Genomic DNA, 56,615 nt, shown 5'->3' with positions numbered 1-56,615 from the left:
AGGACGGTGATAAGGGAACTAACGGGAACCATGGAGAGCGAGTTCCGTGAGGAGCTTGAGCCGGTGCAAGCGGGAGGTATCGGGGCCGATAACCTTAGCACCGGTGATAAGCCCCACCGGACGATTTGCCCTGATGGAGCGGTTCACGATCCAGGCTCCGCACGAAAGCCTCTCGTCCAGACTCTGGCCCGGCAGTTGTGCAACATCGATCATGAGAGGGACGTCGGCCAGGGAGGTCAGCTGCTTCACCTTGAGATTCTCGTGGCGGGCCGAAAGGCGCCAATGGACCAGTTTCAGCGGTTCGACACCCGTGTAGTCGGCGATGGTCTCCATTTCCCCCTCGTAGCCCCGTCCCCTGCTCCGGGCGGCTCCCCTACTCCGCGCATCTGCCGGACCTTCCGGCGGCCCGCAGGGGCGGGGCCGGGGAAAGACGATGCAGCGGGCATCGAGAGGGAGCGTCGTGCTCCTGATGAAGAAATTTATCGGGAACGGTGAACTGACCACGGCCTGAATGAGTTCTTTCCGCCCCCTCCCCTTAAACGTCATCGCCAGGGTGCCGGATTCGGTGGCACTCCGCTCCACCAGGTGAAAATCGGCGTGGGCCTCTTCCACTCCAATCCGCAACAGAAACGAGGGGAGCAACCGCTTGCGGTTTTCCACCATCAGCGTCACGTAGGTCTCCTGGCCGTCGTAGATCTCATCGGGAAGACGGATCGCAACGTCCAGATACCGGATATTGAGCCAACCGAGGATCCCGGAGACGGTCATGAAGCCGAGCAAGGCCGACACCACGAGGAAAAGGAGGTTGTTCCCCGTATTGACCGCAGCGAAACCGAGCAGGAGCGTGATGGCGATATAGGCGGCACCGGCCCGCGTGAGCTTCAGGTCAGCGGAACCGGGATGGTGTTTAGGACGGCGTTTAATAGCTCCCCCTTGTCCAGGTTCTCGTTCTCCATGGTGAGGATGAGGCGGTGGGCACCCACTGGTGCGGCAATGACCTTCACATCCTCGGGAATGACGTAGTCTCGCCCCTCCAGGTAGGCATGGGCCTTGGCGGTTTCGGCCATGCCGATGGCCCCCCTGGTGGAGATCCCTGAGGAGATGGCGGGATGGTTTCGGGTGGCGGCAACGATGGCATAGAGGTAATCAACGACCAGGTCGGAGAGATAGACCCCCTCCTTCACGGCACGCTGGGCCTCGGCGATGTCATTAGCCGAAACGAGCGGTTCAAGACTCTGGATCCCATCCCGGATACTCCCTCCCTTGATAATCGCCTTCTCGATGATGTCGGGGGGATAGCCAATGCCGCTTCTGACCATGAACCGGTCGAGCTGGGACTCGGGAAGCGGATAGGTTCCCACCTGCTCCACGGGGTTCTGGGTGGCTATAACAAGAAACGGTCCCGGCAGATGATGGGTCGTCCCTTCCACGGTCACTTTCCGCTCTTCCATGGCCTCCAGAAGTGCGCTCTGGGTTTTGGGCATGGTCCGGTTGATCTCGTCCACAAGCACCACGTTGTTGAAAATCGGCCCCGAGACAAAGGTGAACCGACTCTCTTCGCGATTGAAGATGGAAAGCCCCGTGATGTCGGTGGGAAGGAGGTCGCTCGTGCACTGGACCCGGCCGAAAGAGAGCCCCAACGCTTTGGCCAGGGCCAGCGCCAGGGTGGTCTTGCCGAGGCCGGGAATGTCCTCAAGAAGGATGTGCCCGCCGGAAAGAAGGGCGATGACCGATAGCCGAACCGCCCGCACCTTTCCCTTCAGGTAATGGGTGGCCAGGGTATCGATGACATGGAGCATCTCGGCCCGTTTTGCAAGATTCATGGTGGGCGCCTTTCGGGCAAAAAGTGCTTTCAGCCAGACAATAGTACCACACTCCCGAGAGCAGAGGAAAGGCCCACGGCCGGAGCGGTCCGTCCCCTTCCCTTTTCGCGGGATTACTGGTAAGATGCTTCGTCTTATACACAAAAAACAGCGGAGATTTGATCACTATGAACTATATCAGTACCCGGGGTGCCATCACCCCCATCGGATTCAAGGACGCGGTCATGATGGGACTCGCCACCGACGGCGGGCTTCTGCTGCCGGAGACCATCCCGGCCCTTGGCCGCAACACGCTCGAATCGTGGCAAAGCCTCTCCTACCAGGATCTGGCGTTCAACGTGATATCCCTCTTCGCCGATGACATTCCCGCACAGGACCTCAAGGATCTCATCGACCGCTCCTACGCCACCTTCTCCCATCCGGAGATTACACCGGTGGTGAAAAAGGACGGTGTGCACATCCTGGAACTCTTCCACGGGCCGACCCTTGCCTTCAAGGACGTGGCGCTGCAGCTCCTCGGCAACCTCTTCGAGTACCTGCTCAAGGAGCGCGGGGAAAAGATGAACATCGTCGGCGCCACCTCGGGCGACACCGGCAGTGCCGCCATCTACGGCGTCCGGGGAAAGGACAAGATCAACATCTTCATCCTCCATCCCCACGGCAAGACCTCGCCGGTGCAGGCCCTGCAGATGACCACGGTGCTCGATCCGAACGTGCACAACATCGCCGCGCGGGGGACCTTTGACGACTGCCAGAACATCGTGAAGAGCCTCTTCAGCGATCTCCCCTTCAAGGAAAAGTACTCCTTGGGCGCCGTCAACTCCATCAACTGGGCCCGGGTTCTGGCCCAGGTGGTCTACTACTTCTACGCCTACTTCCGGGTTGCCGCGCCCTTCGGCCAGGAGGTGGTCTTCTCGGTTCCGACCGGCAATTTCGGTGATATTTTCGCCGGCTACGTGGCAAAGCGGATGGGTCTGCCGATCAGGCGGCTGATCCTGGCCACCAACGAGAACAATATCCTCTCCCGGTTCATCAACGGGGGGGACTATTCCCTCGGAAACGTGGTGGCGACCGTGTCCCCGTCCATGGATATCCAGCTGGCCTCCAACTTCGAACGGTATGTTTACTACCTCTTCGGCGAAGACTCTGCCCGGGTCCGCGAGGCGTTCGCCGCCCTCCCCACCAAGGGGCGGATCAACTTCACCGAGGCCGAAATGGAGAAAGTGCGGGATGAGTTCCTCTCCCGCTCGGTGAACGAGGATGAGACCATCGCCACCATCGCCGCTTTCCACCGGGAGACCGGCTATATCCTCGACCCCCACACGGCTGTCGGCGTCAAGGCGGCCCTGGAACTGGTGCAGGACGGTACTCCCGCCGTCTGCCTCGCCACGGCCCATCCGGCCAAGTTCGCCGATGCGGTGGTCCGTGCCGTGGGTTTCGAGCCTTCCCGACCGACATCCCTGGAAGGAATTGAAGCCCTTCCAAGCCGATGCGACGTGCTCGATGCGGACCGCGACGCCATAAAGGCATTCATCGAGGAAAAGGCCCTGTAGGGCCTTTTCCTTTTAAACCAATCCCCATGACTATTGACTGGAATCAGATCGATACGGTGCTCCTCGACATGGACGGCACCCTTCTGGACCGCCATTTCGACGATCATTTCTGGCTTGAGCACGTGCCGAAACGCTACGCGGCCAAGAACGGCATCCCCCTCGATATTGCCAAGAAGTCCCTCTACGCCCTGTTCCGCTCGCAGGAGCGGACCCTGAACTGGACCGATCTCGACTACTGGTCCGACCGGCTCAGGCTCGACATCCCGCTCCTGAAGCTCGAAGTGGAGCACCTCATCGCCGTCCATCCCGGCGTGGTGGAATTTCTTCTGTTCCTCCGGCAGCACACCAAGGAGATCTGGCTGGTGACCAACGCCCACGGCAAAACCCTCGACATCAAGATGCGCAAAACCCGCCTTGGACCCTACTTCACCGGCATCGTCTCGGCCCACGACGTCGGTCTCCCCAAGGAAGACGTGGCCTTCTGGGGAAAGCTCCGGAAGACCGTCCCCTACGACCCGGCCCGTACCATGCTCGGCGAGGACAGCGAGACGAACCTCGGCACGGCGGAAGCCTATGGTATCAGCCACCTCATCTACGTGAGCCGCTACAGCTCGACGGTGCATCCTCTCCCCTCGGAACGGTTTGCGTCAATCCACTATTTCAACCAGCTCATCCCCTCGCCCGGCACCTCATCGGTAAGCCTCAACCCATGAAAAAAGGCGGCCTGTTCGGGCCGCCTTTCACGTTTCACTGCTGTAGCTCTCCGTCTATTCCAGATTGTCCTCAATCCGGATGACCTGGCTCTTCTGGGTAATGATATCAAAGGTGTCGATCTCGTCGAGGGCCGTCCGTACATCGCTTTCCCTGGCCTCATGGGTCATGATGACGATGGGGACCTCCTCGCCGGCCATGCGGCCGCTCTGGACCATGGACTCGATGCTGATGTCGTACTTTCCGAGAATCCCGGAGATTCTCGCCAGAACACCGGGCCTGTCCACGGCGCTGAAGCGAATGTAGTACTTGCTCTCAATTTCCCCCATGGGCTTGAGCGGAAGAGTGGCGACCGCCTCGTCACAGTAGCCGAGAGGAGCACAACGACGGCCGATGCCCGCCACGATGTTGCGGGAGACCTCGATGATATCACCCACCACTGCGCTGGCGGTAGGGTCCATGCCGGCACCGCGGCCATAGAACATGACCGGACCGATGAAGTCGCCGGTGAAGCGAATGGCGTTAAAGGCGCCATCTACATCGGCCAGCGGATTGTTGACCGGGATCATGGTGGGGTGAACCCGGGCCTCCACCCGGTCGCCGTCCCGCTTGCCGATGGCCAGGAGCTTGATCTTGTACCCAAAGTCCCGGGCAAACTTGATGTCAACGGAGGAGAGGGAACTGATCCCCTCCGTGTGAATGTCGCTGAAGGTGACCCGGGTCCCGAAGCAGAGGGAAACAAGGAGCGCCAGCTTGTGGGCCGTGTCCACCCCCTCGATGTCGAAGGTGGGGTCAGCCTCGGCATAACCGAGTTCCTGGGCCTTCTTGAGAACGTCGGCGAAGTCCACCCCCTCCTTGGTCATTCGGGTAAGTATGTAATTGCATGTTCCGTTCAGTATGCCAAAAACAGTGGAAAAATTATTGGCTGCCATGTTCCCGCGTATGGCGGAAATGACCGGGATGCCTCCCCCGACCGCTGCCTCAAACAGAACCTCTACCCCCTTGCGGGCCGCGGCAGCGTAGATCTCTTCACCGTGGAGAGCCAGAAGCGCCTTGTTGGCGGTAACCACATGCTTGCCGTTTTCGATGGCCTTGAGCACGAAGCGCTTGGCCGGCTCATAGCCGCCGATCAACTCGATCACCACGCTGATCTCCGGATCGGTGAGCACCTCGTCGGCGTTGGTGGTGAGAATGTCCGCCGGAAGCGCAATCCCCCGGTCGGTGGTTATATCCAGATCGGCGATCTTTTTAAGGGTAATCCGGGCGCCCACCTTGGCGGCGATCAGATCGGCATTGGTCATGAGCAGCTTGGCGACCCCCGTACCAATGGTCCCCAGGCCGAGAAGGCCCACCTTTATCTCGTTCATACGTCCTCGCTCAGTATGGAATGACGCGATGCAATGGCTGGAGCTACCCCTTGTCGGGGAGAGTCGAGGCGACCTCGTCGAGGATGCCGTTGATGAAGGCAGGCGAATCCTCGGTACCGAATTTTTTCGCCACTTCGATGGCCTCGTTGATGGTGACGTTCTTGGGGATGTCGCCACGGTAGAGGAGCTCGTAAATCGCAAGCCGGAGGATGTTGAGATCCACCTTCGCCATGCGGGAGATGGCCCAGTTTTTCGACTTCTCGGTTATCGTTGCGTCGATAGTTTCGCGGTGCTCAAGAACACCGCGAACCAGTTCGTCGGAAAAAGCCCGCCCTGCAGCGGTCCCCGGCTCGGCTTCGTCAAAGACCATCTCAAGAAGCGAGGAGGCCTCACCCACGGTATAATCGCGGGAGTAGAGAAGCTGAAGGGCGATCTCCCTTCCGAGGCGTCGGGCACCCACTAGCGGAACTCCCGGAAGACGCGGACGGTTTCAATGGCGGTCATGGCGGCGTCAAAGCCCTTGTTGCCGGCCTTGGTGCCTGCCCGCTCCACGGCCTGCTCGATGGTATCGGTGGTGAGTACGCCGAAGGAAACCGGAACGCCGGTTTCCAGCGACACGTGGGCAACCCCCTTGGAGACCTCGGCGGCCACGTAGTCGAAATGGGGGGTCGAGCCCCTGATCACCGCGCCGAGACAGATGATGGCGTCATAGCTCCCTGTCTGGGCCATTTTCTTGGCGGTCAGGGGGATCTCGAAGGCGCCGGGCACCCGGGCCACATCGATGGTCGCTTCGTCTGCTCCGTTACGGACCAGGGCATCGAGGGCCCCCTCCAGAAGGCGCTCACCAATGAAGCTGTTGAAACGGCCCACGATGATGCCGAACTTGAGCCCCGTGGCATCCAGTTTTCCTTCAATAAATCGCGGCATGATGAATCCCTCCTCGCCGTATCTCAGATATTTTCCAGCAGGTGTCCCAGCTTCTCGCGTTTTGTCTTCAGGTAGCCGGCATTGCTCCCCGTGGCGGGAATCTCGATGGGTACCCGTTCCACAATGTTGATTCCGTATCCCTGGAGGCCAATCAGCTTCCGGGGGTTGTTGGTCATGAGGCGGATGTTCTTGATTCCGAGGTTCACGAGGATCTGGGCGCCGATGCCGTAGTCGCGCATGTCGGGCTTGAAGCCGAGCTCAAGGTTGGCCTCAACGGTATCCTTCCCCTGGTCCTGAAGGGCATAGGCCTTGAGCTTGTTGAACAAGCCGATTCCCCGTCCTTCCTGGCGCATATAGAGGATAGCCCCTTTCCCCTCGGCCTCAATCATCTCCATGGCCCGGTGAAGCTGGCCGCCGCAATCGCACCGGAGACTCCCGAAAACATCTCCGGTCATGCACTCGGAATGAACCCGGACGAGTATTGGCTCATCCCCACTGATCTCTCCCTTCACGAGTGCCAGGTGCTCCAGCCTGTCCACATCGTTTTCGAAGGCGATGGCCCGGAACTCACCAGCTTCGGTGGGGAGTTCCACATCGGCAGCCCGGCGGACCAAGGACTCGTGCTTGAGCCGGTAGGCGACCAGGTCAGCAATAGTGCAGATCTTGATCCCGTGCTCCTTGGCGAATTTCTTCAGTTGCGGCATCCGGGCCATGGTGCCGTCATCGTTCATGATCTCACAGATGACGCCAGCCGGCTTGAGGCCTGCAAGACGGGCCAGATCCACTGACCCTTCGGTCTGCCCCGCCCGGACGAGGACACCACCGTTACGGGCCCGCAGCGGGAATATGTGGCCGGGCCGGGCAAGGTCCTCCGGTTTCGTGGCATCGGCCACGGCTGTGAGAACTGTATGGGCACGGTCAGCGGCGGAGATGCCGGTGGTCACTCCCCGTTTTGCCTCAATAGAGACGGTAAAGGCGGTACCGAAGGACGAGGTATTGTCGGACACCATGAGCGGCAGCCTGAGGTAATCGCACCGCTCCGAGGTCATGGTGAGACAGATGAGGCCACGGCCATACTTTGCCATGTAGTTGATCGCTTCAGGGGTGATCATCTCGGCGGCCATGGTAAGATCACCCTCGTTCTCGCGGTCCTCATCATCCACGAGAATGATCATTTTCCCCTGTTTGATGTCCTCTATGGCTTCTTCTATTCTAGCAACCGTCATTGTCGACTCCGTTCATGAGAAGTAATAACAACGTTATATCTCACAGAAAGCCGCTCTTTGCAAGCAGTTCAAGACTGAGACCACCCTCCTTCTGCCCCGTGCTTCCAAAGGCCAGGAGGCGCTCGACATATTTCCCCAGAATGTCCGTTTCAATATTAACCCGTCCACCCGGTTTCATGCCGTTCAGGGTGGTCATTGCAGCGGTATGGGGGATGATATTGACCGAAAAACCGCTATCAGTGACGGTGTTAACCGTAAGACTGATTCCGTCGATGGTGACCGAACCCTTGGCCACCAGATAACGGGCAAATTGCCTTGGGATGCGGAAACCGAAGACAATGTTGCCGGCAACCTCGCGCCGTTCGGAGACATCGGCGATAAAGTCCACATGGCCGGTGACGATGTGGCCACCCAGGCGGTCGCCAAGACGCAGTGCCCTTTCCAGGTTCACGGGGGCTCCAGTGCCGAGGGTGCCGAGAGTGGTCCGCTCCAGGGTTTCCGGGGAGGCGTCAAAGGTGAGTTCGCCTCCACCCTTTGCCACAACCGTGAGGCAGGCACCATTCACCGCCACCGAGTCGCCGAGGGCAATGGAATCGAGCGGAAGTTTTGTGGCGGTGGTGAGCCGTGCCGCAGCCCCTGCCCGTTCAAGCCTTCTCACCGATCCAACGTCTTCTATGAGCCCGGTAAACATAAATCCTCCGGATAAGCCTCGATCATCACGTCATCGCCGAAACGCCGCACCCTCACATCCTTCAGCCGGTAGCATCCATCCATTCTTTCGGCCGACGGCCCGCCAAAGAGCCCCAGGCCGGCGGCTCCCCCCAAAAACTTGGGGGCGTAGAAGAGGACACATTTGTCGATGAGCCCGGCACGGAGTGCTTCGCCGGCCAGTTCGCTCCCCCCTTCAAGGAGGATTGATTGCACCCCCCGGGCACCGAGGCGGGCAAGGAGATCACGCAGATCAACGCGCCCCATGACGGCATGGCAACGGAGCACTTCGGCACCTGCAGATTCCAGCCCCACGATCCGGTTTCGGTCTCCCGAGACGGTGGCAATAACGGTTGCTACCGGGGACTCTTGGTGGAGCATCCGGGCACCAGAGGGGATTCTGAGGGAACTGTCCACCACAACCCGGACGGGATCCTTCCCCCGCGGGATTCGCGCCGTAAGCTGGGGGTCATCAGCCAAGACAGTGCCGACACCGACCATTATCGCATCGACCATTGAACGAAGTTTATGAACGTAGCGCCTTGATTTTTCATTGGTTATCCAGCGCGAATCGCCCGAAGCGGTAGCGGTCTTGCCGTCCATGGTCATGGCCGACTTGAGGATCACAAAGGGAAGCCCGGTGGTCACGTGTTTCACGAATGGCTCGTTAAGCCTGCGGCACTCCGCCTCCCGTATCCCGGTAACCACATCGATGCCAGCAACCCGAAGCCGCTCGATGCCGCGCCCGGAAACCTTCGGATTCGGGTCCACCATGCCGACGAACACGCGCCCCACCCCTGCCTCGACCAGCGCTTCGGCACACGGGGGAGTTTTGCCGAAGTGGGAGCAGGGTTCCAGAGTCACGTAGACATCGGCCCCCCGGGCCAGCTCGCCGGCCTGCCGCAGGGCATGGACCTCGGCATGGGGGGTGCCGGCCTTCCGGTGCCACCCTTCGCCGACGATTGCACCGTCCCGCACGATGACGCACCCCACCGCCGGATTCGGGGATGTCTTACCCATGCCGCGCCGCGCCAGGGTCAAGGCCCGACCCATTATTTTTTCAGAAGACATAGCCATGGATTATTTCTTCAGGAGGTCCTGCAGTTCGGCCATGAACTCGTTAACGTCCTTGAAGGAACGGTAGACGGAGGCAAAACGGACGTAGGCCACCTCGTCGATGTCATGGAGTTCGGTCATGACCCACTCGCCGATGGTGGTACTGGGGACTTCCTTCTCGCTCCACTCCTGGAGCCGTCCTTCGAGCCGGTCCACGAGGCGGTCGACGGTCTCCCGCGACACCTGGCGCTTCTCGCACGCCTTCAGGATGCCCCCAACGATCTTCATCCGGTCAAAGGGCTCACGGCGGCCATCTTTTTTCAGGACCAGGGGTAGGGTTTCCTCGATCCGTTCATGGGTGGTAAAGCGCTTGGCACATGATTCGCACTCGCGCCGTCGCCGAATGGCAGCCCCCCCCTTATCGGGGCGGGAGTCAACAACCTTGCTGTCAGGATGGGCGCAGAAGGGGCATTTCACGGGGTTTCCCCCTTTATATCACCAAATTTGTCCACCACGACCCCCGATTCGCCAACCATCTCCCGCGCCAGTTCGTCCGAGTAGCCCTCTTCGTAGACAACGCGGCGGATGCCGGCGTTTATGAGCATCTTCGAGCAGATGATGCACGGCATGGTGGTGCAGTAAAGAGTGCTGCCATCGATGTTGGTGCCGTGCTTGGCCGCCTGGATGATGGCATTCTGCTCGGCATGCAACCCGCGGCAGAGTTCGTGTCGCTCACCCGACGGAATGCCGAGTTTGGCCCGAAGACATCCTACCTCGAGACAGTGGGCAACGCCCGATGGCGCACCATTGTAGCCCGTGGCCAGAATGTTCTTGTCCTTCACGATAACAGCACCCACCTGCCGGCGCAGACAGGTGGAACGCTTGGCAACCAGATGGGTGATTTCCATGAAATATTCGTCCCAGGTGGGTCGGGTCATGGGGGCTCCGTGGGGTGAAGTGGTGGGCAAGAATAACCGAGAAACGCCGCAAGGTCAAGGAATTAGCCTGATCAATCCTCCGGCTGGATGCGCAGGCGCTTGGTCTGGGAGCGGCGCTTCTTTTCTTCGATTCGCTTTTCTTTCTGGCCGCGGGGAACCGTGGTAGCAACCCGCTTTTTTACACGCCGTTCACGGCGCTCCAGTATCTGGCGCAGCCGCTCCAGGGCAATCTCGCGGTTGCGGGCCTGGGAGCGACTTTCGCAGGCCTGGACCACGACACCAGTAGGAACATGCCTGATGCGGACGCCACTTTCGGTCACATTGCGGTGCTGGCCCCCCGGTCCCGAACCGCGGTAGAACTCAAATTTAAGATCTGCCTCATTGATCTCGATCATGGCGCCCCCCCGGCTCAACTGAATCGGAATCGGATTCGTAAATGTCCAAGGTTGACAGACAACAGGACGAACATCAATAATTAATCCATTACCAAGCGGAGGCAACCGGATGAATGTTGAACATATACTTACCCGACACTTCGGCAAAGAAACACAGGCTTGCGCCATTGTTCTTGAACACAGCAGAATGGTGGCACACAAGGCACTGCGCATTGCTCGCGCCCTTAATGATCCCGACCTCGACCTTCGGTTCATCGAAGAGGCCGCGCTGCTGCATGATATTGGCGTTTGTGGAACCGATTCTCCCGGCATTGGCTGCTCCGGCGATTCACCCTACATCCTCCATGGCATCATCGGTCGCGAAATACTGGAGGCCGAGGGATTGCCCCGGCATGCCATGGTCTGCGAACGTCACATCGGCGTCGGTCTGACCGTCGACGATATCGTGAGACAGGGACTCCCCCTTCCCCTGAGGGAAATGGTGCCGATCACCCGGGAGGAAAGAATTATCTGTTATGCCGACCTCTTTTTCTCCAAAAAGGGGAATTCCCTGAACCACGAGAAAAGCCCCCCCGAAATCCGCAAGGGGCTCATCAGGCATGGGGAACATCGCGTTGCGATTTTCGAGCAGTGGCTGCTGGAGTTCGGCGGCTAACATATACCCATATACTTACCCGCGCACCCCGCCATCTCTCCTTCCGACAGAAGACATTTCCTGTGTTATAGTGTACCAAGTCTGCGAAAGGAGGTCAGGTCATGCCCGTACCGTCGGCCCTCAAGAGGATAACCGACACCACCTGGGAGCTTCCCGTTTCCTATAAAGCCGGCATGCTGGTGCCGGCCCGGATATTCGCCACGGAGAAACTGATCACCGCCATGGACGCGGGGGTCTTCGACCAGGTGTCCAACGTGGCCTGCCTCCCCGGCATCCAGAAGTATGCCTTCTGCATGCCTGACGGCCACTGGGGGTACGGGTTCCCCATCGGTGGGCTGGCGGCCATGGACCCGGAAACCGGGGTCATCTCGCCCGGCGGTATTGGCTTCGACATCAACTGCGGCATGCGGCTCGTCCTCACTAATCTAACCGAGGAGGAGGTCAAGCCACGTCTCAGGGAGCTGGTGGACGCCCTCTTCTACCGGGTGCCGGCGGGTGTGGGGAGCCACGGTTTCGTCAGCCTTTCCCACGATGAATTCTGTACCGTTGCCGAGCAGGGGTCCCGCTGGTGCCTGAAGAGGGGGTTCGCCTGGCCCGAGGACCTGGAGATGACTGAGGAAGGTGGCTGTTTTCCGGGCGCCGACGCTTCAAAGATCAGCCACAAGGCCATAGACCGTGGTTACAACCAGATCGGCACCCTCGGCTCGGGCAATCACTATCTGGAGATTCAGGTGGCTCGGCCGGAGAACATATACAACGAGGAGCTTGCCAGGGCCTTCGGCATCACCCTCCCGAACCAGGTGGTGATCATGTTCCACTGTGGCAGCCGGGGCTTCGGGCATCAGGTGGCCACCGACTACCTGCAGCTCTTTCTGTCGGTCATGGAGCGAAAATACGGCATCACCGTCAACGACCGGGAACTGGCCTGCGCTCCGTTCCGTTCCCGTGAGGGGCAGGACTACTTCGCCGCCATGAAGTGCGCCGTGAACATGGCTTTTGCCAACCGGCAGGTGATCCTCCATCGCATCCGCGAGGTATTTTCCGGCATCTTCGGCCGCGACCCCGCCGATCTGGGGATGGAGATGGTCTACGACGTGGCCCACAACACCGCAAAGCTGGAGACCCACATGGTTGACGGACGAAGACGAGAACTCCTCATTCACCGCAAGGGGGCGACCCGCGCATTCGGCCCCGGCATGGAGGGGTTGCCCGAACGATACCGGGAAACCGGCCAGCCGGTCATCATCGGCGGGAGCATGGAGACGGGTTCCTACCTTCTGGCGGGAGAGCCCGGGGGAAGCGAAACCTTCTTCACCACGGCCCACGGCAGCGGACGGACCATGAGCAGGCACCAGGCCAAGAAGATGGTGAGGGGACAGAAGCTGCAGCGGGACATGGAGGAGCGGGGAATTTACGTGCGGACCGCTTCGTGGGGCGGGCTTGCCGAGGAGTCGGGACGGGCGTACAAGGACATCGACGACGTTGCCGAGGCGACGGAGCGGGCCCACCTGAGCCGGCGGGTCGTGCGACTTCTCCCCATCGGCAATGTCAAGGGGTAGGTGCCAGGCGAACGATCAGGTAAGAAAGTCGATAATCAGCCCCTTGAGTTCCATAATTTTGTTGGTGATCTTCAGGCGGTCCTTGTTTTCCGTCATGATGAGGTTCAAAAGGTTATCCGCCTCCCGGTCGATTACCGTAATGATCTCGAAGCACCGGGGATTGAGGGATGTTCCCCCTACCCGCTCAAGGCGATAGGCGTTGGATGTCACCGTTTTGGCAAGGGTAGCGATGAGATCGCGAAAGGTCCGGAAATTGGCTACGGTCGGCTCCCGCTCCAGGTCGGTACCGGCCCGATCAATCTCTTCCTTCAGGTCCTGGAGTTGCTGTTCATAGGTGTCAAGCTCCGTCCGGTGCAGCGTCAGCGCCCGCACAAAGGGGGAATTGGCTTCCCCACCACCCGTTCGCACGAGTGCACCTTTTCCTGCCTTCTTCCCGACATCCCGTGACGAAATTTTGTCATTTATCCGCATGAATCATTCCGTTCCTTGCCGGCTTTGCGAAATACGCTGCCAAGGGGAGTCAGGCAAGGCGAGACAGTTGCCGTCCCAGGCAAACGAGGTGATGACCTCCCGCTCATCGACACCGAAAATCCGTTCGCACTTGAGATTGACCGGCCCATTATAGGTGTACACGCCGCCCCGGTCCTCAAGCCAATGATAATACTTGTTCCCGGCCATGTCGGCGGAAACGGACGAGGGAGGGCCGGCCTGCCCCATCAGCTCGTCGAGCCTGGCACCCTGCCAATCACTCAACTGCCCACGAACAGGCGAACAGCCAACCACAGCTAGAACTGCAGGAAGTAGCAAGAGTAGAGATTTCACAGGGCACCTTCCGGTCGAAATATCATGAAACGTTTTGCACAAAACAGGCCAACAACATTGAATAAGGTATTGATTCGGCCGTTGCTATTCCATCAACCCTGATTGCCCAGCAATACAGAGAGTTTTTTTCTCTCGCCACCCGAATCTATAGTGTATACTCATCTTCACTTCGACAACGCTCGTTGTCGGGCAATAGGCACGCCTTGAATATCTGATGGAATTCAATCACCGCGGGGGAAACGGATGGCGAAGAGAGTCTTCATCGGCGCGACGGGACAGAACTGCGGCAAGACCACCATGAGCGTATCGCTCATGCACCTGGCACGCCAGAAATACGACAGAGTGGGCTTCATCAAACCCATCGGCCCCAAAATCGAGGGATACAACGGCCTCACCGTCGACATGGATGCCATTCTCATGGCCAGAACCTTCGGGCTGGAGGAGGACCTTCCCCTCATGAACCCGGTCTCGCTCCACAAGAACTTCACCCGCGATTTCCTGAGCGGCAAGCTCGATTGCAATGTCCTCAAGACAAAGATTCTCGAAGCCTTTGAAATTCTCGACAAGAAATATGATTTTCTCATCATCGAAGGGGCCGGGCACGGCGGCGTCGGATCGGTCATCGGCCTCAGCAACGCCTGCGTTGCCCATACCCTCAACGCTCCGGTCATCATCGTGACCGACAGCGGCATCGGAAGCTCCATCGACGCGGTGCACCTGAATCTGGCGCTCTACGAGAAAGAGGATGCCGATGTCCGGATGCTACTCGTCAACAAGCTCCGGGCCGACAAGCGGGAATCGATCCTCAGCTTCCTCGGCAAAGGTTTCCCGGGACGCCCCCTCAAGATCAGCGGCGGCTTCAACTACTCCCCCATCCTGGCAAACCCTACCCTCTCCCACATCGGCAAACTGCTCAATCTTCCGGTCCACGGCGACCCCGACGGGCAAAGCCGCATCATCCACCACATTCACTTGGGGGCCGCCTCTGCCCAGCGGGTGGTGGACGCCTTGCAGGAATCGACCCTCATCGTCATAACCAGCTCCCGCGACGAGCTCATCGTCACCCTCTCCTCCCTCTATCACATCCCAGCTTTCCGGGAAAAGATCGTGGGGCTTGTCATCGCCGGCCACATACCCGCTTCGGAAATAAGCCAGCAAATTTTGGACGACAGCAATATCCCCTACATCAGGGTCCACGATTCCACGGCCAATGTCTTCACCACCCTCATGGAGGACGTGGCAAAGATCACCGCCGAGGACCAGGAGAAACTGAACTGGATCAGGGCCAACGCCGAGAACGAGATCGACTTCGAAGCGATCGACGCCCTTCTCTGAAAGCATTTGGAACAGCCCCATGCCCTACCGTTATCTCCCCGACATCGCCACCGCGGACATCGCCTTCGAGGCCACCGGCGCCACCCGGGAGGAGATGTTCACGGCGGCGGCCGATGCCCTGACCAACGTCATGGTGGAGGATCTCGCCACCATCCAGCCCCGTCAGGAGCTTGAAATCATCCTCGAAAATGCGGATCTCGACCTCCTCCTCTTCGATTTCCTGCAGGAAATCATCTACTACAAAGACGCCCGGAGGCTCCTTCTCCGGCCATCCTCCCTCACCATCGCCGACAGTGACGCAATCCTGAAACTCCATGCCGTGGTCCGGGGCGAAGAGATAGACCTCAACCGTCATCCCATGGTCGTGGACGTGAAGGCCGTCACTCTCCACCGGTTCGCCGTCGAATTGCGGGACGGAACCTGGCGGGCAACGGTCGTTCTCGACATCTGAAACCTATCTGCGTCGCTGTATCCGCTTGAATACCTTGTGGAGCTCAGAGACCAGGATCATCCCGACCGCCAGTCCCACCGTAATGAGAAGGGCTTCTCCGGAGAGGGGCGCCGTGGAGAAAATCGGATTCAACAGCGGCGTGTAGACAACCATGAGTTGGAGAAGGAATGTGACGATAATCGCCCCGCAGAGGGGAAGGTTGGAGAAAAGCCCGATCCGGAAGAGCGACTGCCGGTCTGAGCGGACCGAGAGGGCAACCGCCATCCGATTCAGGACGAGGAAGGTGAATTCCATGGTCTGCCAGGGAAGCCCCCGGCGCAGGGCAAAGGCCTGGAACGCGAGGGCGACGGCGCCGATGAGGAACCCGTAACCGAGCACAAAGTATCCCCGACCGGCGGAGAATATCCCCTCCCGGGGGTCCACCGGCGGACGCTTCATGACGTCCCGCTCGGCCGGTTCGCCGGCAAGGGCCAGCCCCGGCAGACTGTCACAGAGCAGGTTCAGCCAGAGAATCTGGATCGGCAATAGCGGGAGCGGGAGCCCGAAGAAGGGGGCCAGGGTTATGGCCACTAGGGTGCCGGCGTTGCTGGTAATCGAATAGATGATGAATTTCAGAATATTGGCGTAGATTCGCCTCCCTTCCCGGACCGCCTTGACGATAGTGGCGAAGTTGTCGTCCAGAAGGATCATGGCAGACGCCTCCTTGGCCACGTCGGTACCGGTGATCCCCATGGCAATGCCGATATCGGCCCGTTTCAGGGCCGGGGCGTCATTCACCCCGTCGCCGGTCATGGCAACGAAATGCCCCCTGTCCTGGAGGGCCTTGATGATTTTCAGCTTCTGCTCCGGCGCCACCCGAGCGTAGACCCGGATATGTTCCACCCGCTGCTCGAATTCCTCCAGGGAAAGCTCCGCCAATTCGCGGCCGGTGATCACGTCGTCCGCGTCATCCTCCACGAGCGAGAGCCGCCGGGCGATAATCCCGGCCGTGAGCGGGTGGTCGCCGGTGATCATGACCGGCGTGATGCCGGCGCTCCGGCAGTCGGCCACCGCCTCCGCCGCCTCGTCCCGTGGCGGGTCCATCATCCCCGCCAGGCCGAGAAAGACCAGATCTCCCTCCACACGGTCGCTTTCCAGGCGGTCGGGAACCCGTTCCCAGTGCCGCATGGCCACGGCCAGGACCCGCAGCCCTTCCGCAGCCATCTCCTCGCTCAGCCTGAGAATCTCTTCCACATCAGGGGGACTCTCCACTTCATTGACGAGCATAGCCGACGATCTGTCGAGAATCGCCTCAACGGCCCCCTTGGTGTAGGAAACGAAACCCTCCCCCCGGCGGTGGAAGGTGGTCATGACCTTGCGCTCCGAATCGAAGGGAAGCTCTGCCACACGGGGGTGATAGCCCTCAAGCTCTTTGCGCTCGTAGCCGCAGATGAGGGCCGCGGCCGCAAGGGCGGTCTCGGTGGGATCGCCCATGAGGTTTCCCTCGCTGTCGAGACGGGCATCGCTGCAAAGGGCAAGGGCCATCATGAAGTGACGGCCCGCCTCTCCTCCGGCGGGTCCGCAGGCTTCGCCAAGGGGAAGTCCGGCACCGTTCACCGCCACCTTTTCCACGGTCATCCGGTTGAGGGTGAGGGTGCCGGTCTTGTCGGAACAGATGTAGGTAACCGAGCCGAGGGTTTCCACTGCCGGAAGCCGCCGGATGAGGGCGTTCTGCCGGACCATCTTCCGGGCGCCCAGGGCAAGGGTGATGGTGACCACGGCGGGGAGCGCCTCGGGAATGGCCGCCACTGCCAGGGAAATGGCGGTGAGGAGCATTAGGAGCAGCGGCTCTCCCCGTAAAAATCCGAGGGTGAAGATAATGGCGCTGACAATGATAATCGCCACCGCCAGGCGCCGGCCGAAGACTGCGAGCCGCTTCTGCAGCGGGGTCTTTGTCTCCTCCTCGTTCTGGAGCATGGTGGCTATCCGGCCCAGTTCCGTCCCCATTCCCGTGGCCACGGCCACCCCTGCCCCCCGTCCGTAGGAGATGATGGTCCCCTTGTAGGCCATGTTCCGCCGGTCACCCAGGGAGAGTTCCGGGTCGTCCAGGGACGCGGTCATCTTTTCCACCGGCAGCGACTCACCCGTGAGGGCCGCCTCCACCGCCTTCAGATGCGCCGCCTCAACCAGCCGCAAATCGGCCGGAACCACGTTCCCTGCCTCCAGCAGCACCAGATCTCCCGGCACGACCTCCCGGGCGGGAATGGCAACGGGGCTCCCCTCCCGCACCACGGTGGCGCTGTTCCCCGCCATTTCACGCAGGGCCGCCATGGCCCGCTCGGCCCGGAACTCCTGGACAAAGCCGATAATGGCGTTGAGGATGACAATGGCAATGATCGGCATGGCATCGCCCAGGTCGCCGACAATGGCCGCAAGGACCGCCGCGCCCAGGAGAACGAGAATCATGAAATCGGCGAACTGGGAGAGGAGCATGGAGAAAGGGGTCCGGCGCGCCTGCTCCTGAAGCTCGTTGGGGCCGTTTTCGTCGAGACGCTCCCGTGCGGCCACAACCGAAAGCCCCTCTCCGGAAGTGCCGAGTTCGGCAATGGTCTCTTCGATTGTTTTTAGATGCCATGCCATTGGCTACAGCTCCTCCACAGCACGGCGCGCCCTGTCCACGATCTCTGTCGGCGACTCTCCCCTGAAATGAATCGGTTTGCCGAAGGTCACCGAAATCTCTCCTTTTTTTGGCCATGAGGCGCCGCGAGGAAGAACCTTCTCAAGCCCCCTGATCCTGACCGGAACCACCGGCACCCCCAGTTCCCGGACCATGACGCCGAGCCCCTGCTGAAACGACAGGAGCCTGCCGTCCCAGGAGCGTTCCCCCTCGGGAAACAGAAGGATGTTCATGTCCCGGTCAGCCAGGGCCCCCATGAAGCGGAGAGCCCCCCGGAATCCCCGGGACTGGGGAAGGGGAAAGACCGTGAAGGCCACGCTTGCGTACTCGTATGTGAATCGCTTCCAGAGCCGCTGGGAAAGATTCTTGAAGTTGCGGAAGAAGAACTCCTCCCAGGCGGCAGTGGCGGTGTTGTAGCGCAAGGCATCGGACAGGGCGAACATGATGGCCGGCTGGTCCAGGTAGCTCAGGTGGTTGGAAACGAACATGACCGGTCCGTCAGCGGCCTTGAGGTTTTCGGCACCGACCGAGTTCAAGGTTACGAAGGCCCGAAGGAGGGGACCGTGGAGCACGGCGTCGAGAACGCGGCGAATCGTACGGGAAGCCCCCCCCATGGCCCACATCCGGAAATGTTCGCGGATGTGCACCTTCTCCCGCCGGCTGACGATCTCCCTGAGGTCGGCCACGCGGGTCTGGGGGCCGATGACCGAATCCTCCAGGTCGAGCCGGAATTCCATCTCCAGGGCATTCACGAGTTCGAGGCGGGCGATGGAGGTGAGCCCCAGGTCGTTAACGAGGAGCGCCTCTTCCGTAACCCGCTCCAGGGGCGAACCGGTAACGGTCGCCACAAGGGCCGTGAGGCGGTCGGCGCCCCGGCCGTCTCCCGCGCTCCCTCCCCCCTGTTCAATCCGCTCCTTCACCTGAAACTTGCGGATTTTCAGGGTAGTGGTCTTGGGGAACTCCGCATCGGGCCAGACGGAAAAGGAGGTAATCCGGTGGAGCTCGTCGAACTTGGCGTTTACCTCATTGATGATCTCTTCCGTCGGACGCCCGGAACCGTCCAGGATCAGGGCCCCGTGAACCTCTTCCCCCTTGCCCCGGTCAAGGCCGATGACGCACCCTTCCCGCACTCCCGGGGTCCGGTTGAGGATCGCCTCGATCTCGTCGGGGTAGACGTTGACCCCGGCTCCGGTGACAATGAGCTCCTTGCTCCTCCCCTTGATGCGGAGCCAGCCGTCCGGATCAAGCTCCCCCAGATCCCCGGTCCGGAACCAGCCATCGACTAAGGCCCCCCGGCTGGCTTCCTCATTGCGAAAGTAGCCGGGGAAGATATTGTCGCCCCTGGCGAGGATTTCCCCCTCTTGGAGCCGCAACTCCACGCCGTCAAGGGGGGTGCCCACTGAGCCCATCACCTGGCGTTCCATGGTGTTGGCAGTCAGAACCGGCGCACACTCGGTGAGGCCATACCCTTCCACGACCCTGAAGCCGAGGCCGTTCCAGAAGCGGAACACCTCCGGGTCAAGGGGAGCGCCTCCCGAGACGAACAGGGCAAAGTTGCGGCCGAACTTTCGCTGGATGGGACGGAAAAGAATCGAGCGTCCCTGGGGGGACAACTTCTCCCCCGCTTGCAGAAGCCACCTGAAGATGGAACCAAGGCCCTTGGCCTCCAGCTCCCGCTCCACGGAGCCCTTGAGGAGTTGGAGCAGCCGCGGCACGGCGATGATGGCGTAGATGTCCTCCTCCCCCAGGGCCTCCATGATCGCCGACGGTTTGAGGGTGCGAATGTAGACGATGGCGGCTCCCCGGTAGAGGGGAGTGAAGAAACCTCCCATCTGCTCGAACATATGAGAAAGGGGAAGAAGTGACAGGAACGAGAAATCGGGGGTAACGACAGGAATGTGCCGGTTCACCTGCAGGAGATTGGCAACCAGATTCCGGTGGGTAAGAATCACCCCTTTGGGGTTGCCGGTGGTGCCGGAGGTATAAATCAGTTCCGCCATGTCATCGGGGGCAGGCCGATGGATGGTCGCAAGCGGTTCCACCTCTTCCAGAAGAAAACCGAGCTCCTCCAATAATACCGACGGTCTCCCCGTGAGCCGGTCTAGTTTGTCCCTGCTCTGGATGACGAGTTTCGCCTCCGTGAGACCGGCAATGGTCTCGGCCCGCTCGGCACCCGACATGAAATCGACCGGTACGGCAACTGCCCCTCGCGTTACGATTCCCCAGAAGGCCACCGCCCACCAGGGGGAGTTGGGTCCCCAGAGAACCACCCGGTCCCCCGCCCCTACTCCCTGGTCAGCCAGCCAACGGTTCATCCGGAGCGAGAGGTTGTGCAGCTCAAGGTAAGTAAAAACGTAGCGTCTTACCCCAGTGCGAGAGACGAAGGCAGTTTTATTCCCGCGTTGGGGAAAAGTGGCAAAGATATCAGAAAGGGTTTCCATCGGACACTCCATATCCAGAAAGCGTATGCCGGCTAACAGTCGGAACAAGTATAAGTGTGCCAGGGAGCCGATGCAACCCCGAGGAATGACAAGGAAATGGTCAAGGGGGCAAGGACGTCAAAAAACCGGCCGTGGCCGGGTTTGATATGACGCCTAACAGGGAAACTTGATCTCAAAAATCTTTATAAATAGTGTAAAGAAATAGTATATGATGGGTTCACAAACTGAACTGCCGTGCCAAGCCGGAGGGCGCCGATGGGTCGTTATATCAGGGAAACCAGAACGCCGAAGGAAAAACTCCAGGACACCGTCAACACTGCCATAGCCTTCGTACTGATGATCGTCGCGGCAGCCCTCGTCGTCCTCCTCGTGTTCCTGTTCTACGAAAACATGAAATAGCCATTGGCCATCATTTCAACCCGTTAGCGATATGGCCCCGAACAGACACTCCGCAATGCACCGGCCGCAGAGATCGCACCTCCGACGGTCTCCCATGACAGCGACCTTCCTCCCCTCGCCTGATTCCAGACTGATGAGCCGGTCCCTGCAGACCGAAACACAACGACCGCACCCCTTGCAGCGGTTCCCGTCAATGCATGGCGAAACATTTGCTTCGTCACGCCGCTCGAATCTCGCCACAAGATTGCCGTCAACAGTGACCGTTTCCGCGAACATCACCAGAGGACGAACCCAGAGGGAACCGTCGCCATACAGGCACCGGTAAACCACCACCTCCTCCTCGGTCTCACTGTGGCGAGCCACGCCGATTACCCTATATAAATTACCCTTGTAGTGCCGGTACAATCCCGGACCAATCTTATCATTCACACATTTCCCCTTGCGCCCCCTGCGCCACGCTCAGAAACATATACTTACCCAACCACCAACTACAACCAACTAGCACTCATCTCCCTCCTGCGCCATGACCGCCTCCACTGCCTGAGCAACGGCATCCATGCAGGTTCCCGGACCGCGATGGCACGATATGCCCCGAAGGTGCGACACCACCTCTTCCGGAGCCATGCCGGCACTGAGCCCGCAAGATATCATCCGCGTCATGCCATCCATGACAGCACTGCCACAGCCGCCCGCCTTGCCGAAACGGCAGAATATCTCCACCGGCAGGCAACTCGAAGGATCACAGTTCACCGTGACATAAAGTTTGCCGCAGTTGGTATCAAGGGCAAGGGTTTGGCCCGGCAGGGCCTGGGGTCGTTGCAATCGAGCATTCATAGAGGGCACCTTTCCCTACTCGGTGCATGCCAATCTACCATGGTGATGCGACATCATATGTCGCTCTTTCTTTCCAAACGGACGTCCCGACGGGGTCAAACTTCACATCCACGTTTCTGATCCCCTCAGACCGCCAGGCTGGAGAAATGACGAAGGAGCCTTTCTCCTCGTAGTCCAGGAGACTTCCGAAGGTAACCGAGAAATCTCCATAACGGTCATTCACGGAATCCATGCCCCCCCCTTGCCAACATCCTGCACCTCTCATGGTGAAAAAGCGGCAACTGCTCCCTCTGATGGCAAAGATTCGTGATTCTAACCCCCTGAAGCCGCACCGGCTGTTCCAGGACAAGGGTATCAAGGATCCGCACAGCCTCACGGTAAATTCCCCTGCTGTCATTGGTGGGCAGCGGCAGCGTCTGTTGCCGGTCGAAAGTGGTGAAGTCCGCGTATCGGACTGTCAGGTGGACAGTCTTCCCCGAAACGCCGTAACGACGTGCCCGCCGCCCCACCATCTCGGAAAGCTGGAGGAGATACCTGAGTATCTCGTGCCAGTCGAAGATGTCCCGGTCCAAGGTCGTACTGTGGCCGAACGCATTCTGGTCCACGTGGAGGATGGTTCGTTCATGTACAGATTCCTTAATGTCAGTCCAAAGGACGGCAGATTCCAACCGCCTTGCCGACGATGGCCACCTCTCCCTCCCCGTTGCGGACAATAATCGGCTCCATAGCAGTGTTTTCGGGCTGGAGACAGATATGATCCTCACCTCGATAGAAGCGCTTGAGGGTTGCCTCTCCATCGACCATTGCCACCACGATGTCCCGATTTTCGGACGTGGCTTGGGGCCGGACAAGGGCCAGGTCGCCGTCCATAATGGCGGCATTGGCCATGGAATCTCCCCGCACCCGGAGGAAGAAGGTTCCCCCTTTGACCAGAGAGCAGTCAAGCGCCAAGCGGTCTTCAATATCCTCAATGGACGGTTGCGGCAGTCCGGCACGGACTACTCCCGCAACGGGAATTGATGCAGTCTGGGCAGTTCTACCGGCGAGGATAATCCCCCGGGAGTTGCCGCTCTGCCGCCGAAGGTACCCCCTCTGCTCCAGGGCATCCAGATGTTTCATGACACCGAGCGTGCCGCTCACTTTCAGATGCCCGGCAGTTTCTCTGAGGGTCGGAGAATAGCCGTTTCGATCAACAAAACCAGCAATGTAATCGAGTACTTCCCGCTGGCGGGAGGTTATCGGCTGCATAAATCCGTTCCCTAAACGCCGGAATATTGGTTACCATTTGAAAACCTACCATCCCAAGATACCCCTGTCAAGCGACAGTTATCCACCTCACTCAACCTTATCGCCTGGCCCATCCTGCAGATGAATTGCTCTCAACACTCAGCACAGGCAAAAATAACTATTGACACGTAATTCCAATATGTTAACAACAATGCCTATTCATTGTGCAAGCCGAAAAAGTGCCGAATGATACTTAGGAAATCTGAGATATATCCACAGCAACAGGAGACTTATCCACACCTGCCGTGGAAAGCTCATTGGGGGGAGACTACAACGAAAAAAGCCCCTCATGCTGACACGAGAGGCTTTCCTGTTACTCTTGAAAAAGCGGGTTTACTTCTTTTTCTTGGCGCCGGCCACGGCGTCCTTGAGGGCCTTGCCGGGGCGGAACTTGGGAACCTTGGCGGCAGCAATCTTGATCTCTTTGCCGGTTTGGGGGTTGCGGCCGGTACGGGCCTTGCGGGTAGCGACCTCAAAGCTGCCGAAGCCAACCAATGTCACCTTGTCACCTTTTTTGAGAGCTGCAGTAACTGCTTCGATCACCCCGTTCACCGCCTTGTCAGCGGCAGCCTTGGTGAGTTCTGCGGATTTTGCTACGGCGTCCACGAGTTCTGCTTTGGTCATATAACCCTCCTGTTTATGGGATTCTGTGGCTACTATAGCGGCAACTATCCATTTTGCAAGGGTTTTTATAGAGGACAACGTTCAAGATCTTTTATCAGCTCAGGATTCAACCGGAGCACCAAACCTAACTAATCGAAATAACAACGTATTTGCATTTGCAAAGAAAAATGTATGCACATTTTACATAAACCGAAGAACGCACTGTTGACCATGCTGCTCCCTTCACCATCGGGAACTTCCGGCTTTTGGCTATCATGGTAAGGCCTGCACAGGTGTACCATATTCTATCTATTTTACGGTTGGTTACAGATGAGGGAAAAACCGGATATTTTTTTCTAAATAAAATCCGCAACCTGCCGATATGAAACAGTGAACAGACAAGCAAACGCGTAGCCGCGGACGTATAGGAAGGAGGAGTACATGAAAAAGGTGCTGATTGTAGATGACAGTATCTCAGTGGCCCGACAACTGGAGAAGATCCTCGCAGACAGCGGCGAGTTCCAAGTGGTTGGACACGGCAAAAACGGCATGGAAGCCATCCGGATGCACCAGACCGAACACCCTGACATCATCTGCATGGATATGAACATGCCGGGTATGGACGGACTGACTGCCCTCCGCACCCTCGTGGCCCTCGACAAAAACGTGAAGGTGGTCATGATTACCTCACTTGGAGGTGTCGGCGACAAGTTCACTGAAGCTCTGCGCCTCGGAGCCCGCACGGTTATCTCAAAGCCATTCGAAGCGGATAATATCCTGAAAATCCTCCGCGAGATTTAGGCACAGGCCGCCCACGGCCATCGTATGACACTACTCTTGTTTTCAGGGAGGACATTGATATGGCAGTCAAGTTTTTCGGACAGTTTCTCGTTGAAAAAGGGGTGGTCTCGAGGGAAATCCTCTTGCAGGCCATAGAGCTTCAGGAATCGGTGAATCTCAGCTTCGGAGCCACCTCCCTTGCCATGGGCATTCTCACGGAGGCAGACATCGAGAGGGTCCACAATGCGCAACGGATCGAAGACCTTCGGTTCGGGGATATGGCGGTAAAACTGGGGCTTCTGACCAGTGAGCAGATGATGCAGGTTCTGGCGCGACAGAAAAATACCCATCTCTACATCGGAGAAGCCCTCGTCAAGGTGGGTAGTTTTCAAGCCGATGAATTACCGAAATACCTGGAAGAATTCAAGGCCGATCAGGCCCAGTACGCCACTGATACCGTGGTTATACCGACCGGTGTCTCCGAACCGAAAATTTGGGAAATGGTGGCCGACCTCTCCTACAAGATGCTTACCCGCGTGGCGCTCCTTGTCTTCCGCCCCGAACCCTGCTTCGTGGCTGACCGGGTACCTGCAATGGATGTCTACGCCACCATGGATTTCACCGGTGATATTTCAGGTCGCTATTTCATGGGCGTTACTGCCGCCACTCAGAAAAAAATTGCCAAGGCGATTCTCAAGGAACCGAATGTCGACAACGAACCAAAGGAAATTCTCGACGACACGGTAATGGAATTCGTGAACGTGGCTTTGGGGAACATCGCCGCCAAGGCGGCCCAGAGTGGCAAGTCCATGGAAATAGCCCCACCCGAGATCATGGAAGCCCCCGATGGCATTCAGGTGCCTGACGGCCACAAGGCCCTCTGTTTCCCGGTCTGCCTGTCCGATGGAGACAGGATTGAGCTGGCGGTCTTCATACAACAGTAAGATTCACGACAGTCCAAACACAAAGAGGGGGAATGCAGCGTGGCATTCCCCCTCTTTGTGTAAGATGGTGTGGTAACGTTACTTCAGGCGGCTGGCATAGAGCGGAAAACGGCCCATAAGGGCGTTCACTTTCCCCTTTACCTCTGCAAGCTTTGCCTCGTTCCCCACATTTGCCAAGGCCTCGGCGATGAAAGCGGCAACTTCCACCATCTCCGCCTCTTTGAGTCCATGGCTTGTGGCAGCAGGAGTACCGATCCGGAAGCCGGAGGTAACAAAGGGCGAGCGCGTCTCAAAGGGGACGGTGTTCTTGTTGACCGTGATACCCGCTTTGTCGAGGGCCTCCTCGGCCACCTTGCCGGTCAACTCGGTGCCCGTCAGGTTAACAAGCATCAGGTGGTTGTCGGTACCTCCGGAGACAAGCCGGAAGCCGCGCTTCATGAGTTCGTCAGCAAGGGTCCGTGCATTCTTGACAATCTGCTCCTGATACAACTTGAATTCAGGCGCAAGAGCCTCTTTGAAGGCAACTGCCTTGGCCGCGATGACATGCATGAGAGGGCCGCCCTGAATACCGGGGAAAATATTGGAATTGAGGGTCTTGGCAAATTCCTCGCGGCAGAGGATCATCCCTCCGCGGGGTCCACGCAGGGTTTTGTGGGTTGTCGTGGTGACAAACTCGGCATAGGGAACCGGGCTTGGGTGAAGGCCGGCAGCAACGAGCCCCGCAATATGGGCCATGTCCACCATGACCAGCGCCCCCACTTTGTCGGCTATGGCCCTGAAGGCGGCAAAATTCAGAACACGTGGATAGGCACTGGCCCCCACGACGATCAGCTTCGGCTTATGCTCAAGGGCCAGACGCTCGACTTCGTTGAAGTCAATCGTCTCGGTTTCCTGGGAAACACCATAGGGAACCACGTTGAAGAACCGGCCCGAGAAGTTCACCGGGCTACCGTGGGTAAGGTGGCCGCCGTGTGAGAGATTCATGCCGAGAATGGTGTCGCCCGGCTTCAGCACCGAGAAATAAACCGCCATATTGGCTTGGGAGCCGGAGTGGGGCTGGACGTTCGCATGATCGGCACCAAACAGTTCTTTCGCCCGCTCAATTGCAAGGTTCTCCACCACATCCACATGATGGCAACCGCCATAGTATCGTTTGCCAGGGTACCCTTCAGCATATTTGTTGGTCAGAACCGACCCCTGGGCCTCCATCACTGCTTCGGAGACAAAGTTTTCGGACGCAATGAGCTCCAGATTGTACTCCTGGCGCTCGGTTTCATGACGGATGGCCTCGGCTACTGCCGGGTCAAAGGTTTCGAGGATCGACATAGTTGACTCCTTTCACGATTACAAAAAGGAAAACGGGACCATTGACAGTCCCGTAGTGTGTATCTTCCACAAGTCGGCCGGTTCGGCCGGACTACTTCATCAGTTCCTTTTCAAGGGCGGCTATCTTATCGAGCCTCCCCTGATGACGCCCCCCTTCAAAAGTGGCATCGAGCCAGTCACAAACCATTTCACGGGCCGTCGCCTCGTCGAGGACCCGCCCTCCAAGAACCAGTATATTGGCGTTATTGTGTTCCTTCGCCATACGAGCCATGAAGGGGTCAGTTGCCAAGGCAGCCCTTACATTGGGGAACTTGTTGGCAACGATCGACATCCCGATGCCGGTTCCGCAGAAAAGAATACCTTTCTCCGCTTCGCCTGCTGAAATCTTGCGGGCAACCTTAATGCCGAAGTCGGGATAATCGACCGAATTGCCGTTATCAGTACCACAATCCTCAACAGTAATGCCCCGCTCAGTCAGGAGAAGCTTAATTGCCTCCTTCAGTTCAAGGCCTCCATGATCGCTTCCGACGAGTATCACTGCATCACCTCGCTATATCTTCTTGAAGAGAAGCGAGGCATTGGTGCCGCCGAAACCGAAGTTGTTGCTCATGGCATAGGTGATCTTTGCATCCCGGGCAGTGTTGGGGACATAATCGAGATCGCACTCAGGATCCTGCTCCTGGTAGTTGATGGTCGGAGGGACAACACCCTTGTCCATCGCCATGAGACTGAATACCGCCTCGACACCGCCTGCTGCCCCGAGAAGGTGACCGGTCATCGATTTGGTGGAAGAGACCATGAGTTTCTTTGCGTGGTCTCCGAAGACCTTTTTGATGGCAAGCGTCTCATAGTAATCATTGAAATGAGTTGAAGTGCCATGAGCATTGATGTAGTCAACCTGATCCGCATTGATGCCGGCGTTGTTGAGCGCCATCTTGATGCAACGGGCGGCCCCCTCTCCTTCCGGGGCAGGCGCTGTCAGGTGATAGGCATCGCCCGAGAGGCCATAACCGACTACCTCGGCATAAATCTTCGCTCCGCGCTTCTTGGCAGACTCATACTCTTCAAGGATCACGATTCCGGCGCCTTCGGCGAGGACGAATCCGTCACGGCTCTTCTCGAAGGGGCGCGATGCCCCTTTCGGGTCGTCATTACGGGTAGAGAGGGCCTTCATCACGGCAAAACCACCTATGCCGAGAGGTGTCACCGTCGACTCGGTACCGCCGGCAATCATGGCATCCGCATCTCCCCGCTTGATCATGTGATAGGCATCACCGATTGAGTGGGTACCGGTCGCGCAGGCTGAGACTGACGAAAGGTTTGGTCCTTTTGCCCCGTACTTGATGGAAACATGACCCGGAGCCAGGTTGATAATGAGCATCGGAATAAAGAAAGGAGAAATCTTCTTGTAGCCCCCTTCCAGCATTGCCGCATGATATTTCTCAATGGTCGGCAGTCCGCCGAGACCAGCTCCGACAATCACCCCGACGCGTTCAGCGTTCTCATCGGTAATCTGAAGCCCCGAGTCCTCCATGGCAAACTGGGCAGCCGCAAGGGCATACTGAATAAAGAGGTCCATTTTCTTGACCTCTTTTTTTTCAATGAAATCCTCAGGAGTGAAATCCTTAACTTCGCCGGCAATCTTTACAGGAAGCTCAGAGGCGTCGAAACGGGTAATCAGATCGATTCCCGACCGTCCCGCGACGAGTGCATCCCAGTTCTTGCCATTGCCGGTCCCCAGGGGAGAAATGGCTCCGACTCCCGTCACAACAACTCTTCTCATAATGGCGTGCTCCCGATGTTCTGGAATCGTGCAGAGATAGCGGCAGTGCCGCTCTGTGTGAAAAGGGGGAAGGTTCCCCTTCCCCCTCGTGTTTAGGTATGCTCGGTGATGTAGTCGATGGCGTCCTGTACGCTTTGAATCTTCTCTGCGTCTTCGTCGGAGATTTCGATGTCGAACTCCTCCTCGAGGGCCATCACCAGTTCCACGGTATCAAGAGAATCGGCACCCAGATCGTCCATGAACGATGCCTCATTCGTTACCTGTGCCTCATCGACGCCAAGCTGTTCGGCAACGATCTCTTTAACCCTTTTGTCTATCGCTGACATTCTTTTTCACCTCCGTTTGGTATTAACCCTGTTCAGGTTTTCAGTTAGTTTTTCTAGCTACATATCATGAATCAATCAGATTGCAAAAGATAATTTTTTCACATGTACATGCCGCCATTTACTGAAAGGACATGCCCTGTTATGTAGTCCCCCATTGACGAGACAAGGAAAAAAACAGCATTTGCAACATCATCAGACGTGCCGAGACGCTCAAGAGGAATTTGTTGTAATAGCCCCTCGCGCACCTTGTCGGAAAGAACCGACGTCATATCCGTCTCAATGAATCCGGGTGTTACGGCATTGACCGTAATTCCCCGCTTGGCAAGCTCGCGGGCTGCCGATTTTGTAAGCCCGATCATGCCTGCCTTACTTGCGCAATAGTTGATCTGCCCTGCATTACCCATCTCGCCAACAACGGAACTGATATTGACAATACGACCGCTACGAGCCTTGGTCATGAGCTTTGCCGCCTCGCGGATGCAGTTGAAGGCTCCCTTGAGGTTCACATCGATAACCGCATCCCAATCGGCATCCTTCATTCTGAGGAGAAGACCGTCCTTCGTGATCCCCGCGTTGTTCACAAGGATATCGACCTTCCCAAAGGCTCCGACCGCCGATACGAACATGGCTTCCACTGCAGACGAGTCAGCAACATCTACGGCCAGAGGCAGAGCTTTGTGCCCGAGCGCTTCAATCTCTGCCGCAGTTTTCCGGGCGCTTTCCAGCGTCGTGGCCGTCACCACCACACTGGCCCTCTCCCTGGCGAGTTTGAGTGCGATGGCCCTGCCGATTCCCCTTGAGGCTCCCGTTACGATTGCAACCTTACCTTCAAGACTCATGATTCCCCTACTCCCCGATGGCCTTAATTCCTGCTGCGTCTTCAACATTCTTCGTGGCCACTCCTTTGTCAATCCTCTTGACCAGACCCGACAGAACCTTGCCCGGACCAACCTCCACGAACTCCGTAACACCAAGAGCCACCATTTCGCGTACCGAAGCATCCCAGAGAACCGGAGCACTCACCTGACGCACAAGAAGCTCTTTCACCCGTGCTTTGTCGTCATTGGGTGTAGCCTCCACGTTCGTCACCACGGGCGCACTGAATGCACCAACAGTAATTGGGGCAAGGACGCCGGCAAGCCTTTCACCGGCAGGCACCATGAGGCTCGAATGGAAGGGGGCACTTACAGGAAGGAGCATCGCTTTGCGGAACCCCTTGGCTTTGGCAATCTCTATGGCCCGATTGACGGCCCCCGTGTGGCCTGCAATGACAATCTGTCCAGGCGAATTGAAGTTGGCAGGGGAAACCTCTTCGCCTTGGGCAGCCTCAGCGCAGATAGCGGCAAGGACGTCGGGCTCGATACTCAACATGGCTGCCATGGCTCCAACGCCGACAGGCACAGCCTCCTGCATGAAGGTCCCGCGAGCACGAACCGTTCTAACCGCGTCTGCGAACTGAATGACGCCGGCAGCCACCAATGCGGAATACTCTCCAAGAGAGTGACCGGCAAAATACTGTGCACTCAAGCCGGTCTCCTCTTGAAGGACCCGCAGGGCAGCCACACTAACGGTGAGGATAGAGGGCTGTGTGTTGGCGGTGAGCTTCAATTGGTCTTCGGGGCCATCGAAACAGAGGCGAGACAAGTTGTCCCCAAGGGCGTCATCAGCCTCCTCGAATGTCTTCCGGGCTAGTGCGAAGTTATCCGCAAGATCCTTTCCCATGCCGGGATATTGCGAACCCTGGCCGGGGAATATGAATGCTCGTTTACTCATAGCTGTTCCTTTTGGGAGAGAGATTACCAGCGCAGCAGAACAGAGGCCCACGTGAGGCCACCGCCGAAGGCATCAAAGAGGACAATATCCCCCTCGTTTATCCGCCCACCACGGTTGGCTTCATCAAGCGCAAGCGGGATTGAAGCAGAAGAGGTGTTTCCAAATCGATCAAGATTAACGTAGACTTTGTCATCGCTTAAACCAAGACGCTTGCCGATGGCATCGATGATTCTACGATTAGCCTGGTGGGGTATAAAAATACTGATATCCGAGGGAGTGAGACCATTCTTTTCCAGTGCTTGCAGGGCAGCGTCTTCCATAGCCCGCACGGCAAGTTTGAACACCTCATTCCCCTGCATTCGGAGAAAGTTCTTCCTCTCATCCAGGGTCTTCTGAACAGCGGGGTTTCGATTGCCGCAACCGGGCTGATAAAGGAGTTCCCAATAGGAACCGTCGCTATGCAGGTGCGTTGAAAGAACTCCCTGTTCACTTTCGCATGCTTCAACCACTACGGCCCCGGAACCGTCACCGAAAAGAAGGCAGGTATTTCTGTCGGTCCAGTCAATAACTCGGCTCAGAACCTCGGCGCCGATGATGAGAGCTTTACTTGCCCCCCCAGACCGAATGGCATTGTCCGCCAACGAGAGTCCATAGAGAAACCCCGAACAGGCAGCGGAAACATCAAATGCAGCGGCCCTTTTCGCTCCGATATTGCTCTGAACTATGCATGCGGTAGATGGAAAGGGAAAATCTGGGGTGACGGTCGCAACAATGAGGAGATCAATTTCTTCAGCAGTAACACCAGCCATCTCGAGAGCCCGCTCAGCCGCACGGGTTGCGAAAGTTGAAGTATATTCGCCTTCAGCAGCGATGCGCCGCTCCCTGATGCCAGTCCTGGTGGTAATCCAGTCGTCGGTGGTGTCGACCATCTTTTCCAGGTCGAAATTAGTCCGTATCATCTCAGGCACGGCCGAACCTGTGCCGATAATTCTCGCTCTGGCCATTACCATGCCCCCTCAGCCGGCAACCGACTCCCGGACGTTGCCCTGCTGCATATACATGGTGAACTCAGTCTCCAACTTCTCTGCGAGCCGCTGATTCACTCCCTTTCTGACATAGTCATTGGCAAACACAATAGCGTTTTTTATTGCCTTGACGTTTGAGCCACCATGACAAATCATGGCAACCCCATTAATCCCCAGAAGAGGTGCGCCACCATATTCAGCGTAATCTACCTTTTTTTTGAAATTTGAAAATGCCTTGCGGGAAAACAGATAGCCAAGCTTGGAAAGGAAACTCTGCTTGATTTCGTCTTTGAGCATCTTCCCCACGGCTTCAGCAAGCCCTTCCGATAGCTTCAGGACGACGTTGCCAACAAATCCGTCGCAAACCACCACATCAACAACTCCATTAAAAATGTCACGGCCTTCCACATAACCAATGTAATCGAAGGAAATGTTTTTAAGGATGGAATTGGTTTCGCGGGTGAGTTCATTCCCCTTGCTATCCTCTTCGCCATTAGAAAGGAGCCCGACGCGGGGCTGTTCAACACCCATGACGTGACGAGCGTACACTTCACCCATTATGGCGAACTGAACAAGGTGTATCGGCTTGCAGTCAACATTACCGCCGACATCCAGAACAAGGGTCTTGCCACGCAATGTAGGAAATATTTGGGCTATTGCAGGCCGGTCTATCCCCTTGAGCCGCTTAAGGACAAACATGCCGGCCGCCATTGTAGCACCGGAATTGCCGGCACTCACAACAGCATCGGCAGCACCGGTCTTGAGAAGCTCAAAAGCAACACGTACTGACGAATCTTTCTTGCGGCGAACGGCGTCGGAGGCAGCATCGTGCATACCCACCACTTCGCTGGCATGGTGAAGTAGTATATCCAGTCCCTGGACGTTGTGCTTGCCCAATTCCTGACGTAACCGCTCCGTGTCACCGACAAGGGTGATGGGAATACCAAATTCCCGAGCGGCAACGACAGCCCCCTCAACCTCAACCGAAGGAGCGTTGTCGCCCCCCATTGCATCAACTGCTACTCTCATGATACCCCTGGACAATGATGAGTCAGGTTCAGACAAGGAGCTATTAAATCTCTTCGCTCTTGATGACTTCTTTGCCCTTGTAGGTACCGCAAGAGGAGCATGCGCGGTGGGGGAGCTTCGGCGCTTTGCACTGGGGGCAAACCGAAGCGGCCGGCGGAGTAAGGAAATCGTGTGCCCTTCTCATGTTTTTGCGGGATTTCGACGTTTTCTTCTTAGGTACTGCCATGATATTTCTCCTTTTACTTTTCTACCTTAAAATTCTTGAGCGCACTAAACTTGAGATTGAACGTAGTACGCTCACAACCACAATCACCTTCGTTAAGGTCAGCGCCACACGTGACGCAGAGCCCCTTACACCCCTCGCCACAGAGGGGCTTGAGCGGCAACTCCATGATGACCTGCTCAGCTATCTCCGGAGCGAAATCGATCTCGTCGCCTTCATAAAAAACCGAAATGAGATCCTCTTCAGCGAGCTCTATTTCATCCTCGTCAGAATCAATCAGACTACCTTCGGAGTAAAACATTGTAAAAGCTGAAGAAATATCCGCATCAAACGGCACGAGACACCGGGAACAGACAAAACGAATCTTAACCGTTACGCTCCCCTTGACCCGAATGTGCCCGTATTCTTTTGAAACCGCCAACTCCACCATGAGAGGAGAGAGGAATTCACTCTCACCCGTTGCTTGAAGTTCCGCCAGTGACGGAAATGCTTCGCTAGGCTCCTGAAAGGAGAGGATCTTTGGCTGTTCAGTTATGTCATCTACTCTGATTTTCATTAGCAATCGACCTATTACTAGAAGCCCATCAGTATAGAGAACTGCTACGCATTGTCAAGCGAAATGAGCCATAAAGAAAACCGCCCTTTCAGGCGGCCGTTGATTTCTCATACCCTATTATTGGTGCATTTGCAAGCAATTTGGCTCTGTCATTCCCGGGCAGGCTCTCTCAATTACCCCTCACACCAACTCACATCGCCCACACCTTGACGAAGCACCTGCGGATAGTCACCGATGAGGCTTACCACGGAGCTGACGTCGGCGGACAGAATTCCTCCATCGACGACAACATCAAGCTGTTTGCCCATGTTGAGATCGACAAGGTAAGGATCGCCGATGGGCTCTTCACCGGAAAGGTTGGCGCTTGTAGTGATAATCGGATGGCCGAGTTCTTTTACCAGTGAAAGACAGATCCGGTTGTCCGGAATCCTGATTCCAACGGTTTTCTGTTTGGTCACAAGAAGATCAGGAACAATGCTGGTGGCATCAAGGACAAAAGTATAAGGACCGGGAAGATGACGCTTGAGTATCTTATAAGCATAATTGCTGACCTTGGCGTAGCGCGCCACCTCGGACAGGTCGGAACAGATGAAGGAGAATGGCTTCTTCTTCTCGCGCTGCTTAAGGAGGTAAATCCGCTCGATCCCCTTCTTGCTGAAAATACTGCAACCGATACCATAGGTCGTGTCAGTCGGATAGGCGATAATGCCGCCATCCTTGAGGATTTTGACCACCTGTGCGACGAGTCTCGGCTGAGGATTCTGAGGGTTAATGTCAAGGAGCATGGGAGCTACTCTCGCGCCGGATTGAGGGAAACGAGGTCCTTGTGCACAAAGAGGCCATCCTTCTGGATAAGGTGATTGTCAAACCAGATTTCCCCGTCACCCTTGAGGAGCTTCACCATGTCCCAGTGGACAGCCGAACGGTTGCCATTGTCGCACTCGTCATAACATTGCCCCGGAGTAAAATGTATGGAGCCGAAGATCTTCTCGTCAAAGAGGATATTCCTCATTGGCACGCGGATGTTCGGATTGACACCAATGGCAAATTCTCCGATAAAACGTGCGCCCTCATCGGTATCGAGGATACGGTTAAGCTCATCGTCCATGCCGGGCGCCGAGGCCTTCACAATCCGCCCCTTCGCAAATTCGAGACGGACGCCGTTGAATTCCTTACCTTGGTAGATGGTCGGGCAGTTGTATGTAATGTGACCTTCGACAGAATCCCGGACAGGTGCGGTAAAAACTTCTCCGTCAGGGATATTGAAACGCCCGTCGCACTTTATACCGTCAAGCCCTCTGATGCTGAACGAGAGATCCGTGTCAGACGCTTTGATCCGTACCGCGTCGGCCTTGTCCATGAGGCGCTTCAACTTCTCCTGTTTGCGCGATTCAGCCTCCCAATCGATGCAGCAGGCGGCGAAAAGATATTCTTCATACTCTTCAAGACTCATCTTCGCTTCCTGGGCAGCCCCATGCGTAGGATAACGGGTAATTACCCAGCGGGTATTTTTGACTCGCCAGTCAACGATGGGGCGGGTCACCTTCGACCAGGCAATCATGTTTTTCTGGTTAGCCTGAGCCATAACCATGGAATTAGGGGAGCCGGAGATGGAAATAAAGACGTTGACCTGCTTCATGAAATCCAGCTTGTGCTGGGGAAAGAAGGAGAGTTGCGACTTAGTGGCAGTGTTGTAGAAATGGCGGTCTATCTCGGGGATCTGGAGAGAATACTCAACATACTTTGCCCCCCGGGCCAGACAGAGGGAATAAAGCTCCTTCACCAGGGGAAGGCAATCGGTGCCGCTGGCATTGATGAGGACCACGTCCCCCTTTTTTACCCGGGTCGAGTAAGTAACGAGCACTTCGGCAAGTTGACGGATGCGCGGATCGAACATTGGACTCAGTTCCTTTCATCGGCCGGTATGGCCAAATCCTCCCTCGCCCCGCGCTGTCTCGTCGAGTTCATCCACCTCAACCAGTTCAGCACGGGCAAAGGGGGCAAAAACCATCTGGGCAATACGCTCTCCCCGCCTCACAACAAACGGTTCACTGCCGTGATTGATCAGGATCACCCCTATTTCGCCACGGTAATCCGGATCAATGGTGCCGGGCGAATTCACGAGGGCGATGCCATGCTTGAGAGCGAGACCACTCCGGGGCCTTATCTGGGCCTCGAATCCGTCGGGAAGAGCAATGGCAAGTCCCGTCGGTACCAACTTTCGCTCACCTGGATTCAGGACAAGGTCGTCCACGAGATCGGCACAGAGATCCATGCCTGCTGCGTGGACTGTCATGTAGCAGGGGAAATTCTGGTCCCCCCCACGCACCCGTCGAACCTTGACTACGCAGCGTTCCATCAGTCACCTATAGTACGAGATGCGAGAGGTCCGGAATCTGTCCTGATATCTTCCCCGTAAGGGCAAGGGTGACATAATCGCCCGAGAAGAAATCGTTGGCCAGTTCAGCAATGCCGTCTGCCGTAGCGCTGTCAAAGCCTCCAGTCAGCTCGGCAAGGGAAAGGTAACGGCCAAAATATATTTCATTCTTTGCAAGCTTGGTCATCCGGTTGTCTGAGCTCTCAAGCGAGAGAAGAATGTTTCCCTTGAGTTGTTCCCGGGCCGCCTCAAGCTCAGTGGCGGGAACAGGTTCAAACTTCAGCCGCCTTAGCTCGGAACAGGTTATCTCAAGAACATCACTGAGCTTTTCAGGGCTCGTTCCGGCATAGACCACGAGTGACCCGGCATCGGTGTGTGAAACAACATAGGAATAGACCGTGTAAGCAAGGCCGAGATGCTCTCGAATCTCCTGAAAAAGGCGTGAGCTCATGCTGCCACCGAGAATGGTGTTCATGAGATATGCTTCAAACCGTCGGGGATGATTATGGGGCAGAGACTTGGTCCCAAGACAGATATGAAGTTGCTCCAGATCCTTCTCGACTATCTCCAGCTTCTGGTCGTAAACGGGGAGATGGCAACAGTTGCGTCCGGTCCCCTCTGGAACACTGTCAAAAGAGCCTCTTATGAGTTTCAGTAGCTCATCGTGGCGCACGTTGCCCGCCACCGCCACAATGATGTCCTCGGAACGGTACATCGCATCCCGGTGTCCAACGATAGCATCGCGGGAAAGATTGCTAACGCTCTCAGCACTCCCAAGGATCGACATGCCGAGGGGGTGCCCTCTCCAGAAACTACGATGAAAGAGGTCATGAACATAATCGTCCGGAGAATCCTCCAGCATGCTGATTTCCTGGAGGACCACCTTGCGTTCCTTCTCAATCTCTTCCGGGTCGAAAGTCGAATTAAGGAAAATGTCAGTAAGGAGGTCTACGGCTTGTGGAAGATTTTTATCGAGGACCTTGGCGTAGTAGCAGACGTACTCACGACTGGTGAATGCATTGAGCACTCCCCCTACAGAATCAATCTCGCGGGCAATATCAAGCGCACTACGGCGTACAGTCCCCTTGAAGAGGAGATGCTCGATGAAATGGGCGACGCCATTGTGCTCCCGCCGTTCATGACGGGAGCCATTGGCGACCCATATCCCGATGGATACCGAGTGGGCGTGGGGCATATACTCGGATATGACCCGCACGCCATTATCGAGGATTGTTTTACTGACCATGAATAAAACTATACCGCGGGCCGGTGAGTTTACCAGCAGGCTTCCCGCCGGACACTACTCGGGCAGCACTGCACCCAGAGCTTCTTTACGGGACAGCTTTATCTTTCCTTGCTTATCAATGCCGATGCACTTCACGAGCACCTTGTCCCCTTCCTTGAGGATGTCGGTGACGTTCTTCACCCGCTCGGTATCGAGTTCGGAGATATGAACAAGGCCATCGGTACCCGGGAAGATTTCGACAAAAGCGCCAAAGTCCATGACCTTGCGGACCGTACCCATGTAAAGTTTGCCCTCTTCAGCTTCCGCCGTAAGGTCGCGGATCATCTTGATCGCCTTGTCGCAGGCCTCTTTGTTGGTGCTGGCGATATTGATCTTTCCGGTATCCTCGATATCGATGGAAACGCCGGTAGCCTCAGTAATCCCCCTGACGTTCTTGCCACCGGCGCCGATTACGTCACGGATCTTGTCGGTCTTGACCCAGATAGTCGTGATACGTGGGGCATAGGGGGACAGATCGGTACGCGGAGCAGCCAGGGCTTCGGCCATTTTACCGAGAATATGGAGCCGCCCTTCTTTTGCCTGCTCAAGGGCTTTGCCCATGATCTCACGGGTCACGCCGGTAATCTTGATGTCCATCTGGATTGCGGTCACCCCTGTCGAGGTGCCGGCAACCTTGAAGTCCATGTCGCCGAGGTGGTCTTCATCACCAAGGATGTCGGAAAGGATGGCAATGTCGTCCCCTTCCTTGATGAGCCCCATGGCAATGCCTGCAACCGGAGCGGAAATGGGCACGCCGGCATCCATCATGGAGAGGGCGCCGCCGCAAACCGAAGCCATGGAGGAGGAACCGTTGCTTTCCAGAATGTCCGACACGATGCGGATGGTGTACGGGAAATCATCGTGCTTGGGCAGAACCCGCTCAAGAGCGCGCTCAGCCAGGTAACCGTGGCCGATCTCACGACGGCCCGGCGCAAGACGGAAGCTCGTCTCCCCCACAGAGAAGGGAGGGAAGTTATAGTGGAGCATGAACCTCTTTCTGCTCTCCCCGTAGAGTGAGTCGATCCGCTGTTCGTCGCTGGAAGTACCGAGAGTGGCGGCAACAAGGGCCTGGGTCTCGCCACGGGTGAAAAGAGCTGAGCCGTGGACGCGAGGGAGAATACCGACCTCGGAAGTGATGGGCCTGATCGTTTTGGTATCGCGGCCGTCAATCCTCTCACCGTCTTTGAGGATGTGCTCACGGACAAGCTCATACTCGAAACCATCGAGGAAATCTTTAATCTCGGCGCCGCGTCCGGAAAAATCAGCCTCAAGGGCAGCCACCGTTTCATCGGCAATGGCACTGATACGATTGTGGCGCTCCTGCTTCGAGCGAATCCGGACGGCATCTTTCATCTGGGCATACGCAAACTCTTTGACCTTTGCACCAAGAGCCTCATCGACGGCGGGGGGATCAATTTCCCGCTTGGGTACGCCAGCCTGCTTGCGCAGTTCGATCTGGGCGTCGATGATCGGCTGCACCGAGGCATGGCCGAAGAAAATCGCCTCAAGGAGGTCGGCTTCTGAAATCTCCGCAGCACCACCCTCAACCATAATGACCGCATCGCGGCTTGCTGCAACAACTACTTCCAAGTCACTGGCAGCCAGTTGCTCGGCAGTGGGGTTGCAAATGAACTTCCCGTCAACCCGACCAACCTTTACGCCGGCGATGGGACCGAAAAAGGGAATATCAGATACTTCAAGGGCCGCCGAGGCGCCGATCATGGCAAGAATTCCCGGGTCATTGTCCTGGTCCGCGGAAACGACGGTGGCCATGATCTGGGTATCGTTGAGAAAGTTCTCAGGGAAAAGAGGACGAATCGGCCGATCGATGAAGCGGCAGGTAAGGGTCTCATTCTCCGTGGGGCGCCCTTCCCGTTTGAAGAAGCCGCCGGGAATCTTGCCGCCGGCATAGGCCTTTTCCTGGTAGTTGACCGTCAAGGGAAAGAAGTCCTGTCCCTCCTTGGCGGATTTGAGCGCCACGGCGGTGACGAGCACCATGGTCTCACCGCAACTTACCATTACCGCACCGCTCGCCTGTTTGGCCATTTTGCCGGTAGCTATGGTTATCGTTCTGCCGCCAAAATCTACGCTTACCTTCTGTTCATTCATAATTGTGGCCTCCTTAGCCTATTCGTGGTGCGTTGGGGCCGTCGATAGAAAAACCAAGCATCCTTGGTTGCTCGATCCACGCCCCCAACACCCTGACAAAATAAATGGGCCGCTAAGCCCATGTACTTACTGATAAAAAATCATCTCCACGAGAGTCGTCCAGCTCCTCAGCCCCCATGAAATTACTAGAAAAAGGAAAGGCAATATACCCCTCGACGGAGTATACTGCCTCTTCTTATCGACGTATACCGAGTTTCTCGATGATTGCCCGATACCTCTCGACATCCTTCTTCTTGAGGTAGTCGAGGAGTCTCCTTCTCTGGCCGACGATCTTCAGAAGACCGCGCCGGCTGTGGTGGTCCTTTTTGTGAACCTTGAAGTGCTCCGTCAGATAGATGATCCGCTCGGTGAGAATCGCGATCTGAACCTCCGGAGACCCCGTATCGCTGTCGTGACGCTTGAACGATGTAATGATCTCTTGCTTCTTGTCCGTTACCAGCACTCCCGTACACCCCCTTTCATCTTCATGTGTTCCGATCTGTGATCGTTTGTGATGTGCTTCAAAAAAACTCAAGGGACATTAATACCACAATGAACCGCCCCTGTAAAGCCAAACCTAGTTAAAAACCCTTATAAGCCTTAGGCTTTTGTTCCCGTTACCCGATTCAGCCTGACCGATTTCAGCCACAGCGAGAAGCTTGCCATTCTGAACGAGACGCACCTTCTTACCGTCATTTTGCGACGCTGAAGATTCTTCGCATCTGCCATGGCAACGGGGAGGGACTCCGCAGTAAACCTTGCGGACTTCCTCGTCTGAGAGCTCGATCTCAGGAAAATGACCAAGCACCTCGTTGGGAGCCAGCAGAAGCGAATCAACAGCGCCTTGTTCCTTGATGCTTGCCAGTTCGTCAAGGGTCACGGCCCGGGAAAGGTCAAACGGGCCGCTCCGCGTTCTGCGCAGCGCAGAAAGATGGGCGCCGCAACCGAGGCGCTCCCCCATGTCGTGTGCCAGCGTTCTCACATAGGTGCCCCGGGAGCAGGAAACCGTAAACTCAATTCGCGGCAGCTCCATACGATCGATTATGAGGGAATGGATCTCGATATCCCGGGGTTCTCGCTCCACCTCATGCCCTTTTCGCGCTAGTCGGTAGAGGGGAACCCCCCCTTGCTTGACCGCAGAGTACATGGGAGGGATCTGCTTGCTCTTTCCGATATATGCACCGAAAACTTCCCTGACCGCCTCAACGGACAATCGAGTCCAGTCCCCTTCTTTCTCGACTCTGCCGGTACAGTCCTGGGTATCGGTGGCAGCACCGAGCACCATGGTTGCACGGTACTCTTTCACAGCCTCATCAAGAAACGGTATCGCCTTGGTCCCCTCTCCCATTGCAACCGGCAAAACTCCGGTGGCAAAGGGATCAAGGGTTCCCGTATGGCCCGCCTTCTTCTGGCCGAGAATCCGTCTGACGCGCGCAATGATGTCGTGGGAAGTCAAGCCGGCCGGCTTGTCGATAACAATGAAACCGTCCATCAGATCAGAGGGTACTCTCCAGGTGGGAGAACAACGTTGCCTTTATCTCTTCAAGGGAACCATTCATCGTAGCTCCTGCGGCATTGTGATGCCCGCCGCCGCCAAAGGCCGCCGCGATACGGGACACGTCGATCTTCCCCTTGGAACGAAACCCGACTTTGAAAAGGCCGGGATTGATCTCGCGGAAAAAGACCGAAACTTCCACCCCGCGGATGGAGCGGGGATAATTAACAAAGCCGTCAGTCAGTTCAGCGGAAGCCCCCGTCTTGTTGTACATGTCGAGAGTAACGGTGATAGAGGCATATTCGCCGCGGGGAGAGATTGTCAGGGTAGAGAGGGCAAGGGAAAGAAGCTCAAGCCGTTCGCGGGGTTGACTCTCATAGAGTTTCTCGGCAATGCTCCACGTGTTGATCCCCGTGGAAACCAACTCACCCGCAATGGCAAAGGCCTCGGGATTCGCGTTGGAATAGCGAAAGGAACCGGTATCGGTAATGATGGCGGTGTAGAGACAGAGAGCCGTTTCATACCCTACGACGTCCCCTGCCCCCGTGATGATGCGATGTACAAGGATACCCGTTGCCGCCGCTTTGGGATCGATATAGTTTATGAAGCCAAAGTTATCAGATGTTAAATGATGGTCGATGTTTATGAATTTCTTGATCCGCTTGCACTCAGCAATCTGCTTGCCAGCCCGACGGAACTCGCCCACATCGAGGACAAAACAGATGTCGTAGTCACGATCAGGAACGGTCCGTGTCACCTCTTCCGCCAGTGGCAAAAAAGCGTAGAGATCGGGGACAGGATCACAGAAATGGATCGTCACATCCTTGCCCAAGCGTCGGAGATATCCGGCAAGGGCCAGCGACGATCCGACGGCATCGCCGTCGGGGTTCTCATGGGTAGTGATCAGGAAGCTTCCGTTAGTGCGGATCTCCTCGATGATACCCTCAATCATTGCCACCTTCCTCGCTGCCGATTTCCTTGAGAAGCTGGTCAATGCGGTTTCCGTACTCAATCGACTCATCATACTTGAAGATGAGTTCCGGCGCGAACCGAAGCCGCAGTTCCTTGCTGACTTCCTTGCGGATGAATCCTACGGAACTGTTCAGCCCGTGCAAGGTTGACATCTTCGCTTCGTCGCTCCCCATAACCGTATAGTAGATAGTCGCATGGCGGATATCGTCAGAAACCTTGACGCCCGTTATGGTCACGAACCCGATGCGTGGATCTTTGAGCCCCTTGACAAGGAGCCCGGACACCAATTCGTGAATAGCTTCAGCAACTTTATCGGATCGCTTGTACATGGAATCCCTTACAGCTTTGTCGCAATCTTCTCGATTTCAAAGGCTTCTATAATATCTCCCACCTTGATATCGTTATAATTTTCCAGGCCGATACCGCACTCATACCCGGTTGCCACCTCTTTCACATCATCCTTGAAGCGACGAAGTGACGACATTTTCCCTTCGTAGACAACCACATTGTCGCGCAGCAGCCGAACCGATGCGTTACGCAACACTTTGCCGTCCTGTATATAGCAACCGCCAACATTCCCGACTTTGGGAACAGAGAATACTTCCCTGATCTCGGCCCGGCCAAGATACTTCTCACGGAGAGTCGGCTCCAGCAGACCTTCCATGGCTTTTTTGATATCTTCCACCGCATCATAGATGATGTTGTAGAGGCGGACGTCGACGCCCTCTTTTTCGGCCATCGCCGATGCCTTCGGCTCAGGACGGACGTTGAAGCCGAGGATGATGGCGTTGGAAGCGGAGGCGAGGTTCACGTCAGTTTCGGTGATGGCGCCGACCGACGAATGGATGACGTTGAGACGCACCGCATCGGTAGATAGTTTGCGCAGCGAGTCCGATACGGCCTCCACCGATCCCTGGACGTCGGCCTTGACGATGGCGTTGAGGTCCTTGACCTCGCCCTTCTGTATCTTGTCATAGAGTTGCTCAAGGGACATCTTGCTGTGCTTGGCAAGCTCGGTTTCGCGCAGTTTCTGCTGACGATGGGAGGCAATCTCCTTGGCTTTCTTCTCGTCGGAGAGGCTGATAAAGACATCGCCGGCATCAGGGACGCCCGTGAATCCGATGACTTCAACAGGCATGGAGGGACCGGCTGCAAGGACCTTGTCACCCCGATCGTTCTGCATGGCGCGAACCCGGCCGGAGTGGACGCCGGCCACAAAGTAATCGCCCACCTTGAGGGTACCTTCCTGGACCAGTACCGTGGCAACCGGCCCACGGCCCCGGTCCAGCTTGGCCTCGACGATGGTGCCGCGGGCTTCCTTGTCGGGATTCGCCTTCAGATCCATAACGTCGGCCTGAAGCAGGACCATTTCCAGCAATTCGGGAAGATTGATCCTCTTCTTGGCGGAAACTTCCACGAAAATTGTTTCACCGCCCCACTCTTCCGAGACGAGACCGAACTCCATGAGTTCCTGCTTGACACGCTCGGGTTTCGCTTCGGGTTTGTCAATCTTGTTAATGGCGATGATGATCGGCACACCGGCAGCCTTGGAGTGGTTGATGGCTTCACGGGTCTGGGGCATGACGCCGTCGTCTGCCGCGACCACGAGGATGACGATGTCGGTCACCTTGGCACCGCGGGCACGCATGGCGGTGAATGCCTCGTGACCAGGTGTATCAAGGAAGGTTATCTTTCGACCGTTGAGTTCAACGTCATAGGCTCCGATATGCTGGGTGATCCCCCCGGCCTCACCGGCAATGACATTGGCTTCGCGGATTGCATCGAGAAGTGAAGTCTTTCCATGGTCGACGTGGCCCATGATGGTAACGACCGGCGGACGCTTTTTGAGACTCTCCGGGGTATCGGGCGCCGATTCGAGCATCTCGTCCGTATCAATAGCCACGTTCTCGATTTCATAACTGAACTCGGCGGCAACGAGGGTGGCGGTATCCACGTCGAGGGGATGATTGATGGTGGCCATCATCCCCATCTTCATGAGTACACGGATGAGGTCAGTAGCCTTGACCCCCATCCTTTTGGCAAGCTCTCCTACAGTGATCGACTCGGAGATCTTGATAATCCGCTTGATAGCCTTGGGGACAGTAATCTCTGTCTTCTTTCCAAAGGTAACCGATTCCCGCTCGCGCCGTTTTCCCTTGCCGGTTTTCGGGCCGGGCTCGAAAATTCTCTCCCGCTTTTCGAGGAGTTCGGCTTTTTTGAAAGCTTCCTTCTTCTTTCCGCCAGGGGCGCCTTTCTTGGCACCCGGTGCGCCGCCAGCCGACGTCTCAGGCTCGGTGAACGTCTTGGACTTCTTCTTGCGATCATCTGCCCCAGGAGCAACCGGCTGGGGTGTTACGACACGCTCTTCCACTTTCCTCTTTGGGGGAATGACCACTTCCCGCTTTTCTGCCGGTTTGTGTACAGGCTTCGAAGCGGTCGTGAGGCCCGGAAGCTCCACGCGACCAAGTATTCGGGCGCGATTCATGGTCGGCTTCTCTTCCTCTGCCGCAACAGGCTTCGGTTGTGCCGGCGGAGCAGTCACCCTGGGCTCTTCGGCCTTGGATTCTACTGCTACGGGTATTTCTACCTTTGGCACCCCAATCTTGGGCTCCACGCCCTTAGGCTCTTCGACTGCGGGAACAGTTTCCACAGATGCCGGCGACGCCTTCGGTTCTTCGGGAACGGCCTCCACTCGGGGCGCAGGCGCCTCTTCAATGACGGCAGACTCTACAGCCGCCGGTGCAACTTCCTCGGGTGGTTGGGCGACAGCTTTAGGGCGGCGCCTGATAACCGTGGTGGTCACCCGGACTTCTTCCTGCTGCTGGACTCCCTTGGGCGGTGTAGGCGGAGCGGTGACTTTCTGCACGTCCTCATCTTCGAGAACCGACAGGTGGCTCTTCACCTCGATACCGAGGCTCTTCAGCCGGGCCATCAGCTCTTTATTCTCAATACCCATCTTTTTAGCAAGTTCATACACGTGGGTCTTGCTCATCAACCGCACCCCCATCAAGGAAATTTCCGTATCTCTGTAACTCTTTCACTAACGGGGGGACGAACCCTCCCGCTTCAATCGCCACCACGCTTCGCAGTCCCTTGCCCAGAAGCCCTCCGATCCTGTCCTTGTCCAGAATTCGAAAACAGGGAATCCCCTCACGGGCAGCCACACCGGTGACTTTATCGCCGATCTCGGCAGAAACGTCGCCGGCTATGATTGCAAGACCGATCTTGTTCTTCTTGCGCATCGCCTCCATCACCATGTCGCTGCCAGAGACGATCTTTCCTGCCTTGTTTGCAAGGGCCAGATATGAAGCAATTCGTTCCTCCAGCCTCGAAACAACCATATTCACGAGATCCCTACTGGTCGCACCCCGCACCTCGCCCTTAAAGGCGCGGGCAAATTGCTTCCGGGTAGCGGCCTTCTCGACACACTCGCGGCAAAAGCAGGTGTAAGCACCCCTCCCCGGCAACTTTGCCAGGATATCCGGGACAACCGCCCCTTCGGGGTCAAGGACATAGCGAAGAAGCTCGTCCTTCCCCCTCTCAGCCCGACATCCCAGACATGTTCGCCGAGGCTCACTCCTCGCCATTGGCTCCTACTCTTCGCCCTGCTCCAGAGGTTGAGCCTCGGACTCCTCAACAGGTTCCTGAGGCGCTTCCTCAGTAGCACCGTCGTAGGAAGAAAACTCTAGGAGCTCTGCCTCGGCAGCACGGGTTTCGCTCTTGATGTCGATTCTCCAGCCGGTGAGTTTTGCGGCAAGCCGAACATTCTGCCCCTTCTTGCCAATGGCAAGGGAAAGCTGATCGTCAGCGACAATGATTTCGAGCGCTTTATTTTCTTCGTCGATGTAGACCTTGGAAACCGCAGCCGGCTGAAGCGCATTACAGGCAAACCGCGCCGGGTCTTCAGACCACGGGATGATGTCGATCTTCTCGCCGCGGAGTTCGGACACAACGTTCTGAACCCTCGATCCGCGCATGCCGACGCACGCACCAACCGGATCAACATCAGAATCGTGGGAGTAAACCGCAATTTTTGACCGGCTTCCCGGTTCGCGGACGACGGACTTGATTTCAACGATCCCCTCGGCGATCTCCGGAACTTCGGCTTCGAAGAGCTTGGCAAGCACACCGGGATGGGTCCGGGAAAGAATGATCTGGGGACCCTTGGGAGTCATACGGATATCCATGATAAGCGCCTTGATACGGTCACCCTGACGGTAAACCTCACGCGGTGCCTGCTCCTTGTTGGAAAGAAGCGCCTCGGCGCGACCAAGATCAACAACGAGGTCCCCCTTCTCAAATCGACGAACCACACCGTTGATTAACTCACCGATCCGATCCTTGAACTCGTTGAAAATGGTTTCCCGCTCCGCTTCCCGCACCTTCTGAATGATTACCTGCTTTGCGGTCTGGGCGGCAATCCGCGTGAAACCGCTGGCATCCATCTTCATACCGAGGGAGTCGCCCACCTCCACGTCAGGGTCGATCTCACGGGCTTCCTCAAGATCAATCTCCTTGTACGAGTCCATTACCTCGTCAACCACGGTGACGAACTCGAAAAGCTCGACTTCACCGACCTCGGGATTGTAATGGGCCTCAAGATCACGTGTGTTGCGGTACTTTTTGTTCGCGGCGGACAGCACCGCCTGCTCAAGGGCCTCGACCACGATATCCCGGTCTATCCCCTTTTCCTTCACGATCTGATCAATAATGTGCTTGAGGTTGAAGGTCGTTTCCACGTCCGTCTCTCCTTGGAAGTGCTTTATCTTTCTAATCTAGAACCCGAATTCAAGGTTGGCTTTTGCGATTTTGGCAAGGGGGATTCGAGCCATCTGCCCCTCGCGAAGCTTAAGAGTTACAATCCCGCCCGCAAGCCCCTGGAGGTCGCCAAGGAACGTTTTGCGCCGGTTCCCGTCCTCATCCTCGACGACATCATAGGTCCTGACCTTGACAAGACGCCCGCGGTAGCGCTCGTAGTCGGACTCCCTTTTAAGGGGGCGATTCAGCCCAGGGGATGACACCTCAAGGGTGTAATTCTCGCTGATGAAATCCTCCACGTCCAGGATCTCGGAGAATTCGCGACTCACCAGAGCACAGTCATCCAGGGTTATGCCGCCGGCCTTGTCGACAAAAAGCCGGAGAACCATGTGGCGCCCCTCGCGCTTATATTCGATGTCGACCAGTTCCATCCCCTGAGAAGAAAGGAGACTTTCCGCCAGAGTCGTAACCCTGTCGACAACTTCATCCTTTGCCATACTTCGAAAAACCTCGCAAAATAAAAAAAGTGAGCTGGAGGAGCTCACTTCTCGTGAACGGAAACTTGTTACCTACTACCAGACACATAAGTAAAATGCAAGTTTTTATTTTGTCGTTTTCATGGTTTTCGGCAATTTCCACCACCGCTTGTTAACCAAGCACCAAAGCAAAGTTGACAACTAGCAAATCCCTATGGTACTTCAGGGCTCGGAGGTATCATCAATGAACAGATCCCTTGAAACACTGGCTGGCAGGATTATTGCCGGCGAACAACTCTCAGTGGAAGAGTCCATCGCTCTCTCGGCCTCTAGCGGAACTGATGCCTTTGCCCTCTTTCTGGCCGCAAGCCGGGTCAAGGAACACTTCCTCGGCAACGGCGTCGATCTCTGTTCCATCATTAACGCCAAATCGGGACGCTGCCCGGAAAACTGCGCCTTCTGCGCCCAGTCGGCCCACCACACCACCAACGCGCCCATCTACCCCCTTGTAGACGAAGACAAGATAGTGGCCTGCGCCAAGGAGGCTGAAGCAGCCGGTTCCCACTGCTATGGGATAATCACGAGCGGCACAACGATCAAAAAGGGGGAAGAACTTGACCGTATCTGCCGGGCTGTGCGCCGCATAAGAGAAACTACTTCCATTGCTCCCTCCTGCTCGCTGGGCATCATCGACCATGAAACGGCAGTGACTCTCAAGGAGGCGGGCGTCGAGACCTATCACCACAATCTGGAAACGTCCCGGAGCTTTTTCCCACATATCTGCACCACCCACGACTACGAAGAGGATGTTGAGACGGTACGGGTGGCGAAGCAGGCTGGTCTTACCATATGCTGCGGTGGTATCTTCGGCCTTGGGGAGACGGCGGCGCAACGGGTCGAGCTGGCCATGACCCTGCGGGAGCTTGACGTGGACTCGGTGCCCCTCAATTTCCTCAACCCCATTGAAGGGACCCGGCTTGCGGGCTCAAAACTCATCTCACCCCTTGAGTGCCTGAAAACCATCGCGCTTTTCCGGCTCATCCTTCCGACAAAGAAAATTGCCGTCTGCGGCGGCCGCGAGCAGAGCCTGCGGGACCTGCAATCGTGGATATTCTTCGCGGGAGCGAGCGGAACCATGATCGGCAACTACCTGACCACCACCGGCCGCCCTGCCGAGCAGGACTGGCAGATGCTCAGGGATCTGGAACTGACTGTCGGAGGTTGTTGTGAGTAATGCAATCTTCATCACGGGGACCGACACCGACGTTGGGAAAACGATTGTGACGGCGGCTCTGGCGCGCCTTTTGCGGAAACAAGGGATCAACGTGGGTGTCATGAAGCCGGTCACCAGCGGCTGCGTCGAGCAGGACGGCTCCCTCGTCTCCGAGGATGCGGAACTGCTCGCCTGGGCGGCGGGAGTCCCCCTCGATGAAGAGTGCGCCCCCTATTGTCTCCGCACTCCCATTGCTCCGTCAGTGGCCGCTTCCAGGGAGAACGTCCGGATCGATTTCTCGCGAATACGGAACGCATTCGAAAGCCTTGTGGCCCGCCATGACTTCGTGCTTGTGGAGGGAGCCGGAGGGCTCATGGTCCCCCTTTCGGGAGGGCTCATGGTGGCGGATCTGGCGCTTGCACTGAAGCTTCCGCTTCTGGTGGTGGCACGCCCCAACCTCGGGACTATCAACCACACGGTGCTTACCTGCTTCGCCGCGAAACAGCTCGGCATCGAGGTGCGGGGGACCATCATCAATTCTTACCCCGACAAACCCGACACAGCTGAAGAGTACGCGCCGCACCTCATTGACTCATTGTCCGGCGCTCCCCTGCTCGGCGTATTCCCCAAGGTGGAAGCGGCCGACCAGCGGATCATTGTCGAAACTCTGAGCAACCACCTGTCTGGCCAAGGCACCACAAAAATTCTATTGCGGGAGATTGGCATTGAAACCATCTGACACCAAGACACTTCGTGAGTACGACCGCGCCCATGTCTGGCACCCCTTCACCCAGATGAAGGAGTGGGAGGACAGTGACCCTGTCGTCATTGTCAGAGGCGAGGGCACCTGGATCGTTGATTCTGAGGGGAACCGCTACCTGGACGGCGTCGCAGCCATCTGGACCAACGTCCACGGGCACTGCAAGCGTGAAATCAACGAAGCAATCAAGGCCCAGGTGGACACACTTGAGCACTCCACCCTCCTGGGACTCGCCAACGACAAAGCGGTGCTGCTTGCGCGACGCCTCGTGGAGATTACCCCGCCAGGGCTCTGCAAGGTTTTTTACTCCGACAACGGTTCAACTGCCGTTGAGATCGGCGTCAAGATGGCCTTCCAGTACTGGCAGCATCAAGGGAAACCGGAGAAAACAAAATTTATTTCGTTCAAAAATGCCTACCACGGCGACACCATCGGTGCCGTAAGCGTCGGTGGCATCGACCTCTATCACGCTGTTTTCCGCCCCCTCCTCTTCCCAACAATCCAAGCCCCCGCCCCTTACTGTTACCGCTGCGAGTTCGGCGAGAGGGACAGCGCCAACTGCGGCATGCGCTGCCTCAAGGAACTGGAACGGCTCATGGAAATCCATGCCCATGAAGTTGCCGGCCTGGTGATCGAACCCTTAGTCCAGGGCGCCGGTGGCATGATCGTACAGCCCGACGGTTTTGTCCGGCGGGTCAGGGAACTCTGCGACCGCTACGACATCCTGATGATCGCCGATGAGGTGGCGGTAGGCTTCGGTCGCACCGGAGCCATGTTCGCCTGTGAACGGGAGGGGATCACCCCCGACATCATGGCCCTTTCCAAGGGGATTACGGCAGGTTATCTTCCCCTCGCCGCCACTATGACGACCCAGAAGGTCTATGATGCCTTTCTCGGCGACTATCCAGAGATGAAGACCTTCTTCCACGGCCATACCTTCACCGGCAACCCCATTGCCTGCGCTGCGGCATTGGCGAGCCTCGACCTGTTCGAAAACGAACGGCTCCTCGATAGCCTCACCAACAAAATTGGTTACTTGACAGAAAGACTTCAAGCATTAAATGAAGTCAGGCACGTGGGAGAAGTACGCCAGTGCGGCATGATCGCCGGCATCGAACTGGTGAAAGATGCAGAAACACGGGAACCATTCCCCTGGGAGGAGCGGGTCGGCATTCAGGTATGTCTCGAAGCCCGTAACCGTGGTGTTTTCCTCAGGCCCCTCGGCAACATCATCGTTGTATTCCCCCCCCTCTCCATCAGCCTCGACGAACTCGCTTTCCTCATGGACGGTATTGAAGCTTCAATCAGGGCCATCACCGAATTGCGAACCTGACGTCGGCTTATTGTAAATAAAGAAGGGGGCGGCCACCATTTTGTGACCACCCCCTTTTTCTTCGATCCAAAAACCTGTTGTCAGAATCTGCCGCGAAGAACTTCCGCTGTCAGGACAACTTCCCTTTCGCCCTTCGTCCCGACAGGAACAAATCCGGGAACGATTGTTGGAACCGCCAGCTTCACTTTACCGTTATCAACTTCAGCCAAGGCCCGGGTTGTCTTGATGGAGCCATAGGCAGCGCCGGCAAGAACACCACCGGCAGCCCCATAGCCAATATAGTCAAGGTGATCGCCCGGCTTGTCCGCCAGGGCAAGGAACGCCGCTCCTGCAACCCCTCCCACAAGCCCTCCGAGAAAAGCATTGCGGAAAATGCTCTCAAAAGCATCATCGGCCATACAGGGTGTACACCAGATCACGAGGAGAAGAAATGTGATCACGCCCCAAAGGCCTCGATGTGCTCTATCCATTGCCAACCCCTGTGTCAAAATATCAGACTACAGGGTTATAGCAAAAACCAGACCGGTCGGGGGCACGACAGCAATCAAACCCACAACCAATCGTATATACGGTATATTTTAGACACCAATCGCACTCACTACCAATAAATCATCCCATGACGTGTCCGAGACAGATACAGCAACAGACAGGCGGCCCTGTCAAAATTTCCGAACGTGCTAAAATGGTCAGTTTAGTCAGTAGGCTGAAGGTCTGACAGACCGTGGCCTAATCGCTACACAAAGTTGAGCATCTGTTTGACGAGCCGGGATTCCTCCTCCCTCGTTGACACTTCTCCATTCAATCGCGCCGAAAGTACCGCATCGAGGATCTCTCGGTAACGAGGGCCCGGTGGAAGTCCGATAGCCTTGAGATCATCTCCGGTAAGCATACAGGTAACTTCGCGCAGTTGTGTGACGTAGAGGGAGACGAACTTCCGCACCTCATCACGACGAGTCTTGGCCATTATGTACAGAAGCACCTCAGGGGAGAGGCCACGAAGCCAGAAGTAGATGTTACTCCGCAGAACCGGCTTCTTCCCGGCAACTTTTCGCTCCATCACGGCCAGCATCTGCTCGCCATGCACCCTCATGTCAATGAGCTTCTCCCGGTAATGTTCCGAAACGGATAGCCGTGTGCACATCTCAAAGAACGCATCATCGGCAAGGAGTGAAGTGAGTGCAAGAAAATAGACCACCCATGTCTCCACCTGGTCTCTCTGGTAGAGCAGTTCGAACCAGGTCACAACCTTCTTGACCTCGTCCAGTACCCTCAGATTTTCAGTTTCAAGCGTCAGGTCAGGATGAATGAAACCCAACAACCCCAGACTCTCCATGCGCAGGATTGCCCGGACCGGCTCCCGCTCCCGGAGGATGATGACCAACTCGTTCAGAAGGCGCCTGCCGCCGAGCTTGTCGAGAAAGCCCATCTTCACGGCATTTCTGACAAGGTTCTCCGTATGCCGCGCAATCTGGAACCCGAGTCGTTGCTCAAAGCGGACAGCCCGGAAGACCCGCGTTGGATCCTCCACGAACGAGAGATTGTGGAGGACCCGGATGACCTTGTCCCGCAAATCGCGGTAGGCACCAAAATAATCGATGAGAAGCCCGAAGTTGGCTGTGTTGAGCTGGATCGCAAGGGTGTTGATGGTGAAGTCACGCCGGTACAGATCCATCTTAAGGGAGGAACGCTCCACGGTTGGAAGGGCACCGGGAGTTTCATAGAACTCAAGGCGGGTACTTGCCACATCGATCTTGAAACCGTCGGGAAGCACAATGACAGCGGTACCGAACTTGGCGTGGCTCTTGACGCGGCACTCATGGGTCGCCGCAAAGGTTTCGGCAAAGAGGATGCCATCCCCCTCCACCGTAATATCGATATCGTCGTTCTTCCCGCCCAGCAGCAAATCCCTGGCAAAGCCGCCGATGGCGAATACAGGCAGTTCAAGCCCATCCCCTACCTTCCCCAGTTCGCGAAGCGTATCCACCACCCTGCGCGGAAGGTTCTTGTTCATGAGATGGACCACCTCGCGACGGCGTACCGGCGGGTTTTCCCTGCCGAGATCGTAGACCGCCTCGGCGTTGTGCTGCATGCCGGAGTACATATAGCGGAGGAGATCGGTCCGCGTTATGACCCCCACAAGATCCTCGCCGGCAAAGACAGGGACCAGCCGCCGATGCTGCCCGACGATGTAGTTCTGGATGACGGCGATGGGGGTGTCGGGATCAGCCAGCATGAACTCCGTATGCATATATTCGCTGACCGACAGGGAGCCGAGCCCGTGATAGAGGGCCTTCTCCACAATACGGAGAGAGATGATCCCGACCATCCCCCCTCCCTCGATAACCGGCATGGAGTTCACATTGTAGCGGGTCAGGAGTTCGCGGGCTTCGGCAATGGTGGTCTCCACCGGCAGCGTCTTCACCGGAGACGACATGAGATCGCCGGCCGTACGCTTAGGGTTGATCCACTCGGGGAAAAGTTGCTTGAGTCGTGCCAAGGCCTGGATGACAGTATGATCGCGAACCGTTGCGGAGGCAGCGGTTGCATGGCCTCCACCGCCCAACTCGCGCAGGATCGCCCCCACGTCCACTTCAGGGATGCGGCTTCGAGCCACGATGTAAACCCGCTCCCCCATGCCGACCACGATGAAGAGCGATTCAAGGTTTTCCATATCGCGCATCATGTGGGCCAGCACGGCAACATCTCCCACATAATGGTCAATGGACGCGTGAGCGAGCGAAATATCGACACCATTAACGCTCGCCGTCTGCAGCGAATGGAGGAGGTCGTTCAATAGCGACACCTGCTCCGGCGTTAGTTCCTGGGAAACGAATTCGGCAACAACATTCAGGTTTGCTCCATGGGCAAGAAGCCACGAAGCTGCTCCATAGTCATCAACCGTTGTGGATGGAAAGGTAAGGTTTCCGGTATCCTCGTAAATGCCGAGCATCATGAGGGTCGCTTCAACCGGCGTCACCTCGATCCCCTTTTCCATGAGTATCTTGGTCAGAATAGTCGTGGATGAGCCGCACTCGCGGATCTCGCCGCCGATCTTGGTGATGTCTCCCGCGGAGTCTGGATGATGGTCGTAGATATGAACTTCGACGTCAGGCCGCTTCGCCACCTCGGCCAAGCGGCCGATACGCGATGTGTGACGGCAATCCACGAGGATAAGCCGTGATATCTGGGCAGGATCAATGTCCTTCAGGCGGGTCAAGGCCGGCATATAACCGGTGGTCTTGAGAAAGAAATCCCTCATGCTCTTTTCCTGGGAACCGGGAAAGACCATGAGGGCTTCGGGATAGAGCTTCTTCGCTGCTACCATGGCGCCAAGGCAGTCAAAATCGGCGTTCACGTGGGTGGCGATAACGTCCATGGAAGAGAGTGTGCCGTATCAGCGGCAAAAGTAAAGGAAAAGATCAGCGGGACGCCGCCATCGGCTTAGGGGGGAACGGTTGATAGACGGGATTTTCTCCCGCCACTTCCACCACCGGGGCATCATCGATCAATTCCAGCTCACCGCTGTCCTCGCCGTACTCAGACTCGCCTACGGCCCAGTCGTAGAGCTTTTTGGAATCAAAGAGAACCGGCTTTGCCGGGATACCGTACATGCGGTTTTGCATCGACTCATCAAAGAGGCCAACGCACCCATGGGATGCGGGTTTTCCGGGGAGATCCCGTGCATGAATCCAGTATGACACATTGTCGGCGCCGATATGGAAACGCATGGCGAAATCCATCGGATACTGGGCCGACAGATCGTCGGTCTGGTAGAGGGATGAGGTATGGGTACGGTGACGGGCATCAATACGGAAAAGGCCTGTCGGGGTTTCATGGCCCGTTTTGCCAGTAGCTGCCGGCATGGAAAACTTGAGCTTGCCATTCTCATAGGCGCCGATCCACTGCTCGGTAAGGCTGATGAGGATAAACTTTTGGTAGCGCTTTGCCGTCTCATACTCAAGGGGGAGCGGAGTATAGCTGCGGGCTGATGCCATATCGGAAGGGACTTTGATGGTCATTCCCGGATAGGTGTGGCGCCGGTCTATCCTGTTGAAACGGGCGACCGTCACCCAATCGTTGCCGAAAAGGGATTCAAGGGTCTCGTTGGGCTTGATGAAGTGGGGCTTCCAGTCGATCTTCCGAAGACTCGGATAATCGATCCGCGTCAGGTCCTCCTTGGAGCTGTCCTTGGGGGATGCGGAGGGGTCTGCGGTGGATTCGGGTTGACGAATGACGATTGCAGCGAAAATGAGAAGAGCGATGACGTATGCCAGCTTGCGGATCATGGGTACCAGGCCTGCGGAAAAAAGGAAAGGGGCCGAAGCCCCATTTACGTTACGCGGAAAGTAACACTTTTCATCGCTACGGTCAAGGGTTAGACGCCTGCCGCCCCGTGAACCGTTCAGCGATTATCATCTCCACGGCACTGTAGGGATCGGTCCGACGCGCCGCCATATCCTCGACAATCTCCCGAAAGCGGCCATTTACATGTATATGGCCATAGACTTCGGCAAAGAGCCGTTCCCGCAGCAAATCCATGAACTGCCGCGCGCTCCGCTCTTCCTTAAGACGTTCAAGGGCACCGGAATTCACGAGGTGGCCGTGGTGCGCCTCGATCTCATCTACCATTTCTTCGATGCCCTTGTTGCGGCTTGCCTCGGTAAGGAGCACCTTCGGCTGCCAATCGCCCGGTTTGGCCTGCTTCATCTCCAGCATGGCAGCAAGCTCGCGGGCAGTCCGGTCAGCCCCTTCCCGGTCGGCCTTGTTGACCACGAAGAGATCGCCGATTTCGAGCACTCCCGCCTTGATGGCCTGGATGTCGTCACCCAGGCCTGGCACCGAAACAACCACGGTCGTATGGGCCATACGGACAATATCGATCTCATCCTGCCCAACGCCGACAGTCTCGATGATGACCACATCCATCCCCATGGCATCCATGACGTTCACCACGTCGCCGGTGGAGCGGGAAAGTCCCCCCATATGTCCTCGGGTGGCGAGACTCCGGATAAAAACGCCGGGGTCTTCGGCATGGCGGTTCATCCTGATCCGGTCGCCAAGAATCGCCCCCCCCGTAAAGGGGCTTGTGGGATCGATGGCCACCACCCCCACCCTGCGTCCCCGTTGACGATAGGCGGCAGTGAGCTGATCAACCAGGGTCGATTTACCTGCCCCCGGAGGTCCAGTGATGCCCAGTATGAACGCACGCCCTGTGTGGGGATAGAGACTCTTCATCTCCTCGGCAGCGCTCCGAAATCCATCGTCCAGGTCTCGCATGAGACGGGCCGCGGCACGTAAATCGCCGTCAAGTATCCTCTGAGCCAAAGACATTCGTCGTTCCTTCCAAAAATTCAGTCATTCGCCCCCGCTCAGTCGACGTGGCAAAGAGATATGCATAAGACGCTGCCTCGAGGGCGCAGCCGGTCTTCAGGTCACAGTCCTCGGCGGCATTGATCGCCTTCTTTGCCATGGCAAGGGCAGCGGGCGAGACTTTAGCGATCCGCTCCGCAAAAGCCACGACCCTCTCCCAGAATTCACCGGCTGGGTATACCCGGTCCACGAGTCCCATCCGCAGGGCATCGGCAGCGCGGTAAGGTTCGGAGGTCATGAAGATTTCCCGGGCGTAATTTCTCCCCACCAGGCGTGGCAGCTTCTGGGTGCCGCAAAAACCGGTAATGATACCCAGTTTTGCGCCAGGGTGTGCAATGACGAGTGCATCGCTGGCGATCCGCAGATCACAGGCAAGTGCCAGGTCGCATCCCCCCCCCATGGTAATTCCGTTAAGAGCGCCGATGACTGGCTTGGGACACGACTCTATTGCCTCGAACAATGATTGCCCGAGCTCGCCAAAGGAAAAGCCGTCGGCAGGACCGAACTCCGCCATTTGGGAGATATCGGCGCCGACGGCGAAGGATTCGCCCGGATAACCGGTGATGACGAGACAAACCGCCTCGGGGTCGTGCGAAAGTTCGGTGATGGCCCGTTTCACTTCTCTCAGTGTAGTAATGCTGAGTTTATTGAAACGCTGGCCGGAACACAGCAGGATGTAACCGACTTTATTGCGGATCTCGATACGAAGTTTTTTATACGGCATGGGATAACGTACTATGCGCGCGGGGCCACGTTTTCACGCACCCACTGCACAATGGACTCAGTTGAGGTTCCTGGCGTAAATACCTCGCTGACGCCAGCCTGTTTGAGCCCGGGAATATCGTCATCGGGGATAACGCCTCCGCCAAAAACTACGATATCGTCAGCCTTCTTCTCCTTGAGCAGTTGGCAGACCC

At 56.9% G+C, this 56,615-nt stretch carries 62 protein-coding genes and 1 pseudogene (2 of these 63 cut by a window edge); 12 read left to right on the top strand and 51 right to left on the bottom strand.

The window, feature by feature from the left end; translation table 11 throughout:
* The 3 genes from KJB29_RS11600 to KJB29_RS11590 all read right to left on the bottom strand — a co-directional run.
* Positions 1-32 carry the start of a transglutaminase TgpA family protein gene (locus KJB29_RS11600; protein ID WP_215734710.1) on the bottom strand. Its footprint begins 1,903 nt before the window's first position, so the window shows 32 of its 1,935 coding nt (coding positions 1-32); it begins with the start codon at positions 30-32; its stop codon lies beyond the left edge, outside the window.
* On the bottom strand, positions 19-789 hold the full coding sequence (locus tag KJB29_RS11595) for a DUF58 domain-containing protein (protein ID WP_343213562.1): 771 nt from the start codon (positions 787-789) through the stop codon (positions 19-21). The genes KJB29_RS11600 and KJB29_RS11595 overlap by 14 nt, the downstream gene beginning before the upstream one ends.
* A 92-nt stretch (positions 790-881) precedes the next feature.
* The gene (locus tag KJB29_RS11590; protein WP_215734709.1) at positions 882-1,823 is read right to left on the bottom strand and encodes an AAA family ATPase; all 942 of its coding nucleotides are present in this window, start codon (positions 1,821-1,823) and stop codon (positions 882-884) included.
* 167 nt (positions 1,824-1,990) lie between these two features.
* Here KJB29_RS11590 and thrC point away from each other — a divergent pair, with 167 nt between their 5' ends.
* Positions 1,991-3,376, top strand: coding sequence for a threonine synthase (gene thrC, locus KJB29_RS11585; protein ID WP_215734708.1), 1,386 nt, complete (start codon positions 1,991-1,993; stop codon positions 3,374-3,376).
* 26 nt (positions 3,377-3,402) lie between these two features.
* Positions 3,403-4,089, top strand: coding sequence for an HAD family hydrolase (locus KJB29_RS11580; protein WP_215734707.1), 687 nt, complete (start codon positions 3,403-3,405; stop codon positions 4,087-4,089).
* 54 nt (positions 4,090-4,143) lie between these two features.
* On the opposite strand, the gene KJB29_RS11575 is transcribed toward KJB29_RS11580, so the two are convergent.
* The 9 genes and pseudogenes from KJB29_RS11575 to KJB29_RS11535 all read right to left on the bottom strand — a co-directional run.
* Complete coding sequence (locus KJB29_RS11575) at positions 4,144-5,454, bottom strand: homoserine dehydrogenase (RefSeq protein WP_215734706.1); 1,311 nt, start codon at positions 5,452-5,454, stop codon at positions 4,144-4,146.
* Positions 5,455-5,497: 43 nt separating this feature from the next.
* Positions 5,498-5,914, bottom strand: a complete 417-nt coding sequence (gene nusB / locus KJB29_RS11570; RefSeq protein WP_004511436.1) for a transcription antitermination factor NusB — start codon at positions 5,912-5,914, stop codon at positions 5,498-5,500.
* Positions 5,914-6,381, bottom strand: a complete 468-nt coding sequence (gene ribH / locus KJB29_RS11565) for a 6,7-dimethyl-8-ribityllumazine synthase (RefSeq protein ID WP_004511437.1) — start codon at positions 6,379-6,381, stop codon at positions 5,914-5,916. Before ribH ends, nusB begins: the two co-directional genes overlap by 1 nt.
* A gap of 23 nt (positions 6,382-6,404) precedes the next feature.
* Complete coding sequence (locus KJB29_RS11560; RefSeq protein ID WP_215734705.1) at positions 6,405-7,607, bottom strand: bifunctional 3,4-dihydroxy-2-butanone-4-phosphate synthase/GTP cyclohydrolase II; 1,203 nt, start codon at positions 7,605-7,607, stop codon at positions 6,405-6,407.
* Between the two features lie 40 nt (positions 7,608-7,647).
* Positions 7,648-8,298: a riboflavin synthase gene (locus KJB29_RS11555; RefSeq protein WP_215734704.1), complete on the bottom strand. Its 651-nt coding sequence runs from the start codon at positions 8,296-8,298 to the stop codon at positions 7,648-7,650.
* Positions 8,280-9,392 carry a bifunctional diaminohydroxyphosphoribosylaminopyrimidine deaminase/5-amino-6-(5-phosphoribosylamino)uracil reductase RibD gene (gene ribD, locus KJB29_RS11550; protein WP_215734703.1) on the bottom strand — a complete coding sequence of 371 codons (1,113 nt, stop codon included), beginning with the start codon at positions 9,390-9,392 and terminating at the stop codon, positions 8,280-8,282. Before ribD ends, KJB29_RS11555 begins: the two co-directional genes overlap by 19 nt.
* Positions 9,393-9,395: 3 nt before the next feature.
* Entirely contained in the window at positions 9,396-9,848 is a 453-nt protein-coding gene (gene nrdR, locus KJB29_RS11545; protein WP_004511441.1) for a transcriptional regulator NrdR, read from the bottom strand.
* Complete coding sequence (locus KJB29_RS11540) at positions 9,845-10,309, bottom strand: deoxycytidylate deaminase (protein WP_215734702.1); 465 nt, start codon at positions 10,307-10,309, stop codon at positions 9,845-9,847. The genes nrdR and KJB29_RS11540 overlap by 4 nt, the downstream gene beginning before the upstream one ends.
* Before the next feature lie 71 nt (positions 10,310-10,380).
* Positions 10,381-10,701 (bottom strand): annotated as a pseudogene (locus tag KJB29_RS11535) (peptide chain release factor-like protein); the annotation flags it as partial.
* A 112-nt stretch (positions 10,702-10,813) separates the two neighbouring features.
* Between KJB29_RS11535 and KJB29_RS11530 the strand changes: the two are divergent.
* Complete coding sequence (locus KJB29_RS11530) at positions 10,814-11,359, top strand: HD domain-containing protein (protein WP_215734700.1); 546 nt, start codon at positions 10,814-10,816, stop codon at positions 11,357-11,359.
* Positions 11,360-11,460: 101 nt separating this feature from the next.
* On the top strand, positions 11,461-12,918 hold the full coding sequence (locus KJB29_RS11525; RefSeq protein WP_215734699.1) for an RtcB family protein: 1,458 nt from the start codon (positions 11,461-11,463) through the stop codon (positions 12,916-12,918).
* A gap of 15 nt (positions 12,919-12,933) precedes the next feature.
* Here the strand turns inward: KJB29_RS11525 and KJB29_RS11520 are convergent, their stop codons facing one another.
* Complete coding sequence (locus tag KJB29_RS11520; RefSeq protein ID WP_215734698.1) at positions 12,934-13,389, bottom strand: YaaR family protein; 456 nt, start codon at positions 13,387-13,389, stop codon at positions 12,934-12,936.
* 3 nt (positions 13,390-13,392) lie between these two features.
* Complete coding sequence (locus KJB29_RS11515) at positions 13,393-13,671, bottom strand: hypothetical protein (RefSeq protein ID WP_246561220.1); 279 nt, start codon at positions 13,669-13,671, stop codon at positions 13,393-13,395.
* A 312-nt stretch (positions 13,672-13,983) separates the two neighbouring features.
* Here KJB29_RS11515 and KJB29_RS11510 point away from each other — a divergent pair, with 312 nt between their 5' ends.
* Together KJB29_RS11510 and KJB29_RS11505 are read left to right on the top strand one after the other, a co-directional pair.
* The gene (locus tag KJB29_RS11510; RefSeq protein ID WP_004511448.1) at positions 13,984-15,075 is read left to right on the top strand and encodes a phosphotransacetylase family protein; all 1,092 of its coding nucleotides are present in this window, start codon (positions 13,984-13,986) and stop codon (positions 15,073-15,075) included.
* Between the two features lie 19 nt (positions 15,076-15,094).
* A complete protein-coding gene (locus KJB29_RS11505) occupies positions 15,095-15,526 on the top strand; it encodes an archease (protein WP_215734697.1) in 432 nt (143 codons plus the stop codon).
* Positions 15,527-15,529: 3 nt separating this feature from the next.
* Here the strand turns inward: KJB29_RS11505 and KJB29_RS11500 are convergent, their stop codons facing one another.
* A complete protein-coding gene (locus KJB29_RS11500; protein ID WP_215734696.1) occupies positions 15,530-18,145 on the bottom strand; it encodes a cation-translocating P-type ATPase in 2,616 nt (871 codons plus the stop codon).
* Positions 18,146-18,148: 3 nt separating this feature from the next.
* Positions 18,149-20,623, bottom strand: a complete 2,475-nt coding sequence (locus tag KJB29_RS11495) for an AMP-binding protein (RefSeq protein ID WP_215734695.1) — start codon at positions 20,621-20,623, stop codon at positions 18,149-18,151.
* 255 nt (positions 20,624-20,878) lie between these two features.
* Here KJB29_RS11495 and KJB29_RS11490 point away from each other — a divergent pair, with 255 nt between their 5' ends.
* A complete protein-coding gene (locus KJB29_RS11490; RefSeq protein ID WP_215734694.1) occupies positions 20,879-21,022 on the top strand; it encodes a hypothetical protein in 144 nt (47 codons plus the stop codon).
* A gap of 15 nt (positions 21,023-21,037) precedes the next feature.
* Here the strand turns inward: KJB29_RS11490 and KJB29_RS19845 are convergent, their stop codons facing one another.
* From KJB29_RS19845 to KJB29_RS11460, 6 genes are all read right to left on the bottom strand, one after another.
* The gene (locus tag KJB29_RS19845) at positions 21,038-21,451 is read right to left on the bottom strand and encodes a DUF1653 domain-containing protein (protein WP_215734693.1); all 414 of its coding nucleotides are present in this window, start codon (positions 21,449-21,451) and stop codon (positions 21,038-21,040) included.
* 69 nt (positions 21,452-21,520) lie between these two features.
* Positions 21,521-21,856 (bottom strand): TSCPD domain-containing protein, encoded by a 336-nt coding sequence (locus tag KJB29_RS11480; RefSeq protein ID WP_215734692.1) that lies wholly within the window; start codon positions 21,854-21,856, stop codon positions 21,521-21,523.
* 34 nt (positions 21,857-21,890) lie between these two features.
* Positions 21,891-22,088 (bottom strand): hypothetical protein, encoded by a 198-nt coding sequence (locus KJB29_RS19840; protein ID WP_215734718.1) that lies wholly within the window; start codon positions 22,086-22,088, stop codon positions 21,891-21,893.
* Positions 22,072-22,461 (bottom strand): DinB/UmuC family translesion DNA polymerase, encoded by a 390-nt coding sequence (locus tag KJB29_RS11470; protein WP_215734717.1) that lies wholly within the window; start codon positions 22,459-22,461, stop codon positions 22,072-22,074. The genes KJB29_RS19840 and KJB29_RS11470 overlap by 17 nt, the downstream gene beginning before the upstream one ends.
* A gap of 37 nt (positions 22,462-22,498) precedes the next feature.
* The gene (gene lexA, locus KJB29_RS11465; RefSeq protein WP_215734691.1) at positions 22,499-23,104 is read right to left on the bottom strand and encodes a transcriptional repressor LexA; all 606 of its coding nucleotides are present in this window, start codon (positions 23,102-23,104) and stop codon (positions 22,499-22,501) included.
* Positions 23,105-23,476: 372 nt separating this feature from the next.
* A complete protein-coding gene (locus tag KJB29_RS11460) occupies positions 23,477-23,767 on the bottom strand; it encodes an HU family DNA-binding protein (RefSeq protein ID WP_004511457.1) in 291 nt (96 codons plus the stop codon).
* A 420-nt stretch (positions 23,768-24,187) separates the two neighbouring features.
* On the opposite strand from KJB29_RS11460, the gene KJB29_RS11455 reads away from it, so the two are divergent.
* Complete coding sequence (locus KJB29_RS11455) at positions 24,188-24,547, top strand: response regulator (RefSeq protein ID WP_215734690.1); 360 nt, start codon at positions 24,188-24,190, stop codon at positions 24,545-24,547.
* A 59-nt stretch (positions 24,548-24,606) separates the two neighbouring features.
* The gene (locus KJB29_RS11450) at positions 24,607-25,470 is read left to right on the top strand and encodes a chemotaxis protein CheX (RefSeq protein WP_215734689.1); all 864 of its coding nucleotides are present in this window, start codon (positions 24,607-24,609) and stop codon (positions 25,468-25,470) included.
* 78 nt (positions 25,471-25,548) lie between these two features.
* On the opposite strand, the gene glyA is transcribed toward KJB29_RS11450, so the two are convergent.
* The 23 genes from glyA to rimP all read right to left on the bottom strand — a co-directional run bounded on the left by glyA (position 25,549) and on the right by rimP (position 47,043).
* Positions 25,549-26,796 carry a serine hydroxymethyltransferase gene (glyA, locus tag KJB29_RS11445; protein ID WP_215734688.1) on the bottom strand — a complete coding sequence of 416 codons (1,248 nt, stop codon included), beginning with the start codon at positions 26,794-26,796 and terminating at the stop codon, positions 25,549-25,551.
* Between the two features lie 91 nt (positions 26,797-26,887).
* Entirely contained in the window at positions 26,888-27,334 is a 447-nt protein-coding gene (gene rpiB, locus KJB29_RS11440; protein WP_215734687.1) for a ribose 5-phosphate isomerase B, read from the bottom strand.
* A 12-nt stretch (positions 27,335-27,346) separates the two neighbouring features.
* Positions 27,347-28,579 (bottom strand): beta-ketoacyl-ACP synthase II, encoded by a 1,233-nt coding sequence (fabF, locus tag KJB29_RS11435; protein WP_215734686.1) that lies wholly within the window; start codon positions 28,577-28,579, stop codon positions 27,347-27,349.
* Positions 28,580-28,671: 92 nt separating this feature from the next.
* Complete coding sequence (gene acpP / locus KJB29_RS11430; protein ID WP_004511463.1) at positions 28,672-28,905, bottom strand: acyl carrier protein; 234 nt, start codon at positions 28,903-28,905, stop codon at positions 28,672-28,674.
* Between the two features lie 98 nt (positions 28,906-29,003).
* Positions 29,004-29,744, bottom strand: coding sequence for a 3-oxoacyl-[acyl-carrier-protein] reductase (fabG, locus tag KJB29_RS11425; RefSeq protein WP_215734685.1), 741 nt, complete (start codon positions 29,742-29,744; stop codon positions 29,004-29,006).
* A gap of 7 nt (positions 29,745-29,751) precedes the next feature.
* Positions 29,752-30,678, bottom strand: coding sequence for an ACP S-malonyltransferase (gene fabD, locus KJB29_RS11420; RefSeq protein ID WP_215734684.1), 927 nt, complete (start codon positions 30,676-30,678; stop codon positions 29,752-29,754).
* Positions 30,679-30,701: 23 nt separating this feature from the next.
* Positions 30,702-31,682, bottom strand: a complete 981-nt coding sequence (locus KJB29_RS11415; RefSeq protein WP_215734683.1) for a beta-ketoacyl-ACP synthase III — start codon at positions 31,680-31,682, stop codon at positions 30,702-30,704.
* A 12-nt stretch (positions 31,683-31,694) separates the two neighbouring features.
* Positions 31,695-32,732, bottom strand: coding sequence for a phosphate acyltransferase PlsX (gene plsX, locus KJB29_RS11410; protein ID WP_004511467.1), 1,038 nt, complete (start codon positions 32,730-32,732; stop codon positions 31,695-31,697).
* Between the two features lie 43 nt (positions 32,733-32,775).
* Positions 32,776-32,958, bottom strand: a complete 183-nt coding sequence (gene rpmF / locus KJB29_RS11405; protein ID WP_004511468.1) for a 50S ribosomal protein L32 — start codon at positions 32,956-32,958, stop codon at positions 32,776-32,778.
* A 13-nt stretch (positions 32,959-32,971) separates the two neighbouring features.
* Positions 32,972-33,511, bottom strand: a complete 540-nt coding sequence (locus KJB29_RS11400; protein WP_215734682.1) for a YceD family protein — start codon at positions 33,509-33,511, stop codon at positions 32,972-32,974.
* Positions 33,512-33,684: 173 nt separating this feature from the next.
* Positions 33,685-34,296, bottom strand: a complete 612-nt coding sequence (locus tag KJB29_RS11395; protein WP_215734681.1) for an L-threonylcarbamoyladenylate synthase — start codon at positions 34,294-34,296, stop codon at positions 33,685-33,687.
* Between the two features lie 5 nt (positions 34,297-34,301).
* Complete coding sequence (locus tag KJB29_RS11390; protein WP_215734680.1) at positions 34,302-35,408, bottom strand: aminopeptidase; 1,107 nt, start codon at positions 35,406-35,408, stop codon at positions 34,302-34,304.
* A gap of 15 nt (positions 35,409-35,423) precedes the next feature.
* The gene (gene dut, locus KJB29_RS11385) at positions 35,424-35,870 is read right to left on the bottom strand and encodes a dUTP diphosphatase (protein ID WP_215734679.1); all 447 of its coding nucleotides are present in this window, start codon (positions 35,868-35,870) and stop codon (positions 35,424-35,426) included.
* Between the two features lie 7 nt (positions 35,871-35,877).
* Entirely contained in the window at positions 35,878-37,134 is a 1,257-nt protein-coding gene (locus KJB29_RS19725; protein WP_215734678.1) for a M16 family metallopeptidase, read from the bottom strand.
* A gap of 54 nt (positions 37,135-37,188) precedes the next feature.
* On the bottom strand, positions 37,189-39,282 hold the full coding sequence (gene pnp, locus KJB29_RS11375) for a polyribonucleotide nucleotidyltransferase (RefSeq protein WP_215734677.1): 2,094 nt from the start codon (positions 39,280-39,282) through the stop codon (positions 37,189-37,191).
* 235 nt (positions 39,283-39,517) lie between these two features.
* Complete coding sequence (gene rpsO / locus KJB29_RS11370; RefSeq protein ID WP_004511475.1) at positions 39,518-39,784, bottom strand: 30S ribosomal protein S15; 267 nt, start codon at positions 39,782-39,784, stop codon at positions 39,518-39,520.
* Between the two features lie 114 nt (positions 39,785-39,898).
* A complete protein-coding gene (truB, locus tag KJB29_RS11365) occupies positions 39,899-40,813 on the bottom strand; it encodes a tRNA pseudouridine(55) synthase TruB (RefSeq protein ID WP_215734676.1) in 915 nt (304 codons plus the stop codon).
* A gap of 4 nt (positions 40,814-40,817) precedes the next feature.
* Positions 40,818-41,768: a DHH family phosphoesterase gene (locus KJB29_RS11360; protein ID WP_215734675.1), complete on the bottom strand. Its 951-nt coding sequence runs from the start codon at positions 41,766-41,768 to the stop codon at positions 40,818-40,820.
* The gene (locus KJB29_RS11355) at positions 41,761-42,117 is read right to left on the bottom strand and encodes a ribosome-binding factor A (RefSeq protein WP_215734674.1); all 357 of its coding nucleotides are present in this window, start codon (positions 42,115-42,117) and stop codon (positions 41,761-41,763) included. Before KJB29_RS11355 ends, KJB29_RS11360 begins: the two co-directional genes overlap by 8 nt.
* An 8-nt stretch (positions 42,118-42,125) precedes the next feature.
* Positions 42,126-44,780, bottom strand: a complete 2,655-nt coding sequence (gene infB / locus KJB29_RS11350) for a translation initiation factor IF-2 (protein ID WP_215734673.1) — start codon at positions 44,778-44,780, stop codon at positions 42,126-42,128.
* Positions 44,758-45,375: a DUF448 domain-containing protein gene (locus tag KJB29_RS11345; RefSeq protein WP_215734672.1), complete on the bottom strand. Its 618-nt coding sequence runs from the start codon at positions 45,373-45,375 to the stop codon at positions 44,758-44,760. The genes infB and KJB29_RS11345 overlap by 23 nt, the downstream gene beginning before the upstream one ends.
* 6 nt (positions 45,376-45,381) lie before the next feature.
* Entirely contained in the window at positions 45,382-46,527 is a 1,146-nt protein-coding gene (gene nusA, locus KJB29_RS11340) for a transcription termination factor NusA (protein ID WP_004511481.1), read from the bottom strand.
* A 36-nt stretch (positions 46,528-46,563) separates the two neighbouring features.
* Entirely contained in the window at positions 46,564-47,043 is a 480-nt protein-coding gene (rimP, locus tag KJB29_RS11335; protein ID WP_215734671.1) for a ribosome maturation factor RimP, read from the bottom strand.
* A gap of 223 nt (positions 47,044-47,266) precedes the next feature.
* Here rimP and bioB point away from each other — a divergent pair, with 223 nt between their 5' ends.
* Genes bioB through bioA form a run of 3 tightly spaced genes read left to right on the top strand, consistent with a single transcriptional unit; the run spans position 47,267 to position 50,328 of the window.
* Positions 47,267-48,256 carry a biotin synthase BioB gene (gene bioB, locus KJB29_RS11330; protein ID WP_215734670.1) on the top strand — a complete coding sequence of 330 codons (990 nt, stop codon included), beginning with the start codon at positions 47,267-47,269 and terminating at the stop codon, positions 48,254-48,256.
* Complete coding sequence (gene bioD, locus KJB29_RS11325) at positions 48,249-48,974, top strand: dethiobiotin synthase (protein WP_215734669.1); 726 nt, start codon at positions 48,249-48,251, stop codon at positions 48,972-48,974. Before bioB ends, bioD begins: the two co-directional genes overlap by 8 nt.
* Positions 48,961-50,328, top strand: a complete 1,368-nt coding sequence (gene bioA / locus KJB29_RS11320) for an adenosylmethionine--8-amino-7-oxononanoate transaminase (protein ID WP_215734668.1) — start codon at positions 48,961-48,963, stop codon at positions 50,326-50,328. Before bioD ends, bioA begins: the two co-directional genes overlap by 14 nt.
* A gap of 80 nt (positions 50,329-50,408) precedes the next feature.
* Here the strand turns inward: bioA and KJB29_RS11315 are convergent, their stop codons facing one another.
* From KJB29_RS11315 to icmB, 6 genes are all read right to left on the bottom strand, one after another.
* Positions 50,409-50,726: a hypothetical protein gene (locus KJB29_RS11315; protein ID WP_238378999.1), complete on the bottom strand. Its 318-nt coding sequence runs from the start codon at positions 50,724-50,726 to the stop codon at positions 50,409-50,411.
* A gap of 335 nt (positions 50,727-51,061) precedes the next feature.
* On the bottom strand, positions 51,062-53,704 hold the full coding sequence (locus KJB29_RS11310; RefSeq protein WP_215734666.1) for an A-adding tRNA nucleotidyltransferase: 2,643 nt from the start codon (positions 53,702-53,704) through the stop codon (positions 51,062-51,064).
* Between the two features lie 43 nt (positions 53,705-53,747).
* Positions 53,748-54,614 carry a L,D-transpeptidase family protein gene (locus tag KJB29_RS11305; protein WP_215734665.1) on the bottom strand — a complete coding sequence of 289 codons (867 nt, stop codon included), beginning with the start codon at positions 54,612-54,614 and terminating at the stop codon, positions 53,748-53,750.
* Positions 54,615-54,696: 82 nt separating this feature from the next.
* Positions 54,697-55,659, bottom strand: coding sequence for a methylmalonyl Co-A mutase-associated GTPase MeaB (gene meaB, locus KJB29_RS11300; protein ID WP_215734664.1), 963 nt, complete (start codon positions 55,657-55,659; stop codon positions 54,697-54,699).
* On the bottom strand, positions 55,634-56,422 hold the full coding sequence (locus tag KJB29_RS11295; RefSeq protein ID WP_215734663.1) for an enoyl-CoA hydratase/isomerase family protein: 789 nt from the start codon (positions 56,420-56,422) through the stop codon (positions 55,634-55,636). Before KJB29_RS11295 ends, meaB begins: the two co-directional genes overlap by 26 nt.
* A gap of 11 nt (positions 56,423-56,433) precedes the next feature.
* Positions 56,434-56,615: the end of a coenzyme B12-dependent isobutyryl CoA mutase small subunit gene (icmB, locus tag KJB29_RS11290; protein ID WP_215734662.1), read on the bottom strand. It continues 223 nt past the right edge of the window; only the last 182 of its 405 coding nucleotides appear in the window; its start codon lies off the right edge, out of view; it ends in the stop codon at positions 56,434-56,436.

This window comes from Geobacter grbiciae (genome assembly GCF_018531165.1).
GTDB lineage: Bacteria > Desulfobacterota > Desulfuromonadia > Geobacterales > Geobacteraceae > Geobacter > Geobacter metallireducens.
Note: the sequence above shows the minus strand (reverse complement) of the source record. Positions and strands in the feature narration are given on the sequence as shown.

Bases quoted from the DNA above. Each gene is read 5' to 3' on its own strand.
- KJB29_RS11590 (WP_215734709.1), bottom strand. From the start codon at position 1,823: ATGAATCTTGCAAAACGGGCCGAGATGCTCCATGTCATCGATACCCTG.
- thrC (WP_215734708.1), top strand. From the start codon at position 1,991: ATGAACTATATCAGTACCCGGGGTGCCATCACCCCCATCGGATTCAAG.
- KJB29_RS11580 (WP_215734707.1), top strand. From the start codon at position 3,403: ATGACTATTGACTGGAATCAGATCGATACGGTGCTCCTCGACATGGAC.
- KJB29_RS11575 (WP_215734706.1), bottom strand. From the start codon at position 5,454: ATGAACGAGATAAAGGTGGGCCTTCTCGGCCTGGGGACCATTGGTACG.
- ribH (WP_004511437.1), bottom strand. From the start codon at position 6,381: ATGCCGCGATTTATTGAAGGAAAACTGGATGCCACGGGGCTCAAGTTC.
- KJB29_RS11560 (WP_215734705.1), bottom strand. From the start codon at position 7,607: ATGACGGTTGCTAGAATAGAAGAAGCCATAGAGGACATCAAACAGGGG.
- KJB29_RS11555 (WP_215734704.1), bottom strand. From the start codon at position 8,298: ATGTTTACCGGGCTCATAGAAGACGTTGGATCGGTGAGAAGGCTTGAA.
- ribD (WP_215734703.1), bottom strand. From the start codon at position 9,392: ATGGCTATGTCTTCTGAAAAAATAATGGGTCGGGCCTTGACCCTGGCG.
- KJB29_RS11540 (WP_215734702.1), bottom strand. From the start codon at position 10,309: ATGACCCGACCCACCTGGGACGAATATTTCATGGAAATCACCCATCTG.
- KJB29_RS11530 (WP_215734700.1), top strand. From the start codon at position 10,814: ATGAATGTTGAACATATACTTACCCGACACTTCGGCAAAGAAACACAG.
- KJB29_RS11525 (WP_215734699.1), top strand. From the start codon at position 11,461: ATGCCCGTACCGTCGGCCCTCAAGAGGATAACCGACACCACCTGGGAG.
- KJB29_RS11520 (WP_215734698.1), bottom strand. From the start codon at position 13,389: ATGCGGATAAATGACAAAATTTCGTCACGGGATGTCGGGAAGAAGGCA.
- KJB29_RS11510 (WP_004511448.1), top strand. From the start codon at position 13,984: ATGGCGAAGAGAGTCTTCATCGGCGCGACGGGACAGAACTGCGGCAAG.
- KJB29_RS11505 (WP_215734697.1), top strand. From the start codon at position 15,095: ATGCCCTACCGTTATCTCCCCGACATCGCCACCGCGGACATCGCCTTC.
- KJB29_RS11500 (WP_215734696.1), bottom strand. From the start codon at position 18,145: ATGGCATGGCATCTAAAAACAATCGAAGAGACCATTGCCGAACTCGGC.
- KJB29_RS11495 (WP_215734695.1), bottom strand. From the start codon at position 20,623: ATGGAAACCCTTTCTGATATCTTTGCCACTTTTCCCCAACGCGGGAAT.
- KJB29_RS11490 (WP_215734694.1), top strand. From the start codon at position 20,879: ATGGGTCGTTATATCAGGGAAACCAGAACGCCGAAGGAAAAACTCCAG.
- KJB29_RS11480 (WP_215734692.1), bottom strand. From the start codon at position 21,856: ATGAATGCTCGATTGCAACGACCCCAGGCCCTGCCGGGCCAAACCCTT.
- KJB29_RS19840 (WP_215734718.1), bottom strand. From the start codon at position 22,088: ATGGATTCCGTGAATGACCGTTATGGAGATTTCTCGGTTACCTTCGGA.
- lexA (WP_215734691.1), bottom strand. From the start codon at position 23,104: ATGCAGCCGATAACCTCCCGCCAGCGGGAAGTACTCGATTACATTGCT.
- KJB29_RS11460 (WP_004511457.1), bottom strand. From the start codon at position 23,767: ATGACCAAAGCAGAACTCGTGGACGCCGTAGCAAAATCCGCAGAACTC.
- KJB29_RS11455 (WP_215734690.1), top strand. From the start codon at position 24,188: ATGAAAAAGGTGCTGATTGTAGATGACAGTATCTCAGTGGCCCGACAA.
- KJB29_RS11450 (WP_215734689.1), top strand. From the start codon at position 24,607: ATGGCAGTCAAGTTTTTCGGACAGTTTCTCGTTGAAAAAGGGGTGGTC.
- glyA (WP_215734688.1), bottom strand. From the start codon at position 26,796: ATGTCGATCCTCGAAACCTTTGACCCGGCAGTAGCCGAGGCCATCCGT.
- fabF (WP_215734686.1), bottom strand. From the start codon at position 28,579: ATGAGAAGAGTTGTTGTGACGGGAGTCGGAGCCATTTCTCCCCTGGGG.
- acpP (WP_004511463.1), bottom strand. From the start codon at position 28,905: ATGTCAGCGATAGACAAAAGGGTTAAAGAGATCGTTGCCGAACAGCTT.
- fabG (WP_215734685.1), bottom strand. From the start codon at position 29,744: ATGAGTCTTGAAGGTAAGGTTGCAATCGTAACGGGAGCCTCAAGGGGA.
- fabD (WP_215734684.1), bottom strand. From the start codon at position 30,678: ATGAGTAAACGAGCATTCATATTCCCCGGCCAGGGTTCGCAATATCCC.
- KJB29_RS11415 (WP_215734683.1), bottom strand. From the start codon at position 31,682: ATGGCCAGAGCGAGAATTATCGGCACAGGTTCGGCCGTGCCTGAGATG.
- plsX (WP_004511467.1), bottom strand. From the start codon at position 32,732: ATGAGAGTAGCAGTTGATGCAATGGGGGGCGACAACGCTCCTTCGGTT.
- rpmF (WP_004511468.1), bottom strand. From the start codon at position 32,958: ATGGCAGTACCTAAGAAGAAAACGTCGAAATCCCGCAAAAACATGAGA.
- KJB29_RS11400 (WP_215734682.1), bottom strand. From the start codon at position 33,511: ATGAAAATCAGAGTAGATGACATAACTGAACAGCCAAAGATCCTCTCC.
- KJB29_RS11395 (WP_215734681.1), bottom strand. From the start codon at position 34,296: ATGCTCCTTGACATTAACCCTCAGAATCCTCAGCCGAGACTCGTCGCA.
- KJB29_RS11390 (WP_215734680.1), bottom strand. From the start codon at position 35,408: ATGTTCGATCCGCGCATCCGTCAACTTGCCGAAGTGCTCGTTACTTAC.
- dut (WP_215734679.1), bottom strand. From the start codon at position 35,870: ATGGAACGCTGCGTAGTCAAGGTTCGACGGGTGCGTGGGGGGGACCAG.
- KJB29_RS19725 (WP_215734678.1), bottom strand. From the start codon at position 37,134: ATGGTCAGTAAAACAATCCTCGATAATGGCGTGCGGGTCATATCCGAG.
- pnp (WP_215734677.1), bottom strand. From the start codon at position 39,282: ATGAATGAACAGAAGGTAAGCGTAGATTTTGGCGGCAGAACGATAACC.
- truB (WP_215734676.1), bottom strand. From the start codon at position 40,813: ATGGACGGTTTCATTGTTATCGACAAGCCGGCCGGCTTGACTTCCCAC.
- KJB29_RS11360 (WP_215734675.1), bottom strand. From the start codon at position 41,768: ATGATTGAGGGTATCATCGAGGAGATCCGCACTAACGGAAGCTTCCTG.
- KJB29_RS11355 (WP_215734674.1), bottom strand. From the start codon at position 42,117: ATGTACAAGCGATCCGATAAAGTTGCTGAAGCTATTCACGAATTGGTG.
- infB (WP_215734673.1), bottom strand. From the start codon at position 44,780: ATGAGCAAGACCCACGTGTATGAACTTGCTAAAAAGATGGGTATTGAG.
- KJB29_RS11345 (WP_215734672.1), bottom strand. From the start codon at position 45,375: ATGGCGAGGAGTGAGCCTCGGCGAACATGTCTGGGATGTCGGGCTGAG.
- rimP (WP_215734671.1), bottom strand. From the start codon at position 47,043: ATGGCAAAGGATGAAGTTGTCGACAGGGTTACGACTCTGGCGGAAAGT.
- bioB (WP_215734670.1), top strand. From the start codon at position 47,267: ATGAACAGATCCCTTGAAACACTGGCTGGCAGGATTATTGCCGGCGAA.
- KJB29_RS11315 (WP_238378999.1), bottom strand. From the start codon at position 50,726: ATGGCCGATGATGCTTTTGAGAGCATTTTCCGCAATGCTTTTCTCGGA.
- KJB29_RS11310 (WP_215734666.1), bottom strand. From the start codon at position 53,704: ATGGACGTTATCGCCACCCACGTGAACGCCGATTTTGACTGCCTTGGC.
- KJB29_RS11305 (WP_215734665.1), bottom strand. From the start codon at position 54,614: ATGATCCGCAAGCTGGCATACGTCATCGCTCTTCTCATTTTCGCTGCA.
- meaB (WP_215734664.1), bottom strand. From the start codon at position 55,659: ATGTCTTTGGCTCAGAGGATACTTGACGGCGATTTACGTGCCGCGGCC.
- KJB29_RS11295 (WP_215734663.1), bottom strand. From the start codon at position 56,422: ATGCCGTATAAAAAACTTCGTATCGAGATCCGCAATAAAGTCGGTTAC.